Annotated in this window: 56 protein-coding genes and 1 pseudogene (1 of these 57 only partly in view); 4 read left to right on the top strand and 53 right to left on the bottom strand. The window is 43.7% G+C overall.

Annotated elements, in window-relative coordinates; translation table 11 throughout:
- Together L5M37_RS17730 and rfaH are read right to left on the bottom strand one after the other, a co-directional pair.
- On the bottom strand, positions 1-1,395 hold the 5' portion of the coding sequence (locus L5M37_RS17730) for an SLBB domain-containing protein (protein ID WP_263197793.1). It extends 1,092 nt beyond the left edge of the window; only the first 1,395 of its 2,487 coding nucleotides appear in the window; it begins with the start codon at positions 1,393-1,395; its stop codon lies off the left edge, out of view.
- Positions 1,396-2,472: 1,077 nt separating this feature from the next.
- Positions 2,473-2,979: a transcription/translation regulatory transformer protein RfaH gene (gene rfaH / locus L5M37_RS17725; protein WP_105251953.1), complete on the bottom strand. Its 507-nt coding sequence runs from the start codon at positions 2,977-2,979 to the stop codon at positions 2,473-2,475.
- Between the two features lie 472 nt (positions 2,980-3,451).
- Here rfaH and L5M37_RS17720 point away from each other — a divergent pair, with 472 nt between their 5' ends.
- The gene (locus L5M37_RS17720; RefSeq protein ID WP_028761163.1) at positions 3,452-4,957 is read left to right on the top strand and encodes a peptide MFS transporter; all 1,506 of its coding nucleotides are present in this window, start codon (positions 3,452-3,454) and stop codon (positions 4,955-4,957) included.
- Positions 4,958-5,075: 118 nt separating this feature from the next.
- Here the strand turns inward: L5M37_RS17720 and L5M37_RS17715 are convergent, their stop codons facing one another.
- Both L5M37_RS17715 and L5M37_RS17710 read right to left on the bottom strand, forming a co-directional pair.
- Positions 5,076-6,179: a response regulator gene (locus L5M37_RS17715; protein WP_263191051.1), complete on the bottom strand. Its 1,104-nt coding sequence runs from the start codon at positions 6,177-6,179 to the stop codon at positions 5,076-5,078.
- Positions 6,180-6,300: 121 nt separating this feature from the next.
- The gene (locus L5M37_RS17710; RefSeq protein WP_263197791.1) at positions 6,301-7,086 is read right to left on the bottom strand and encodes a VacJ family lipoprotein; all 786 of its coding nucleotides are present in this window, start codon (positions 7,084-7,086) and stop codon (positions 6,301-6,303) included.
- A 219-nt stretch (positions 7,087-7,305) separates the two neighbouring features.
- Between L5M37_RS17710 and L5M37_RS17705 the strand changes: the two genes are divergently transcribed.
- The gene (locus L5M37_RS17705) at positions 7,306-9,213 is read left to right on the top strand and encodes a hypothetical protein (RefSeq protein WP_263197789.1); all 1,908 of its coding nucleotides are present in this window, start codon (positions 7,306-7,308) and stop codon (positions 9,211-9,213) included.
- Positions 9,214-9,274: 61 nt separating this feature from the next.
- A complete protein-coding gene (locus L5M37_RS17700) occupies positions 9,275-9,583 on the top strand; it encodes an EscU/YscU/HrcU family type III secretion system export apparatus switch protein (RefSeq protein ID WP_263197788.1) in 309 nt (102 codons plus the stop codon).
- Between the two features lie 53 nt (positions 9,584-9,636).
- On the opposite strand, the gene L5M37_RS17695 is transcribed toward L5M37_RS17700, so the two are convergent.
- The 22 genes and pseudogenes from L5M37_RS17695 to L5M37_RS24170 form a co-directional block, all read right to left on the bottom strand.
- On the bottom strand, positions 9,637-10,035 hold the full coding sequence (locus tag L5M37_RS17695; RefSeq protein ID WP_173243810.1) for a DUF2802 domain-containing protein: 399 nt from the start codon (positions 10,033-10,035) through the stop codon (positions 9,637-9,639).
- Positions 10,036-10,265: 230 nt separating this feature from the next.
- Positions 10,266-10,760, bottom strand: a complete 495-nt coding sequence (locus L5M37_RS17690) for a chemotaxis protein CheW (RefSeq protein ID WP_006082380.1) — start codon at positions 10,758-10,760, stop codon at positions 10,266-10,268.
- A 7-nt stretch (positions 10,761-10,767) separates the two neighbouring features.
- Positions 10,768-11,763 carry a chemotaxis protein CheW gene (locus L5M37_RS17685; protein WP_263201412.1) on the bottom strand — a complete coding sequence of 332 codons (996 nt, stop codon included), beginning with the start codon at positions 11,761-11,763 and terminating at the stop codon, positions 10,768-10,770.
- A complete protein-coding gene (locus tag L5M37_RS17680) occupies positions 11,747-12,538 on the bottom strand; it encodes a ParA family protein (protein ID WP_028761170.1) in 792 nt (263 codons plus the stop codon). Before L5M37_RS17680 ends, L5M37_RS17685 begins: the two co-directional genes overlap by 17 nt.
- Before the next feature lie 74 nt (positions 12,539-12,612).
- Entirely contained in the window at positions 12,613-13,131 is a 519-nt protein-coding gene (locus tag L5M37_RS17675) for a membrane anchored protein in chemotaxis locus (protein ID WP_263201433.1), read from the bottom strand.
- Positions 13,132-13,144: 13 nt separating this feature from the next.
- Positions 13,145-14,272, bottom strand: coding sequence for a chemotaxis response regulator protein-glutamate methylesterase (locus tag L5M37_RS17670; protein WP_263197785.1), 1,128 nt, complete (start codon positions 14,270-14,272; stop codon positions 13,145-13,147).
- 20 nt (positions 14,273-14,292) lie between these two features.
- Positions 14,293-16,542, bottom strand: coding sequence for a chemotaxis protein CheA (locus L5M37_RS17665; protein ID WP_131523093.1), 2,250 nt, complete (start codon positions 16,540-16,542; stop codon positions 14,293-14,295).
- A 15-nt stretch (positions 16,543-16,557) separates the two neighbouring features.
- A complete protein-coding gene (locus L5M37_RS17660; RefSeq protein ID WP_263168832.1) occupies positions 16,558-17,295 on the bottom strand; it encodes a protein phosphatase CheZ in 738 nt (245 codons plus the stop codon).
- A gap of 13 nt (positions 17,296-17,308) precedes the next feature.
- Complete coding sequence (cheY, locus tag L5M37_RS17655) at positions 17,309-17,692, bottom strand: chemotaxis response regulator CheY (RefSeq protein WP_007649667.1); 384 nt, start codon at positions 17,690-17,692, stop codon at positions 17,309-17,311.
- Between the two features lie 47 nt (positions 17,693-17,739).
- Positions 17,740-18,453 carry an RNA polymerase sigma factor FliA gene (locus L5M37_RS17650; protein ID WP_028761175.1) on the bottom strand — a complete coding sequence of 238 codons (714 nt, stop codon included), beginning with the start codon at positions 18,451-18,453 and terminating at the stop codon, positions 17,740-17,742.
- Positions 18,446-19,327: a MinD/ParA family protein gene (locus tag L5M37_RS17645; protein WP_006082389.1), complete on the bottom strand. Its 882-nt coding sequence runs from the start codon at positions 19,325-19,327 to the stop codon at positions 18,446-18,448. Before L5M37_RS17645 ends, L5M37_RS17650 begins: the two co-directional genes overlap by 8 nt.
- A 4-nt stretch (positions 19,328-19,331) precedes the next feature.
- Positions 19,332-20,714 (bottom strand): flagellar biosynthesis protein FlhF, encoded by a 1,383-nt coding sequence (flhF, locus tag L5M37_RS17640; RefSeq protein WP_131523092.1) that lies wholly within the window; start codon positions 20,712-20,714, stop codon positions 19,332-19,334.
- Positions 20,715-20,725: 11 nt separating this feature from the next.
- On the bottom strand, positions 20,726-22,825 hold the full coding sequence (gene flhA, locus L5M37_RS17635; protein WP_028761177.1) for a flagellar biosynthesis protein FlhA: 2,100 nt from the start codon (positions 22,823-22,825) through the stop codon (positions 20,726-20,728).
- Between the two features lie 182 nt (positions 22,826-23,007).
- Complete coding sequence (gene flhB / locus L5M37_RS17630; RefSeq protein WP_198572623.1) at positions 23,008-24,138, bottom strand: flagellar biosynthesis protein FlhB; 1,131 nt, start codon at positions 24,136-24,138, stop codon at positions 23,008-23,010.
- Between the two features lie 18 nt (positions 24,139-24,156).
- On the bottom strand, positions 24,157-24,954 hold the full coding sequence (fliR, locus tag L5M37_RS17625) for a flagellar biosynthetic protein FliR (RefSeq protein ID WP_173497648.1): 798 nt from the start codon (positions 24,952-24,954) through the stop codon (positions 24,157-24,159).
- 4 nt (positions 24,955-24,958) lie between these two features.
- Complete coding sequence (fliQ, locus tag L5M37_RS17620) at positions 24,959-25,228, bottom strand: flagellar biosynthesis protein FliQ (RefSeq protein WP_012587225.1); 270 nt, start codon at positions 25,226-25,228, stop codon at positions 24,959-24,961.
- Positions 25,229-25,246: 18 nt separating this feature from the next.
- Positions 25,247-25,993: a flagellar type III secretion system pore protein FliP gene (gene fliP / locus L5M37_RS17615; protein WP_263178808.1), complete on the bottom strand. Its 747-nt coding sequence runs from the start codon at positions 25,991-25,993 to the stop codon at positions 25,247-25,249.
- On the bottom strand, positions 25,990-26,418 hold the full coding sequence (fliO, locus tag L5M37_RS17610; RefSeq protein WP_263201411.1) for a flagellar biosynthetic protein FliO: 429 nt from the start codon (positions 26,416-26,418) through the stop codon (positions 25,990-25,992). The genes fliP and fliO overlap by 4 nt, the downstream gene beginning before the upstream one ends.
- 30 nt (positions 26,419-26,448) lie before the next feature.
- Positions 26,449-26,829 carry a flagellar motor switch protein FliN gene (gene fliN, locus L5M37_RS17605; RefSeq protein WP_028761182.1) on the bottom strand — a complete coding sequence of 127 codons (381 nt, stop codon included), beginning with the start codon at positions 26,827-26,829 and terminating at the stop codon, positions 26,449-26,451.
- A gap of 11 nt (positions 26,830-26,840) precedes the next feature.
- Complete coding sequence (gene fliM / locus L5M37_RS17600) at positions 26,841-27,869, bottom strand: flagellar motor switch protein FliM (protein ID WP_105251943.1); 1,029 nt, start codon at positions 27,867-27,869, stop codon at positions 26,841-26,843.
- Positions 27,870-27,908: 39 nt separating this feature from the next.
- A complete protein-coding gene (gene fliL / locus L5M37_RS17595; protein ID WP_263168842.1) occupies positions 27,909-28,436 on the bottom strand; it encodes a flagellar basal body-associated protein FliL in 528 nt (175 codons plus the stop codon).
- Between the two features lie 84 nt (positions 28,437-28,520).
- Positions 28,521-29,006, bottom strand: a pseudogene (locus L5M37_RS24170) (flagellar hook-length control protein FliK); the annotation flags it as partial.
- A gap of 535 nt (positions 29,007-29,541) precedes the next feature.
- Here L5M37_RS24170 and L5M37_RS17585 point away from each other — a divergent pair.
- Positions 29,542-30,432, top strand: coding sequence for a hypothetical protein (locus tag L5M37_RS17585; RefSeq protein ID WP_263197781.1), 891 nt, complete (start codon positions 29,542-29,544; stop codon positions 30,430-30,432).
- Positions 30,433-30,626: 194 nt separating this feature from the next.
- On the opposite strand, the gene fliJ is transcribed toward L5M37_RS17585, so the two are convergent.
- From fliJ to L5M37_RS17450, 27 genes are all read right to left on the bottom strand, one after another.
- Complete coding sequence (gene fliJ, locus L5M37_RS17580; RefSeq protein ID WP_028761186.1) at positions 30,627-31,073, bottom strand: flagellar export protein FliJ; 447 nt, start codon at positions 31,071-31,073, stop codon at positions 30,627-30,629.
- A 29-nt stretch (positions 31,074-31,102) separates the two neighbouring features.
- Positions 31,103-32,440, bottom strand: a complete 1,338-nt coding sequence (gene fliI, locus L5M37_RS17575; RefSeq protein WP_028761187.1) for a flagellar protein export ATPase FliI — start codon at positions 32,438-32,440, stop codon at positions 31,103-31,105.
- A complete protein-coding gene (gene fliH, locus L5M37_RS17570; protein ID WP_263201408.1) occupies positions 32,409-33,404 on the bottom strand; it encodes a flagellar assembly protein FliH in 996 nt (331 codons plus the stop codon). Before fliH ends, fliI begins: the two co-directional genes overlap by 32 nt.
- On the bottom strand, positions 33,391-34,443 hold the full coding sequence (gene fliG, locus L5M37_RS17565) for a flagellar motor switch protein FliG (RefSeq protein WP_028761189.1): 1,053 nt from the start codon (positions 34,441-34,443) through the stop codon (positions 33,391-33,393). The genes fliH and fliG overlap by 14 nt, the downstream gene beginning before the upstream one ends.
- Complete coding sequence (fliF, locus tag L5M37_RS17560; protein ID WP_028761190.1) at positions 34,436-36,124, bottom strand: flagellar basal-body MS-ring/collar protein FliF; 1,689 nt, start codon at positions 36,122-36,124, stop codon at positions 34,436-34,438. Before fliF ends, fliG begins: the two co-directional genes overlap by 8 nt.
- 45 nt (positions 36,125-36,169) lie before the next feature.
- Positions 36,170-36,505 (bottom strand): flagellar hook-basal body complex protein FliE, encoded by a 336-nt coding sequence (gene fliE / locus L5M37_RS17555; RefSeq protein WP_028761191.1) that lies wholly within the window; start codon positions 36,503-36,505, stop codon positions 36,170-36,172.
- A gap of 231 nt (positions 36,506-36,736) precedes the next feature.
- Positions 36,737-38,080 carry a sigma-54-dependent transcriptional regulator gene (locus tag L5M37_RS17550; protein ID WP_263197776.1) on the bottom strand — a complete coding sequence of 448 codons (1,344 nt, stop codon included), beginning with the start codon at positions 38,078-38,080 and terminating at the stop codon, positions 36,737-36,739.
- Positions 38,073-39,155 carry a sensor histidine kinase gene (locus L5M37_RS17545; RefSeq protein ID WP_113939465.1) on the bottom strand — a complete coding sequence of 361 codons (1,083 nt, stop codon included), beginning with the start codon at positions 39,153-39,155 and terminating at the stop codon, positions 38,073-38,075. Before L5M37_RS17545 ends, L5M37_RS17550 begins: the two co-directional genes overlap by 8 nt.
- A 109-nt stretch (positions 39,156-39,264) precedes the next feature.
- Positions 39,265-40,698 carry a sigma-54 dependent transcriptional regulator gene (locus tag L5M37_RS17540; protein WP_011847309.1) on the bottom strand — a complete coding sequence of 478 codons (1,434 nt, stop codon included), beginning with the start codon at positions 40,696-40,698 and terminating at the stop codon, positions 39,265-39,267.
- Positions 40,699-40,986: 288 nt separating this feature from the next.
- The gene (fliS, locus tag L5M37_RS17535; RefSeq protein ID WP_212600932.1) at positions 40,987-41,397 is read right to left on the bottom strand and encodes a flagellar export chaperone FliS; all 411 of its coding nucleotides are present in this window, start codon (positions 41,395-41,397) and stop codon (positions 40,987-40,989) included.
- Between the two features lie 6 nt (positions 41,398-41,403).
- Positions 41,404-41,724: a flagella biosynthesis chaperone for FliD, FliT gene (locus L5M37_RS17530; RefSeq protein ID WP_263168851.1), complete on the bottom strand. Its 321-nt coding sequence runs from the start codon at positions 41,722-41,724 to the stop codon at positions 41,404-41,406.
- Positions 41,725-41,754: 30 nt separating this feature from the next.
- Entirely contained in the window at positions 41,755-43,125 is a 1,371-nt protein-coding gene (gene fliD, locus L5M37_RS17525; RefSeq protein WP_263168853.1) for a flagellar filament capping protein FliD, read from the bottom strand.
- Between the two features lie 45 nt (positions 43,126-43,170).
- Positions 43,171-43,548 carry a flagellar protein FlaG gene (locus L5M37_RS17520; RefSeq protein WP_263168854.1) on the bottom strand — a complete coding sequence of 126 codons (378 nt, stop codon included), beginning with the start codon at positions 43,546-43,548 and terminating at the stop codon, positions 43,171-43,173.
- Positions 43,549-43,688: 140 nt separating this feature from the next.
- Positions 43,689-44,513: a flagellin gene (locus tag L5M37_RS17515; RefSeq protein ID WP_263201407.1), complete on the bottom strand. Its 825-nt coding sequence runs from the start codon at positions 44,511-44,513 to the stop codon at positions 43,689-43,691.
- Positions 44,514-44,777: 264 nt separating this feature from the next.
- Positions 44,778-45,605 (bottom strand): flagellin, encoded by an 828-nt coding sequence (locus tag L5M37_RS17510; protein ID WP_263201405.1) that lies wholly within the window; start codon positions 45,603-45,605, stop codon positions 44,778-44,780.
- Positions 45,606-45,699: 94 nt separating this feature from the next.
- Positions 45,700-46,911, bottom strand: coding sequence for a flagellar hook-associated protein FlgL (gene flgL / locus L5M37_RS17505; protein WP_263201404.1), 1,212 nt, complete (start codon positions 46,909-46,911; stop codon positions 45,700-45,702).
- A gap of 11 nt (positions 46,912-46,922) precedes the next feature.
- Positions 46,923-48,842 (bottom strand): flagellar hook-associated protein FlgK, encoded by a 1,920-nt coding sequence (flgK, locus tag L5M37_RS17500; protein ID WP_263201402.1) that lies wholly within the window; start codon positions 48,840-48,842, stop codon positions 46,923-46,925.
- A 40-nt stretch (positions 48,843-48,882) separates the two neighbouring features.
- Positions 48,883-50,025 (bottom strand): flagellar assembly peptidoglycan hydrolase FlgJ, encoded by a 1,143-nt coding sequence (flgJ, locus tag L5M37_RS17495; RefSeq protein ID WP_263201401.1) that lies wholly within the window; start codon positions 50,023-50,025, stop codon positions 48,883-48,885.
- A 17-nt stretch (positions 50,026-50,042) separates the two neighbouring features.
- A complete protein-coding gene (locus tag L5M37_RS17490; protein WP_263201399.1) occupies positions 50,043-51,134 on the bottom strand; it encodes a flagellar basal body P-ring protein FlgI in 1,092 nt (363 codons plus the stop codon).
- 11 nt (positions 51,135-51,145) lie between these two features.
- Entirely contained in the window at positions 51,146-51,820 is a 675-nt protein-coding gene (gene flgH, locus L5M37_RS17485) for a flagellar basal body L-ring protein FlgH (RefSeq protein WP_028761204.1), read from the bottom strand.
- 11 nt (positions 51,821-51,831) lie between these two features.
- Positions 51,832-52,620: a flagellar basal-body rod protein FlgG gene (flgG, locus tag L5M37_RS17480; protein WP_028761205.1), complete on the bottom strand. Its 789-nt coding sequence runs from the start codon at positions 52,618-52,620 to the stop codon at positions 51,832-51,834.
- Between the two features lie 10 nt (positions 52,621-52,630).
- Complete coding sequence (gene flgF / locus L5M37_RS17475; RefSeq protein ID WP_105251930.1) at positions 52,631-53,374, bottom strand: flagellar basal-body rod protein FlgF; 744 nt, start codon at positions 53,372-53,374, stop codon at positions 52,631-52,633.
- 172 nt (positions 53,375-53,546) lie between these two features.
- Positions 53,547-54,908 (bottom strand): flagellar hook protein FlgE, encoded by a 1,362-nt coding sequence (flgE, locus tag L5M37_RS17470; RefSeq protein WP_263201397.1) that lies wholly within the window; start codon positions 54,906-54,908, stop codon positions 53,547-53,549.
- An 82-nt stretch (positions 54,909-54,990) separates the two neighbouring features.
- Positions 54,991-55,761 carry a flagellar hook assembly protein FlgD gene (gene flgD, locus L5M37_RS17465; RefSeq protein ID WP_263201395.1) on the bottom strand — a complete coding sequence of 257 codons (771 nt, stop codon included), beginning with the start codon at positions 55,759-55,761 and terminating at the stop codon, positions 54,991-54,993.
- 24 nt (positions 55,762-55,785) lie between these two features.
- Positions 55,786-56,202 (bottom strand): flagellar basal body rod protein FlgC, encoded by a 417-nt coding sequence (gene flgC / locus L5M37_RS17460; protein WP_006085646.1) that lies wholly within the window; start codon positions 56,200-56,202, stop codon positions 55,786-55,788.
- Positions 56,203-56,204: 2 nt separating this feature from the next.
- Positions 56,205-56,606, bottom strand: a complete 402-nt coding sequence (gene flgB / locus L5M37_RS17455) for a flagellar basal body rod protein FlgB (protein ID WP_028761209.1) — start codon at positions 56,604-56,606, stop codon at positions 56,205-56,207.
- Between the two features lie 143 nt (positions 56,607-56,749).
- Entirely contained in the window at positions 56,750-57,589 is an 840-nt protein-coding gene (locus L5M37_RS17450; RefSeq protein ID WP_168824478.1) for a CheR family methyltransferase, read from the bottom strand.
- Between the last annotated feature and the right edge of the window lie 82 nt (positions 57,590-57,671).

Here is a 57,671-nt window from a genome sequence, read left to right as displayed (position 1 = left end):
TGAATCACGCGGATTTAGCTTAGGATTATAATGTGATTTAGGTTCTGCAATCGCTCGTCCAAGCGCAATACGCTCCACTTGAATATCACCGCGTTGATTTATTTCACGGACAAGTAAGGAATAATCCAAATCAGCGGATATGGTTAAATCCCCCCAAACTGAAGGGAGTAAATCGGCAACAGTTAAACCTTTAGTCCATTGATATTTACCAGGACGAACAACAGCGCCTGCCAGAGTAATCGCATTATCAATACGGCTAGAGGCAGATCTTACATTTAAGAGGTCGCCATTTTTGACTAAAGTGTTTAGTCCTAAATTTTCTGTTAAATCAACACCCACTACAGTTTTAACTGATTCATTACTATAACGTTCAACTGTACTTGCTTTTGGATATGCGCCCGGATTTAGACCACTGGCCATGCGAATAACATCAGCCATGGTTTCATTATTTTTAAGCTCATATATAGCAGGACGACGAACTTCACCAATCACGCTAACTGAACCACCTGATGATGGAATAAAAACCACATCACCTGATTGTAAGCGAATATCACCTGATGCATCACCACGCAGAAGTAAATCATAGAGATCTAGGCGACCTACTGTTTTACCTGCTCGTTTAATTTGTATGTCACGCAAGCTACCAATTTGATTCACACCACCGGAAATAAATAATGCTTGAGTGATCGTCGATAAACTAGAAACAGTGTAGGAGCCTGGTTGAAAAGCATCACCAGCAACAAAGATACGAATTGACCGTAATTCGCCCATTGTGATATTTGACTCAATGCCAATCATACTTTGGCTAATTTTTTGCTGTAACAATTCGCGTACTTCTGAAAAACTCAAACCAACAAGCGATATTGGCCCTAAACCCGGAAATTGAATTGCTCCATCACGACCAACGGTTAGCGTGTACTGGTTATTCTCTTTACCAAACAACTGAACATTTAAGCTATCACCGGGACCAATCATGTACTCAGCAGGCACTGGCACATCGCTAACTGGTGCAAAAGTGCTTGGCGACCCCGCAAAGAGATCGTAACCAAAACGCTTTAATTGATTTTCTTTTTTGTCTTCAATAGCTTCAACCTTTGCCTCTGACTTCGTCGCCTGGTTTAGCTGGTCACTTTCAGATTGGTCAACTACATCATTATTGGCAGCACGTGGAGTCACCACAGTTGGATTTTCAACTACTGTTTGAGCAGCTGAACCACCAGTGATCATCGAAGGGTCAACGCCATATTGACGTGCTAGCCTTTCTTGTTCTGACTTAGGTAAAGCTTTGAACTGCTCGATCATCTGTGGAGATGGCGTAATGGCATTAGCCTGCGCGCCCATCAAAATCGCGGCACTTATGCCTAGTATGATGAATTTTTTGACTTGTCGTAGCACCAGATATCTCCGTTTATAAAAATGAGTCAAAGCTTATTATTGGATTTTTAGAGGTAAAACCTGAGTTTCACATTCAAACACTCGGCAATCAAACGCCATTTAGAGTGTACAAAAAACTAACGATTCTTTGGGGTAAATGTTGGATTATTTACATCATCAAGCAGCTACGGTTAATCGTATCATGGCTGAATAAAGGTAAAATTGGACATATTAATGGCTATTGAGGCTCCCTCCATTACTCATTTAATGAAGAAACTGTTTTTCGATAAATATCCCTATTTTTATACCTGCCAGTTCGGTATCCGTACCTCTCGTTCGAGAGATTAACCTGCGGTTTCTCACCTTTAAGACACGCTACCGATCCGCGTGGCGGCCTGAGGCCTTCGGCGTCCGCTTAACGAATGAAACTTTTCATTCGCTAAATATATCCCTATATACCTGCCAGTTCGGTATCCGTACCTCTCGTTCGAGGGATCAACCAGCGGCTTCTCACCTTTCAGACACGCTACCGCCCATAGATTGCGGCTTCTATATTGCCCTTCGCGACGCGAAAACTCATATTTTTCATGTAATAAAACCTCATCATTCTTTATAAAAAGAATTACAAGGCTCCAATCCATTTGAATTTCTAGCGAGTGATATCACCACTCTTGTGGGAAAAACACGCCAAATTATTAATTAGAACAAGACTATCACAGCCTAAACCCAATAGTCACCTAAACGTTAATGCAGGCCTTAAGCAGCTAAGTTTGCGCATCAACTAAAGATTCATTTTTAACAACATACCAATGACGTTAAGAAGAATAAACGACAATCTTAAAGTCTGGTTACATAAGTTTACTTCAAACCCGAAAGCTTGACTGGTTAATTAACAAGCAATTGCAAGTCTATGTTTCAAATTTTAGAGATAAATTAAAATCTTAATGATTTGAATTTTGTAAAAATCCATAAAAACCTTATTATTTAATAACTTAACAAAACGTTATCCATCTCTGGCAAAAAGCCTTAATAATAAGAATAGTCAATTTCCTACAAATATTTCATCTTAATTCTTACAATGAAACTTGTGTCAATTAGTTAACTACAAACTCTTTCAACCGTTTGCTCAGGTACAGTAACCGTCTTTATCTGCCCCATAATGTTAAAAAGAACATGGCAACGTTTATTTGGGCATTTTTCTTGAAAAATGCCTTCGAGATCAACAAAGGGCCCATCTGTAAAACGAATTTTTTCCCCCGTTTTTAGCTCTAATTCTTCGGCTAATACTGTTTGGGAAGGCGTTAGTTCTTTCATGCGAATGGCATGGATAATTCTGTCGTCAATGGGCGTCATTTTCTCTTGACAATTAACGATTCGATTCACACCACGAGTAGAATGGACCTGCCTGACACTTGTCTGGCTTGGGTCAAAATTGATGAATAAATAATTTGGAAATAGTGGTACACGACAAACTTGTTTGCGCCCGCGCTGAGATTTCTCTTCAGAGACCATAGGCAAATACGTCTCTAAATTTTGAAGTGCTAAGTTTTGTTGTGCTCTCGCTTCACTACGAGGTTTACAATACAAAAGGTACCATGCCTTCATAAGCTAATCTCACTACCCTATAAATAAGTGATGTCCATTCACGGGTCGCAATCATAGCAAAGATGCTCAAGTCGGTGGAAGTAATTTTTCGACTATTCCAGTCTCTCGCTCGGTATGCATACAATGACGCTCACATTAACTAATTCATAATTAAAATCACAACACTATACTGCTGATAATGTCACCACTTAGCTTACCAAAATTGACTTTGGTTGCTTTTAAGGGGTATATAAGGTGGGATTTTAGCGAAAAGACTCATTTTACTGCTAAACACATTACTTTTATTATAAGAACGTAACAATAACCCATACGTAACTAGCGGTTATTCAACAATTAATGAATGCTATAGCGGGAATTAATGGTTGATTAAACCTGCAGGCGATATTGGGACGAGCAACAACCATTTTTCTGTGGTGACATCATCCTGTTTCAGGGGCCCACAGGCAATCACGAGCTTAAGGTGGAAGACTTCATGAGCGTAGCAAAACCACAAGGAACGATGCTTGGGCATCCCAAGGGATTGTTCCTGCTGTTTACAACAGAACTTTGGGAACGATTTAGTTATTATGCAATGCGTGCCATTTTGGTACTGTATTTAGTTGATCAGGTGGGTAAACAAGGCGGTGGCGGCTTAGGATTTAGCCAAGCTGACGCTTTATCCTTGTATGGTACTTTTACTGCGTTAGTGTATTTAACGCCGCTGATTGGTGGTTGGTTAGCTGATAATTTTCTGGGACAGCGCAAAGCCATTTATTTTGGTGGCGCGTTAATGGCGGCAGGCCAATTTATGCTAGCTGCGCCACATGCTTGGTTTCCTGGTATTGAAACGACCATTTTTTATATCGGTTTAGGTACCCTCATTCTGGGTAATGGTTTGTTTAAGCCGAACATTTCCACTATGGTGGGCGATCTCTACGAGGAAGGTGATCACCGTCGCGATGGTGCATTTACTATTTTCTATATGGGAATCAATTTAGGTGCGGCATTATCCGGCTTTATTGTTGCTTGGGCTTATACTAGCTTTGGCCACACTGAAATGGTTAATGGCCAAGAGGTTTTTGTTAATAACTGGCAGGCAGGTTTCTTCTGTGCTGGTATTGGTATGCTGCTATCGCTGGTGATTCAATTTTTATTTGCTCAAAAACTGTTAGGTAACATTGGTACCGTGCCAGCGGCCAAGCTGGAACGTGAACGCCAGGCTAAGCTAGGCAATACCCGTAAAGAACCACTTACTAAAATTGAGCGTGATCGTCTCAAGGTGATTATGGTGCTGGGTTTGTTCACGATTATTTTCTGGGCGGGCTTTGAACAAGCGGGCGGGTTAATGAACTTATTTACCAATGAGTTTACTGACCGTTACATAGGTACTTGGGAAGTGCCCACGACTTATTTCCAATCGCTAAACGCTATTTTTATCGTGTTATTTGCCCCTGTAATTGCTTCTATCTGGATCCGTTTAGGTAAAAATGAACCTAACTCGCCAGTGAAATTTGCCTTAGGTTTGTTCTTATTGGCGATTGGCTTCTTGTTCATGATTGGCGCTGTGGTTGAGATGGGTAGCGATCCTACAGCTAAATCAAGCATGTGGTGGTTAGTGGGTGCTTATTTCTTCCATACTATGGGTGAATTATGTTTGTCACCTATTGGCTTGTCTATGGTGACTAAGCTTGCTCCACTGCGTATTGCCTCTTTGATGATGGGCGCTTGGTTCCTGTTTATTGCGATGGCGAACAAGGTTGCAGGGGTCGTAGGCTCTTTGATTGGTCACGGTGGTGGCAAAGAGGAACAACTTGCTAATGCTATGTCAATTTTTGCTGGTATCGCGATTACAGCGGCTCTGTCTGGCGTGATCCTGTATTTTATGGCTGACAAATTAGTCGATTGGATGCATGGCGCAGAAACCAAGCATCACACTGAAGCCGAAGCCTTAGAAAGTGAAATTGCAGTGACGGCTGAACATGAAGCGATAAAACGTTAATAATCCTGTTCGACTGTTTTTGATTGTTAAAACAAAACGCCTTACTCGCAAGAGTAAGGCGTTTTTGTTAAGTCATCTATTCAGTTACATACTCAATTTCGCCAAAGCGTCAAAAAAACTAAAGGCTTAACTGTAGAAAACCACCAGCAGGTAGCGTTGCATCATAGACTAAGCCCTTAAACTTGTTATCAAGTAAAGCTTGTTTATGCTCAGGCTCACTTGTCGCAATACACAACTGTTCTTGCGGTAAAATACTGCGGAACTGAATGCTCGGTTTACCCCAGTCTAACACGCCAAGCTGAAGACTCTCAGGCAGTGCTAACGGGCTTAATCCCTCATCATTACGCAGATAACAACGCAGCCCCTTACCCGCCTGTGCAATAGCTGCACGGTACTTAGTTAGCTCAATGGCAACATAAATCATATCGGCTTTAATATCGAGACCAGATTTCACTAAACGCTCGTTCAAATAGCTCATCATATTGAATGGTTCAATAATGCTTTGACTCTGGCCATTCCTAAAATCTTTAAGCTTCTGATTAACAAAACTTCTAAGCAAAACGCAGGCAAACGCGGCTCGATTATCCTCTGGATACAAATGGGCCATGTACATAATCAGGTGATCACTACCAACCATAGTTGAATCAATGAAATAACTGCTTATATCGCTATTTTTATAAAGGCTATAGTCAACCTTGGCTGCCGGATAACTAATATTTGAAGCGGGAAAGAGTTGTTGCTGAACTTGTTTTGCCGCAGCAACACTTTGCTCAAGCAATGCTAGATTATCACTTAATTCTTGGTGGGATAGCGCGTCAAAATCTGCGGCTTGAGTATCATCAATGTAGAAACTATGAAGGCTTTGTTTAATCGCTTGTTCAATAATAAATAAATCAGATACTGGCTTAACGAGATAATCACTTGCGCCAATGCGTAAGGCTTCTACAACGTCAGCCATGACATTATTACCCGAGATCACGATAGAAGGCACTAAAGGCGCTAACCTTGTCATTTCCTTAAGCATATCGAGCCCACCGAGCTTAGGCATACTCAAGTCTGCAAGAACAATATCGAAGCGCTGCGATTTAAAAACTGACAATCCTTGTTCACCATCACAGGCTTGTGTGACTTGCGCACCTCTACTATCGAGAAAGCTTGCAACAATCTGCCTAAACACGGGGTCATCTTCAACTAAAAGAACCGCAACACCATTTAACGCCATAAAGGTTCCCGAATAAAGTTCATCGCATAGCCATTACTCAAGTGAATATGCCAATAACAAAATTTAACAAGGCTAGCATTTGATGACTAAAGACAAATGCTGTCAAGTACGGCCAATAGGGTTACTCAAGCTCCTGCATATACTGATCGAGAAACTCATCATCATCTTGCTTTTGAGGGACATTACCATCATAGACTTTATAGTCCATGTGCTGTAAATATGCATCTTTGACAAAGGCATAAGGATCGAGTGAATTATCAACAAGTCGCTCTTGATCGATTGCTGATGCTCTAGAATGAAGGTTTTTAAGTCCCCATTTAACAATGGATTGCCACATTGTTAACTCAGACAATGGAAAGTATAGACCATCAACCCAATCAGACGCGAGTTCTCGCACAACATAAGGACCCGCAAATGGCGCCATGAAGTAAGGTCCATTAGGCACCCCATAATAACCCAGCACTTCATTAAACTCATCTTGCTTGCGGCTCATACCCATCATGTCAGCGACATCAATGACACCTAATAAGCCGACAGTAGAATTGATTGTAAAGCGTCCACCAGCATTAGCCGCCCAGCCCCACTTGCCCTGCAGCACATTGTTTACTAAGCTGCTAGGTTCCTCTAAATTCTGCACAAAGTTATTGATACCTGTTTTAGCAGGCGTAGGAATATAATCGTTATAACCATGGGCTACAGGACGATATAAATATCTATCTAGGTAGAGATAGTTGAAGTCCCACATAGCTCGGTTAAAGCCTTCGAACGGATCGCGGGGATCATCATAGGTAATTTGTACCTTAGCAGGTGTTTCCTGCTGAATGGTATCTGGTAGGGATACTTCAGCCGATTGCACTTTAGGCAACAGCATTAACCCCAAAGATAATCCCATCCATTTTAACTTCATATCGCTCTCTTAATATAAATGTACAGTTTAGACATCAAATTTTCGCTAAAGTGACAATACAAAAATGACGATATAAAGATAATTCGTCTTAGTGGCATACTATCCAGTATGACAGTTCCTTTGTCACAAGGCGCATAAGCATACTTGGCAAAAAAAATTGGTCAATTGTTAATTTTACTAAACGAATGTATCGCAGGATAAACTATATAAGGTCATTAAATGGAGTCGATTCCACTTGTCAGCAGTCAAAATTCGCAGTTACACACTGCGATGGCCCACACTGATGCCCTCAATGCTACTCCACGCCCCATTCCGGCTCAGGTGCAAACATCACCTGAGGGAGATAGTATTATTCTAAACGGTACAGAATATAATTTAAAGCTAGTTAATGCTCAACAGCGGCAAATATTGTTGACTGCTAATAGCTTTTTAGTCACGCCCAATGCGCAGAACAGCTCAACTCCAACTACGATAGTGCAAAACTCCACTAGCCAACTACTTGCCTTAGCTACACCCCTCGTACTGAAAATCCCTGAGGCAGTGATCAATCTGGCACAACAAAATGGCATCTCTCAGACGCAGCTTTCAACGCTCGCGGCTCGCACACAGGGCTATCCATTACCCAACGTCACTATAGTTAACAAGGAGCTTCAATTTGCTAATGGTACCGTTGTAGCACAAGATCCTGGACCCCAGCTGAATCAAGGTGAATTCATCGCGAAAATAGCCTTTCAACAAGGGCGCCCTATTTTATTACTCACCCCAATACAGAGCAAACTCGAAATCATAATTGGGACGCCAGTAAATGAAACTCAGGTTCCCACAAATAAACCATCTTCTGATCTTGTGATCGCGAAAATTGAACCAGCCCAGATCATTGCGTCCTTTCTAAAAAAACTCGAAAATATCAACTTTCTACCTGAGCCCACAAAACAAATTGTCACGGCCAAAGTCGATATAATGCAGCTTCAAAGTAAAGTAGATGTTCCATCAGCGCCTACTGCGACTGGCTCACAGAATATCTCTAACGCGCAAGTCATAACGCCAACAACTAAAGACTTAGGTCAGATCAGCACCCAAAACTCAGCCCTTGAAAATCGGCTTGTAGGTCAATCACCAGCATCACAAATGGGTGAAAACGTAAATAGCAAAAACGGGTTACCTCAAAGCTCAAAAACGTCACAAGAAATCCTAAGTGTGAGTCCTACAGACATAAACAAACTTAAGAATATTTTAGGATCCAGTAACCAAAAGAGTGAACAACAAGGCAATGATGCTAAGACTGACACTTCGATAAAAGTGGCCGATGTCTTACAAAAAGCGTTCAATAAAGCGGGGGCACTTCCTATTGAGTTATCCCGTTCTAATAGCAGCTCGAATTTAGCATCTGAGTTATTGAAACACCTACCGCATTTAGGGCTACCACCACTGAGCCAATTAAATGATATCGATGAACTCAAAGCCAATATTCTCGGTCTAGCGAGTCTAAATCTTGCTACGCCTCAATCAAATCAAGCCTCTATGCTCATGAATGGGAGTGCAATTACCTCACTTTTTCAGCTGCTACTTGGCTTTAAAGCCAATAACAATTCGAATTCCATGAGCAAAAAGCTTGCCGACTACCTTGAACAGTTACAAGCTAAAGTGGGCTTCTCCACTAAACTTCTTGGGCAACTGAGCAAAGCAGGAGGCCTTGATAGCATGGGACTATTAGCCTCTAACCTGCATTTATACCAACAGGCAAGTAATGAGAGCGCTGGCAATTTGGTGTGGTTCTTCGCCCTGCCCTATGGCATTAACCAACGACAGGAGCAACTAGAAGGGAAATTTGAGCAAGAAGCCGATCCTGATGACCCAGATAAAAAAACAGGATGGCGTTTACAACTGAAGTTTAATCTAGCACAAGGACCTCTGCTGATTTCAGCCCAAAACCACAATCAACAATTAGATATCCAGTTTAAAGGCAATAGTCAGATACTACTTAATAAGGTTAATAACTTTTTAACGCCCTTAAGCCAAAAACTATCACAACTGGGTTTTACGCCTGGTGAATTATCAACTCAAATAGCGCAAGTACCAGCAACCTTATTACCTGGTGATCATTTCCTCGTAAAGACAAAAGCTTAATGAGTGACAATGTTCCAACACTAATATTGAGTTCATTATACAAAACATTGGGAATAACGATATGAGCGAAGAGAGTGAACCTAAACAAGCTGTCGCACTGAGCTACGATGGCCGTAACGCTCCTAAAATAGTTGCGACTGGTGAAGGGCTTATCGCAGAAGAAATTATTGCCTTAGCTAAGGCTAACGGCGTTTATATCCATCAAGATCCCCATCTGAGCCATTTTTTGAAATTGCTAGAGTTAGGAGAGGAAATTCCCAAGGAGCTTTACCTGCTTATCGCCGAACTGATTGCATTTGTGTATATGCTCGACGGTAAATTTCCTGAGCAATGGAATAATATGCATAAAAAAATTGTCGAGAAGGCATAAAATAAAAAAGCTAATTCAGAAAAATTAGCTTTTAGTGTTCAATTGGCTACCGATTACTTACGATGCAGACGGATCAACAGCTCGGCTTCAGCTTTAGGTAATTCGCATTCCTTAATCAACTCGTCAACGCCAGCACCAAGCGCGACCATCTTCATGGCTCGAGTATAAAGTTTTGCCTGTGGATCCTGTTGAGTCGTCTCTTCAATCCGTTCAGACTGTTGCAATATGCGTTTCTCTAATTCAATAACACGACGGCCTACACCGATTGTGCCACTGCGTAATTCTTGCAATTCGCGTTTAAAAGACTCTCGCTGCCGATCGCCCTCTTTAACTAACACAGTCAATGCATCAACTTTGCTTCTTAATTTACTCAATTGCTTTTGTAAAAAGAGTACTAACCCTAAGCATGCGATGACATAAACTAACGCTGCGATCAAAAATTCATCGCCCATCAAAAATCCTTATACTCACTCAAAGCCATAGATTAGGAGCTGGCTTACAAGTGAGTTATCTATTACAAAGTGCTCACTTAACGTCACCAATATAATTGGCCATTGTTCAAGCTATAATAAAAAGACTTCGTCTATCCATAAATCGTAAATACTCAACATCATCGATTTATTCGCAAATAAACAAAATGGCTGAATGAATTCTAATCATTCAGCCTTATCACACTCATTGATTAGATCTGAGTCAACTCAGCCCATTCTTCATCGGACAATAATTTGTCGAGATCAACTAGGATAAGTAATTCATTGTCGCGATTGCTCACGCCTTGAATAAACTTAGCACTCTCTTCCGTTCCAACATTAGGCGCATTGTCAATTTCAGAGCGGCGCAAATAAACTACTTCTGCAACACTATCAACTAAAATACCAATGACCTGCTTTTCAGCTTCGATGATAACGATTCGGGTTGAATCATCAACTTCAGCAGACTGTAATCCAAAACGTGAGCGGGTATCAATTACAGTGACAACATTACCACGCAAGTTAATGATGCCTAGAACATAATAGGGGGCACCAGGTACGGGGGCAATTTCAGTATAACGCAGCACTTCCTGCACTTGCATTACGTTTATACCGTAAGTTTCATGGTCCAACTTAAAGGTAACCCATTGTAATACTGCATCATCTTTACTTGCAGCGACTGCTGCTACATTTCTTGTATCTTTCATGTTTACCTCAACCAATTGAGTCCTGACAACCTAAACCCGCATTAAGCATTTCAACTAAGGCTTGTACGTGCAAAATGCCACACATCTGTTCTTTCACTACACCCGCTAACCAAGGGCGTTTACCCGCTTGACTACGCCAGTTGACTTGCGATTTATTAATTTTTACCGCATTGACCAAGGACTCACAAGTCAATCCCCAGTTACTGCCTTCTAATAATACAAGATATTGATAATTTACCGATTGCGCCAGTTTATCTGTGTATTTTTCTGGCATAACCCACGCACAAGTGTCGACAATGTTCAATTGTTCCTCCCTATGCGTCTGTACACCAAGAAACCATGCGGGTCGACCAAAGATGTGGTTTATCCGCTCAACTTTTACTATTCCGCCTAAACTCACCAAAGGCACGGCCAATGTCAGCCCTGCTACTTTAAAGAATAGTACCTGAAACTCATCATCGAGCACTTCTTGCAAATCTTTTGTCACACTAGGAGGCGTAATGCCGACTTGTGTTTCTGGCACAACCACTGGCTCAACGATTTCATCAGCAACGGTTTCATTAACAACAGGCTGAGCTTTTGGTACTTCCACCACAACAGGTTGAACATCAATAGGTGGCGCTATCTCTACTGAAGGTGGTATCGATTCTAACCTTGCAGTCTTTAGTACTGGCGCTAATAATTTCTCTAACGCTTGCTTATTCACTTGAGCTACAACCTGGCTTACCGGAGCAACAAACTCATGCTGTCTTGGCGCCACTTTTGGCTGCAACTGCGCAATAGGCGTTATGGCCTTCTCTACATTCTGCGGTGCGGCAGTGCGACCATTTTCAGCCAAAATTGCCGCATCGAGCAATGCAGCCTCCGTTTGATTAACTGCAACATTTTGATTTGAGTCTGCTTTTACAATGCTTTGAGGGGAAACAATCTGGTTTGGACTGTCGTCTTCCTGCAGCAATAATGCGAAAAAATCAAAAACAGTTTCATCAACCGATTTTGACATGGCCAAACTCCCCAACTAATAAGAAATCTAATAATCTTTCATAGGCTTTAACGCCGCGGCAACCACTCGCATAATGCGATGCTGGTAGATGTGCCAAACTGGCATCTCTAAACTTAGTGTCTACTGGAATAACGTCTTTCCACAAAGTATCACTGTATTCGGCACCAAGAACTTGCAAAGCCGCAGGTGATGCTTTGGTGCGTTTATCATACATGGTAGGCACAACAGTGTAACTGTAGCGTGTCTTCTTAGATCGGCCCATTAACTCCATCGTTTTAATCATCCGCTCTAGCCCTTTAATGGCAAGAAACTCCGTCTGCACAGGAATAATGATATGCTGACTTGCCGCAAGCGCATTGACCATTAATACCCCTAGTACAGGTGGGCAATCAACGATAGCAACATCATAATCATCAGCAACCAGTGCTAATAAATTACGTAGTACTAATCCCATTCCCTCTTGATGACCTAAGGCTCTGTCTAAGGTAGCCAATGCCATAGTTGCAGGTAATAAATCCAAACCATCGACTAAGGTCGGCACTACATGGGATAAAACGAGTTCCTTAGAAAGGTTTTTATGGGCAAGAAAAACATCAAACAACGAGCCTGGAACCTCTTCAGAATCAATACCTAAGTAATAACCTAACGAAGCATGTGGATCGGTATCTATCATAAGAACACGCTTGCCACGCTTAGCTAATGTTCCCGCTAAACTCGCTACCGTCGTGGTTTTACCTACGCCACCTTTTTGATTCGCTATGGTCCAGACTTTCAAGAAGTGACCCCTACCTATACTGGTTAATATGCTAATGAACTAGAAAATCGTGAGTTCACAAATTCTAAAAATTACTACTCTTTTCTGGTCGTGACTCGAATGCCGCCATTGGGCAAACTAATCACTTTGACACCATCGGCATTCTCAGATATCACCACGGGCAGCATCTCTGCATTTTGGGGGGCAATTGTCTGAGAAACAGCTTTAACCTCTTTTTCTGGCGCTTGAAGCTGTTTAGGAATAGAGGATTCCAGATTAGTTTTTTCCTTCGCCGTATCTATTTCAGTATCTAGTTTGCCCAGCAAAGGCGGAATGCTATTTTGTACCGGCTCAGGACCAATCGCTACAGCCTTCTGCTCACCAGGAGCCGCTAATTGCAACATTGCTTTAGTCTGATCGGGATGAGACGCTAACCAAGTTGCAATGGCCTCAGCCTGTTCGTCAGGTACCATTAACAGCACCTGAGTCGATTCCAAACGTTTTACATCCGCCTGCAGCAAACTATTCTTACGCTTGTAATCAAGGCTTAAGGCACCAAGAACCAAAATGGCTATGCCCATCAACAAGATGATGAGCACACTATTTGTGCTCATCGGATATTGATTTTTAGACACGAACAGACTCTTTTAAAATACATTCGGCCATGTTGTCTAAGGCTATCGACTGGGTGGCAATCCCAGCACTCGCAACGGCTTGTGGCATACCATAAACCACACAACTGGCTTCATCTTGCGCCCAAATGGTAGCGCCTACAGCTTTCAACATACGTGCGCCTTCTCTGCCATCCGCCCCCATGCCAGTTAATACAACAGCAAGCACATCACCACTAAAGGCTTTAGAAGCAGAAGCAAAGGTGATATCCACACAGGGCTTATAATTCATATCAGCACTGCCTGCGATAACTTTTAATCGGCCACTTGCTCCAGTACGTTCAACCATCATTTGCATACCACCCGGCGCTAAATATGCACAACCAGGTTTAAGAAGATCGCCATTAGCGGCCTCTTTTACATCAATCTTACATAAACCATTTAAACGACTCGCAAATGCAGGGGTAAAGGCAGCAGGCATATGCTGGATTAATAAAATAGGATGCGGATAGTTTGCCGGAAACTGCGTGAGTATTTTTTGCAACGCAACCGGACCACCAGTAGATGTACCGATCAGCAATAATTTATACTGTTTACCACTTGCACGAATCGTCGTTGCCGTTGAGGTTCTAACAGGAGCTGCGACAGGCGTATGAGCCGATATACTCGTTGTACCTAAAACGCTACCTGTTGGACGCACGCTAGGTGTTGGCGCGACCACAGGACGTGCAATCGGACGAAACATTCTGCGTCGTCCCAATGCCTTAACTCTTTGTTGCAACAATAAAATGGCATCATCTTTGTTGGTCGCAATATCTTCAAAACGTTTAGGCAGAAAATCTAATGCACCAGCATCTAAAGCGTCTAACGTTGCTTTAGCGCCATCATGGGTTAAAGAAGAAAACATCAAGATCGGAGTCGGACACTTAGCCATGATTTCACGAACAGCAGTAATACCATCCATGACAGGCATCTCAATATCCATAGTAATAACTTGGGGATTAAGCTCAGCAGCCAACTTCACCGCTTCGGCCCCATTTGAGGCCGTCGCGATAACTTCCAGTTCAGGATCTTGATTGACTATTTCACTAACACGTCGTCTGAAAAAACTTGAGTCATCAACGACTAATACTTTAATGGCCATTCCATTCCTTAGCTTGGAAACTAATTCTTACTTTTCGCATAATGCTTTAGCAATCCAGGAACATCTAAGATCAGTGCAATACCACCATCCGATGTAATTGTCGCACCAGCCATCCCAGGTGTGCCATGTAACATAGCGCCAAGAGGTTTAATAACGACTTCTTCTTGTCCTATTAAGGCATCCACTACAAAACCAATTTGCATCATGCCTAATTGCACGATAACCACATGACCATGCTTTTTATCGCCATGTTTAAAGGTGGTTTTGTTTCTATGTAGCCAGTGTTCCAAATAGAACAAAGGTACGGCCTTATTACGCACTATGACAGTCAGTTGCCCATCAACAATATTGGTTTTTGTGAGATCGAGATGGAAAATCTCATTCACGCTAGATAGAGGTAATGCAAACACTTGTTTAGCGACATCGACCATTAAGGTTGGCATAATCGCCAGTGTTAGCGGTACTTTAATCTCAAGTATCGTTCCCTTACCTTTCATGGAATCAATATGTACAGTGCCATTCAGCTGGGTGATACGAGTTTTTACCACGTCCATCCCAACACCACGGCCTGAAATATCTGAAATCTCAACTTTAGTTGAAAAACCTGGTGCAAAAATCAAATTATAGGCTTCGCTGTCTGTCATCCGCGAAGCAGAATCTTCATCGAGCACACCACGGTTTATGGCAATTTTTTTGAGTTTTTCAGGATCCATGCCTGCGCCATCGTCTTCGATTTTCAGCAGTATATGGTCGCCTTCCTGACTTGCAGATAAGGTAATCGTTCCCGTTCTTGGCTTACCACTAGCTTCACGCTCGTTTGGCATCTCGATACCATGGTCCACAGAGTTACGCACTAAGTGGACGAGTGGATCGGCAAGCGCTTCAACGAGGTTTTTATCTAAGTCAGTTTCTTCACCGACCATGATCAAATCAATTTCTTTGTTTAGTGTACGAGCAAGATCACGTACCACCCGAGGGAAACGACCAAACACTTTCTTGATCGGTTGCATACGGGTTTTCATCACAGCGCCTTGCAAATCGGCAGTAACGAGATCTAAGTTCGCGAGAGCTTTCGACATCTCCTCATCATCACGGCTGATGCCTAAGCTCACCAATCGATTACGCACTAACACTAACTCACCCACCATATTCATGATCTGGTCGAGTCGTGCAGTATCTACACGTACCGTTGTTTCACCCTGAGGCACATTCGCAGAGCTAGCCTTAGCAGGTGCTTTATCGACAACCGCAATTTCCACCTTAGGTTTTGCAGCAACGACTGGGGCAGGAGCTGGTACTGCGGCTTTTACTGGCGCAGGAGCATGTGGTGCAGCAGTAGGTGCTACAGTCGAAACAGGGGGCGTAGGCGCTTTTACTTCAGCTTTCGCAGGTGCTCCGCCTTTCCCATGGAGTTCATCGAGTAATCGCTCAAACTCATCATCGGTAATTTCATCAGCATCTACAATCGGTTGAGGCGCAGGTGTTGCCACAACCTTAGGCTTAACAGGCACTTCAGCCTCAGCTTTAAATTTACCTGAGCCATGAAGTTCATCCAGTAACGCCTCGAACTCATCATCAGTGATGTCATCACCTGATGTTGAAGGTGTTTTAATTGGTGCAGCAGGCTTGACAGCAACAGGCTCAGATACAAATGTGGTAGCAGCGACCGCAGGTCCCTTTCCTGAACCATGAAGCGCATCCAATAAAGCTTCAAATTCAGCATCATTGATATCATCGATACTTGAAGACGTATTTTCAATGGAAGATGAGTTATCACTTATGTCAGCAGGGATTTCTTGAAGGGTAGGAGTATCAATAATGACTTCAACAACAGGTTCTGGCTCTACAACCTTGGCAGAAGCGACTTCAGATGGCAAAGGCGCACCTGAACTGAGCATTTTAAGTCTCGCTAACAAACCTGAATCGGCGGGGTCTTGTTGCTCGCCCTGCTGGGTTTGCGCAAACATGGTATTAATTGCATCAACAGCCTGCAAAATAATATCCATCAACTCTGCGTTAACGCTACGCTTGCCTGTCCGCAATAAATCGAAGGTATTCTCAGCCTCATGACAAACATCAACCATGGGAGTTAAGCTAAGAAAGCCAGCACCACCTTTAACGGTATGAAAACCTCGGAAAATGGCGTTCAGCAAGTTAGTATCATCAGGATTATTTTCAAGCGCAACGAGTTGCTCTTGCAGAAGCTCTAAAATTTCACCGGCTTCGATTAAAAAGTCCTGGAGTATCTCTTCATCTACATCAAAGGCCATCAAATTGACTCCCAGTTAGAAACCCAGACTCGATAGAAGATCATCCACTTCGTCTTGACCCGTTACCACATCTTGACGAAGCTCGGCATTCATTATCGGGCCTTCTGCTTCAATATTATTTTTCTGAGCAATCTGACTTTCAATCATAGGTTGCTCACCAAATACCGTCAGCATAGAAACCAGATTACTTTCTACTTCCATTACTAGATCAATAACACGACGTATTATTTGTCCTGTTAAGTCTTGAAAATCTTGCGCCATCAAAATTTGATTAAGCAATTCACGTAATCGAGTCGAGTCATTTGCACTACGAGACATAAGGTCTTGTACATCGTGACAAAGGCCCTTAAATTCAGTCAGCGCTATCTCGCGTCGCATTAATCTGTCCCAAGATGGCATGACATTTTGAATATTTACGGTCACGGCATTAGCCAAAGGTAAACATTCTTCAACCGCATCCATGGTTTTATTTGCAGCTTGTTCGGTCATGTCAATAACGTAATTTAAACGTTGCTTGGCATCGGGGATCTCTGTATTGGCTAATTCAGCAAGACGATTATCAACTTGAAAATCCATCAGCGCACTATGAAGTTGCCGAGTTAATTTACCTACTTCTTCGAATAATTCTCGTTGCAGTGGAGCAGCAAGCTCCCGAAATAAATCATCTGCCTGACTTTGCTCACATGCACTTAATAATTCAACTAAATGCTGAGCTTGCTCGAGCGTGATGAGCCCTGATGTTTGTGACTTCATAGCTCATCCTTGCTCAAGCGAGTCGTTCGAATATTTTATCTAACTTCTCTTTCAGCGTTGCAGCGGTAAAAGGCTTAACCACATAACCATTCACTCCCGCTTGAGCGGCAGCAATAATCTGTTCACGTTTTGCTTCAGCAGTTACCATTAATACGGGTAAATGCTTTAGCGAATCATCAGCGCGAATTGCTTTTAACAGATCGATTCCTTGCATACCAGGCATATTCCAATCTGTAACAACAAAATCAAAATCCCCCTTTTGCAACATCGGCAGGGCTGTTGAGCCATCGTCTGCTTCTTGGGTGTTATTAAACCCCAAGTCTCGCAACAAGTTCTTGATGATACGCCTCATTGTCGAAAAATCGTCAACAATGAGAATCTTCATATTCTTGTCCAAGGTTTCCTCCGGTGAGCTGACATTCTGTGCTCGATTAATAATTATACTTATGTCCAGTGCTTGAGTTTAGCTTTCAATCGCAACATTGCCTGACTTAATATCTGGCTAACCCGCGATTCACTGACTTCAAGAATGGCGCCAATCTCTTTTAAATTCAATGCTTCATCGTAGTACAGGGATAACACTAATGCATCTCTTTCAGGCAATAATTTAATTGCCTCAACCAGAGCAGAATGAAATTGGTTCTCAGCTAATGCTTCAAATGAATCATCATCGGACCGATCACTCACTGTAAGTATATCCTGAGATACGCCTAAATCTTCTATCCCTATGATTTTTCCGACAGAAACATCGTTAAGAATATGATGGTACTCATCGAGCGTCATATCAAGTTTTTCTGCAATTTCTGTGTCGCGTGCATCACGGCCCAGTTCTTGCTCTAACTCATCAATAGCGTGTGCAACCTTACGATTGTTACGATGAACGGAACGAGGGACCCAGTCGCCACGACGAATTTCATCTAACATGGCTCCACGTATGCGTATGCCGGCGAAGGTTTCAAATTTCGCACCCTTGCCACCATCAAACTTGGATGATGCTTCTAGTAACCCCATCATCCCAGCTTGGAGTAAATCATCTAACTGCACAGATGCAGGTAGTCTGGCGAGTAAATGATGCGCAATTCTTTTAACCAACGGAGCATACTGTTCAACGATCGACGATTTATTGTCTAAACAAGTATACGCAGCGGCTTTATTCACTCGTTTTTTCCTCTTGAAAATCTGGTCGTTGTACTAAACGCTCAACGAAAAACTCCAAATGCCCACCAGGTTGCTGCGGCACAGGCCAGCTCAAAATTTTATTTGCCAATCCTTGATACGCAATCGCCGCTGGTGATTTAGGATAAGCTTCAACCACCAATTTTTGTTTACGAACTGATTTACGTAAGTTTTCGTCAAATGGAATCGTGGCGACTAATTCAAGTGCAACATCTAAAAATCTGTCGGTCACTTTACTGAGTTTAGCAAATAATTCCATACCTTCGCGTAAACTACGCACCATATTGGCAACTATTTTAAAACGGAACACGCCATGCTCACGGCTGAGAATTTTAATCAGGGCGTAGGCATCGGTAATCGAAGTGGGTTCATCACAAACAACGACTAGCACATCCTGCGAAGCACGTGAGAAACTGAGCACCATATCTGAGATCCCAGCAGCAGTATCTACGACTAGAATATCAAACTGAGTCCGCATCTCACTAAATGCACGGATTAATCCAGCATGTTGCGCTGGGCTTAATTCCACCATCCCCTGTGTTCCTGAGGTGGCAGGTACTATGCCTATCCCCTTAGGACCACGCACGATAATATCGTCAAGCTCTGCATCACCAGAGAGAACATGAGAGAGGTTACGCTCGGCACGAATACCCAGCATGACGTCGACGTTTGCTAAGCCAAGGTCAGCGTCAAGTACCAAGACACGCTTGCCTTTTTCGGCTAATGCCACAGCAGTATTAATAGAAACGCTGGTTTTACCCACGCCTCCTTTACCACCAGTGACCGCGATTACTTTCACTTTTTCGTTATAGGGTTGATTCATCATACGTAAACCACTTGCTTGATCCAGGGTCATAAATCTACTCAAATGCACAGGCCATATTATCTGACCACGCTGTGTCTTGTAATGATTGTTGTTCTGTACTATCTAACGCTGCGAGTGCCTGCTGGGCTAAATCTAGGGTATCCGCAACTTTCATATCTTCAGGAACTCTTTGTCCATCAGTAATATAACTTAATGGTAATCCGTTTTGGATCAACACACTTAATGCCCCTGCTAACGACACAGATTCATCGAGTTTTGTGAGAACGACACCAGATAGGGGAATGCGTTTAAAATGATTGACTGCATCTTGCAGCACACGGCGCTGCCCTGTCGCAGACAGTACCAGATAACTGCGGATAGGTATCCTGCTATTTGCAGTTAAATTATCAAGTTGCTGGTAAAGGCGCATATCTCGCTGTCCCATGCCAGCCGTATCTATCAATACTAGCTTGCGATTCCTAAACTGATAGAGAATTTGCTCTAATTCATTTAGATCATGAGCTTGCTTTACTGGGCAGCCCATTATTTTGCCATAAGTTGCTAATTGCTCATAGGCTCCGATGCGATAATGATCTGTGGTAATTAAAGCAACATGTTCAGCACCATGATGTGCCGCAAAACGGGCAGCAAGTTTAGCTAATGACGTTGTTTTACCAACGCCAGTAGGGCCAACTAATGCAACCACCCCGCCCTGTTTCACAATGTCATCACCCTGATTGTCAAGCATATTAGCAAGACTTTGTGGTAATGCTCTGACTAATTCAGCCGGCGTATAATGCTGACTCAGCGCGGCTAATTTATTCGCAACCGCAGGGGAAAATTCAGCCTCAAGCAATTTGGCTTCGAGCATAGCACCGACGGGATCGATGCGTTTTTTATGTTCCGTCATCAAGGAGGATACTTGATGTGTCAATAAATTACGCAGTGATGCTAATTCATCACGCATAGCCTCAATATCAGCACTTTGTTTCTGTGATGTTTGTGGCTTTTTATCAAACGAGGAAGGTGCTTCACGACGTTCTGGTTTCACAGCAGTAGGGGCTTGTAAGCCCTTAGCCCATGCAGGTAACTCGGCATCAACTTGCTGATGTGACATTTGTTGATTCAAACGGCTTTGCTGCTTCTCAAGTAAGGCTTGTAATGAGTCTGCAGGTGCGGCTGGCTTAGCGCGAGTTTCTACACGAACTGGCTGCTTAGCACCCAGGGACACGAGATCGTCGCTCACGTCCATAAAGGTCGGTGCTGGCGCAGTGGCTGCAGTTTTCGCTTTAGGTTCGTCATAGTCAACGGCAGCGACAATTTCGATGCCACCGTTCACTTTTTTATTTGACATAATGACGGCATCTGAGCCGAGTGTTTCTTTCACTTGGGCCAGTGCGGCGCGCATGTCTTTGGCAAAAAATCGTTTAATCTTCACTTATGCGTCCTCTACTGGCCGACTGCAGATACGATACGTATTTGCTTCTCATCAGGTATTTCTTGATATGAAATGACTCTGAGATTAGGAATAGTATGTTTAACAAAGCGTGACAGCGTCGCGCGTAACATACCTGACGTCAACAATATGGCGGGTTGTCCGACCATTTCTTGCTTCTGAGCCGCATCGGCAAGGGACTGCTGCATGCGTTCTGCAAGACCGGGTTCAATATTAGGACCATCACCACCGGTTGCTTGCATTGACTGATGCAACATCTGTTCCAACTCTGGCGCCAAAGTAATGACGGGGATTTCGAGCTCTGGGCCAGAGATTTCCTGAACTATCATACGTTTCAAAGCGATACGTACAGCGGCAGTCAAGACTTCAGTGTCATTGCTCTTAGTGCCATATTCTAACAAAGTTTGCACTATAGTACGCAAGTCTCTAACTGAAACCCCTTCATTTAATAGGTTCTGCATCACTTTTACGACATGTCCTAGTGGCATGATATCTGGAATAAAGCCATCAACCAGCTTAGGTGAGTGTTTCGCAAGCATATCCATCAGTTGTTGCACTTCTTCGTAGCCTAACAACTTAGCGGCATTATTTGTGAGTAATTGACTAATATGAGTTGCAACAACAGTGGCGGCATCGACGACGGTATAACCTAATGTTTGTGCGTGCTCACGTAACTCAGGAGCGATCCATACCGCTTCTAGGCCAAAAGCGGGATCGCGCGTTTCGATACCATCGAGTTTGCCATAGACTTGACCAGGGTTGATCGCCAATTCGCAATCATGACGAATATCTGCCTCTCCGACGACGACGCCCATTAATGAAATGCGATACGCATTAGGCGATAAATCTAAGTTATCGCGAATATGCACCGCGGGCACTAAGAAGCCTAGTTCCTGAGACAACTTTTTACGCACGCCTTTAATGCGGCTTAGTAACTCGCCACCTTGGCCCTTGTCAACCAGAGGGATCAAACGATATCCAACCTCAAGACCAATAGTATCAACATGATGTACATCGTCCCAACCTAGCTCTTTAGGCTCTTTATCTTGTCTTTCTATTGGACCCGATTTCACTTGTTCTAGCGCTTTAAGACGTTTGTTTTCATTTCGTTTATAAACAAAATAAGCTGCACCAGCAGTCATAAAGGCAAAGCTTAAAAACGCCATGTGCGGCATACCAGGAACAATACCCATTACAAACAGGACTCCGGCGGCGATACCCAATGACTTATGACTGTCAAACATCTGACTCATCATCATTTGGCCCATATCACCTGACTCGTTTTGACGAGTCACCATCAAGGCTGCGGCGATTGACAATAATAGACCAGGGATCTGCGCCACTAAACCATCACCGATAGTCAGTAAGGTATAAATTTCAACCGCTTCAGAGAAACTTAAGCCATGCTGCACAATCCCTATGATGAAACCACCTACGATGTTGATCACTAAGATCATGATACCGGCAATCGCATCCCCTTTAACGAATTTGGACGCACCGTCCATCGCACCATAGAAATCGGCTTCACGGGTCACTTCGGCACGGCGTATTCTCGCTTGGTCTTGATTTAAGGTTCCAGCATTTAAGTCAGCATCGATTGCCATTTGCTTACCAGGCATAGCATCCAAGGTAAAGCGGGCACTGACTTCTGCGATACGACCTGCACCTTTAGTCACCACCGCAAAGTTGATGATAATCAAAATGATAAATACCACTAGACCAACGGCATAGTTACCACCGATCACCACAGAACCGAAGGCTTCAATCACCTTACCCGCGGCATCACCGCCATTATGACCCTCAAGTAAAACCACACGAGTAGAGGCAACGTTGAGCGCAAGGCGTAATAACGTCGCCACCAGTAACACAGTTGGGAAGGCAGCAAAATCTAAGGGTCTATCGGTATAAATAGCCACCAGCAATACGATGAGAGCTAACGCAATGTTGAATGAAAAGAGTATGTCTAATAGAAATGGAGGGATAGGTAAAACAATCATGGCCAATGCAGCAAGCACAACCACCGGCGTGCCAATGCCTTTAAAAGTGCTGAGCCTAATTTGTTTTACTTGACCAAGAGTCGCTTTAACATCCATTCGCTATAACCTAAACTTTGACGTGTAATAGCATGAAGCAAAAAACGCGCCAACAAGATTAAAGCCATTAATGAAGGAAAGATATGTACTGTGACTGATTGATATACATAAAATTAGCCATAAAAAACAAATGAACTCGACATCATCAGCTTTGCCAATGACTACCATCTGAGACTAGTGGTTCAATATTTCAATTCATCTGGTATAGGTTGATTGAGTGGGACAGGAATAGGTTTACGGCCGCGTCCTTTTTGATATTGGCGCAGCTGGAATACATAAGCCAAAATCTGTGCGACAGCAGTAAACAAACCTTCAGGGATCTGCTGATCTAACTTAGTCGTATGGTAAATAGCCCTTGCAAGTGGTGGGGCCGAGACAATCGCAATATTGTGCGCGCGGGCAATCTCACGTATTTTAAAGGCCACATCATCAACACCTTTCGCTATCACAAAGGGAGCCGCAGAGCGCTGCACATCGTATTTAATCGCAACGGCAAAATGCTCAGGGTTAACGACAATCACATCGGCATTTGGCACTTCAGCCATCATACGCCTTTGTGCTAGTTCACGTTGCATCTGCCGTATATGCCCTTTCACCTCAGGTTTACCCTCAGTGTCTTTATATTCATCTTTTACTTCTTGTTTGGTCATCTTAAGTTGCTTGTTGTGATTCCAAATTTGGAACGGCACATCTATGACGACAATAAACAAAATCGAGGAACATAACAGGATAAACATCCAAACCAACAAATCTAATGCATGGTAAACATTACCAGGAAGATGGTCGCTAGACAGCAACATGATGTCATTGAAATAGAAGCTTAATAAAAAATAAGCAGAAAAGGCTACTACAGAAAATTTTGCAATGCCTTTGGTGAGTTCAACCAGAGCCTGTACGCCAAACATACGTTTAAAACCAGCAAGGGGACTCATTTTACTGGCTTTTGGCATCATAGCTTGGGTCGAAAAATTGATCCCACCAAGAGAGACGTTACCGATAAACGCAACCACCACAATCAATAGCATAATTTTAGCCATGGGCCAGGCTATTTCACTCGCAACAACACCCCACACCTTGAACATTTCATTAGTATCAAAAATTTGCGCCCTATCCATGGTAAATACAATTTCAAACACCCGAGTTAAGCTAATTGCCAAACTTGGGCCTAGCATATAAAACCCACATGCCGCCGAAATCAATACCGCTGCAGTTCCGAGTTCTTTCGAACGTGCAATCTGTCCTTTTTCCCGCGCCTGTTCTAGACGCCTCCCCGTGGGTTCCTCTGTACGTTCACCACTTGATTCTTCAGCCATGGGCCTCTCCTAATCCCATCATATCAGACCATCAGCGTTACATTGGAGCGCTAACATATCGCAAAGCAGCAATTGAGCCGTCGACCATACTTCATCGAAGTGTGCCATTACCGGTGTTAGGGTTAACCACAGAATAAACAGTCCACCAATCATAGTGATCGGAAAACCAATAGAGAAAATATTTAATTGCGGCGCGGCGCGGGTCATGACCCCGAAGGACAAGTTGACTAATAATAAGGCGATAATCGCAGATATCGACATAGTGAGTGCCGCACCAAACATATACGATCCCCAATCAGCCAGCGATCGATAACTTGTCAGTGTTAAGCCTTGATTAGAAATCGGCAAAGTTTCAAAGCTTGCCACTAGCATACGGATCATCAAAAGATGGCCGTCTACAGCTAAGAAAATCAATGTCGCCAATAAAAGAAAAAAGTTACTAATAACGGGTGTTTGTTGGCCAGAACCAGGGTCAACCATAGAGGCAAAGCCTAAACTGGTCTGCATACCAATGATCTGTCCAGTGAGCACAAAGACTTGCATCACCATTTGAGTCACAAACCCCATGGCAACACCGATAATAATTTGCTGCGCCGTGATGAATACTGCGCTTAACGAAAATAAATCCACATTTTGAGTTGGAGGAAGAACGGGTGCTATCGCAAAGGTAATTGCCATCGCCAATAATAAGCGAACTCGTGTTGGTGTCGTTGCCGCCCCAAATACCACCATGACCATCAACATGCTCGCGACGCGAAACAATGGCCAAATATAAGCAGCAATGGTTTGCATTAAGGTATCGAGCAGCAGCTCCATCGCGTTAGCCTATCACTTGAGGAATGCGATTCACCATCTCGATGAAAAAGTCCATCAGGGTTTCAACTAACCAATGTCCCATAAACATTAGGCCAAAAAGTGTCACTAACAAACGCGGAAGGAAACTTAAGGTCTGCTCGTTAATAGAAGTCGCCGCTTGAAACACAGCAACAATTAACCCAATTCCCAGCCCAGGCAACACAATAGCAGACACCATCATGACGATAACAGCGAGAGCTTCACGAAAAATATCAATTAGCGCCTCAGGACTCATGTGTTTACTCTCCCTTGGCTATCCGAAACTATTCGCTAATGTCCCGAGGACTAAGCTCCAACCATCTACGAGCACAAACAACATGATCTTAAACGGCAGCGACACTATCATGGGGGATAACATCATCATACCCATAGCCATCAAGATACTCGCCACCACTAAATCGAGTACTAAAAAAGGCACAAATAGCATAAAGCCAATCTGAAATGCGGTTTTTAACTCACTGGTAATGAAAGCGGGCACTAACACACTCATAGGTGCTTCTTCTGGAGACTTAATATCCTTATAGCCAGAAATCTCAATAAAGGTCTTTAAATCCGTCGTTCTTACTTGTCCCAACATAAAGCCTCTCAGTGGCTCTTTCCCTTTATCAAACGCTTGCTGCAAGGTTAATTGCTCATCGATATAAGGCTTCACCCCTTCATCATAAATCCGGTCGAATACCGGTGCCATGATAAAAAAAGTCATGAACAAACTCATGCCAATTAAGACTTGATTAGATGGAGTCTGTTGTAATCCAATGGCTTGGCGTAATATCGACAGGACAATGATAATCCGCGTGAAAGAGGTCAACATGATGAGCATCGCAGGTAAAAAACTCAGCGATGTCATCAGCAGTAAAATCTGCATTGTGACCGAATATTCCGTTGAGCCGTCTGGCGCCGTTGTTACTGTTACAGCAGGTAAGACGCCATCTGCGGCCCATGCTGACGGCATCAATAGCAGCATAACTAACCCAACTAACGCGAGAATACGTATTGTCATTGTTTTAATTTCGCCTGACGTAATCGACTCGCAAACGAATCAGCTTCTAGATGGATAGGTTCAGCTAACTTATCAATCAAACTCACCTGCTGCGAGCTAACCCCAAGCAAATATTGCTGTTCGCCCACCTGAACCAAGACTAAACGCTCTTTTTGACCGAGGGAAGTCACAGCAATGGTCTTTAGTACGCTATTGGTCGTGGGGACTAAATTAAACCTTCTCAGTAAATAAGCTAACGCGAAAATTAATAATAAAACCAGAATCAAGCCACCTAACATACTTGCTAAGGTCGCAACTTGAGAAGGTTCTGCCATTTTTGTAGCAGCAGGTGCTATTGAAGCAATATTCTCTGCGCCTTCCCCACCGAGGTTATCGGCGCTCGCTTGAACCGCTACCACTAAACTCTGTATTACCGATGTGCTCATTTAAAGTTCCAACGACTTTTACATCTCGAATTATTTAAGCTTTTTAATTCGCTCAGTTTGACTGATCACATCCGTTAAGCGAATACCGAATTTATCGTTTACCACCACCACTTCACCGTGAGCGATAAGCGTGCCATTGACCATCACATCTAACGGTTCACCTGCGACTCTATCTAACTCAACCACAGAACCTTGGTTAAGTTGTAATAAGTTTCGGATACTAATATAGCTACGGCCCACTTCCATCGAAATGGTGACAGGAATATCTAAAATTGTATCTAACTTAGCCGCTTCAGCCTTAGAAATAGGTCTTGAATCATCAACCAGCTCATCGAGTTCAATTGCGTTGGCTTCTTCTAACGCTTGTTCTGCCATTGCTGCTGCCCAATCATCCGTATCGTCTGTGCTCATCTTACTTCACCTTATAATTCTGATATATCACGAGATTTACCCTTACGCGTCACCAATTGCAGCTCAGATTTAACTGTCTCAGGCCGAGGGATTTTCTCACATATTTTAAGCGCTAGGTTATCTCTAGAACGGCCCATTTTACAACGATATGTCGGTAAATCCTCGATTTTCATCATGATAAACTCGGGTAACTCAATCGGAATAATATCGCCCGCTTTAAAATTCATGACCTCTTTGAGCGTTAATTCATGTTCAACAATATTGGCATCGAACCCGACCTTCACATCCATGATTTCATCGTGTAATGCCTGTGACCAACGCATATCAGTATCTTGCTTGTCACTTTGCACACCCGCATCGAGTAACTCTCGGATAGGTTCAATCATGGAGTAAGGCATAGTGATATGAAAATCACCACCGCCTCCATCGACTTCAATATGGAATGAATTAATCACCACAACTTCGGTAGGACTAACAATGTTCGCCATGGCGGGATTGACTTCAGAGTCCAAATAATCAAACTCAACATCCATTACGGGCGCCCAAGCATCTTTATAATCTTCAAATATAATCTTAAGCAGTAACTGTACGATTCGTCTTTCTGTCGGCGTAAATTCTCGCCCTTCAATCTTGGCATGGAAACGCCCATCGCCACCAAAGAAGTTATCCACTAGGATAAATACCAGTCGCGCTTCCATGGTGATCAATGCAGTGCCTTTGAGTGGGCTAAAACGCACCATATTCAAGCTAGTAGGAACAAAAAGCGTATGTACGTACTCACCAAACTTGAGCATCTGTACACCGTTGATCGACACTTCGGCCGCTCGGCGCATCATATTAAACATGCTGATGCGCAAATGGCGCGCAAAACGCTCATTCACGATTTCCAGCGTCGGCATACGCCCACGAACTATTCGATCTTGGGAAGAGAAATCGTAGGAACGGGCATCTTCTCCAACAGCGTCAATTTCGTCATCATCGACGTCATCAACCCCGTGCAATAGCGCATCAATTTCGTCTTGGCTTAATAAATCACTCACTATATTGCCTTCGCCTCTTTTGGTGCTGAAGTTAAAGGATTATTGCATTACAAAACCGGTAAATAGTACTTTCTCGACAACCTTACGCCCAGTTACTGACTGTAGAGTATTTTGCACACTCAAAAGTGCTAACTGCCGTAACTCATCTTTCCCCGCTTGCGTGCTGAGCTTTTGTACATCTGCACCACTAAAGGTCGTTAAAAGCGCATCTTCAATCAGCGGAATATGTTTTTGTGTTAGCACATCATCATCGGTACCACGCACCATAAGCTGCACTTTAATCTCAACTAAACGAGCCCTATCAGGCCCAGGTAAGTTGAATAAGAAAGGACGCGGCATAGGCACGTATGATGCGGTAGCCACTGCTCCTGATGCTGGAACTTCAGCCTGAACTGCACCATCGGCAGCTACGGCGGGAACCTCTTCGGTACCGCTTCCTATAAAGAACCAGACGCCGCCACCGATTAACAGCGCGACTAAAACGCCTAGACCAGCAAAAATAAATAGTTTCTTCTTACTCTTAGGCCCTTCAGTACTTTCAAGTTCTAACGATTCTTCCTTAGCCATCACTATTCTCTTTAATTTAGGCGGAAACTCATTACAGTTTTATTTGAAACGTAATTATGTCAGTCATTGCTATAGGTTACCTGCTTAAGCGTAATAATCTATACCTGAAGTTACACTAATCGCTTGATTTAAACCTAAATGTAACTCTTCTGCCGAGATTTCATCCATATCAGCCGCATTTGAACTGCCGCCATCACCGAAACTACCTTCCCGACGCTCACCTTGATCGCCTTGAGAAACATGGCTGTCAGCCAACTGCATCCCTTGCTCTTGCAATAACTCACGTAATCTTGGCATAGCTTGTTCAACCAGATCGCGCGTTTGCGGCTGAGTAACATGAAACTGTACTTGGGTTTGGTCGCCATGCACTTGGATCTTTACCAACATATGCCCAAGTTCAGGTGGATCGAGCCGGATTTCCGCATGTTGGATGCCTTGACTCACCATAGTAATCAATTGCTGCTTCATCACAGGTGAAAATCGTTGGATCATCTCCTGCATTTGGTTTTGCTGTTCTACTCCTTGACGCAATGACAGCTGAACTTGCATGGTTTCTTGGCGATTTAATTGTGACATCGAGAGTGTCTGTATGGATGATGTCGACTTAAGTTCTGAGAAAGTATTACTATCATCCATAAAACTTTCGTCTCTGGGAATATCCATCGCAACCGTTAATTTAGCATCTTTCAGTAATAGGTTAGCAGCCAAATCGGAATTGGGACTCCCATCAAGATCACTTTCTGTTACAGATGTTGTACCTAATGGTTCAGATGAAATTGAAGAGCCTAAGGTATTCAGGTCGAAAGTATTTCCCGAGGTAGCGATATTACCCGTATTGGGACTATTCACTGTCGAGCTGCTAGTCGTTGCTTTTGCCGCAGTGTTGGTTGCCGACTTTATCGTTGCACTGTTCGCTAAGCCCGCTTGATTAATCACAGCATTAAGTGTGACCTCATTCTCAACTAAAGACTCATCTATACTCACCCCGACTTCAGTGGCAGAGACAAGCTCAGTGTCTTCTAAAGGTAATTCTGAAGCGTCATCGGTCAAATTTGGATCAATCACAGCATCACTATCCGCTGACGCTTCAAGTATATTTGGGTCTATGGGAAGAATATTTACGAGTGACTTATCAGTCAAAGAAGATGGTTTCACGTCATCTGCGAATGAAATTGCTGCCATATCTGGGCTAGTAGAAACTAACTTTTGTAATTCAGCAGAAAAACCAGCTTCATCTATATCTGATGCCAGTTCAATCTCAGCAAAAACAGTAGAAACAGTAGAAACAGTAGAAACAGTAGAAACAGTAGATGCCAATGCTAAATCAGCAGAAATAGTAGGTGCCAATGTTGAATTATCAGAAACAGTAGGTGCCAATGCTGAATCAGCAGAAATAGTAGGTGCCAATGTTGAATTATCAGAAACAGTAGGTGCCAATGCTGAATCAGCAGAAATAGTAGAGGCCAATGCTGAATCGGCAGAAACAGTAGAGGCCAATGCTAAATCAGCAGAAATAGTAGATGCCAATGTTGAATTATCAGAAACAGTAGATGCCAATGCTGAGCCGGTTAATAACGCTGATGAAGTATCAATATTTTCTTCACCAGTTATATCTTCTTCAGCATTTAAAAATGCTAGCGGCAAACTATCTCCATCAGATGCCGTTTTCTTCATATCATTTGCCATGCTAATTTGGGCAAAAATGAGATTTACGTCGGCGTCATCAGTTGATATATCGTCATCTTTTACTTTATCAGCAGAGGTAACCTGCACAGTATCATCAGTGTTAGCAATGGTTTTTTTAGACGCAGAAATAGAAAATGAGCTAGCGGTGACTGACGCAAGTGTAGATGAAAAGTCTTCATTATTAGACTCTTGGGAAGATGTCTTAGCGGAATTGGCCGCAGAGTTGCCTGTTTTACTTAACAGGATATTGGTCATTTGTTGCATAAGTGCTCCCAAACATCACCCAGCAAAAAAGAAAATGGCTAGGTAGAAACGTCAATTAAACACTGCGGTTGCAGGGTCATGGACTAAATCAAAGCAAATAAGATGCCAAAACATCAGGTTTTACGACAGCATATCGAAAAGAATTAACTCTGGGAGGTGTCAAATTGATGCTTATGCCATCAATACAAAAAACTAAAGAGCCTATCCGGCTCGCGAGCAGTAAAGATGCCTATCATTTCACTAACGTTGATGACGGCGATAAAATTGCTGGGAAGCAAATTCATCGGTCATTTTTTGCTCCCTTTTTTGTTCAACCACTTGACGCTTCTTCTCTTTACTGGCTAAGAGTAATTCTACTGCCTTACGTTTTTTTTGCTTTTCCAACCAATGTTGTTGTCGATATTCTTTTTGCTTTTCACCATCGGCTACGACGCGATTTTGCTGGATAATTGCGTCATCAATCTGACGAATAAAACGGTGAAACTGGTGATAGTGACTAGCACTAATGGCTTGACCTTGCTGGGATTGCATTTGCTTCATGTATTCTAAGCGATAGTTATTTAGAGCACTGAGTTGATTCAACCGTTTTTGACACTCTAACTGCGCAGATTTTAACAATAAAGCCGCTTGTTCTTCGGCATCATTGGCAAGCTTTAACACTAACAACAAGGGATCGGCGTTAGCCATACTAGACCTCAATTAATTCGATGACGCCATTATTTGCACTGTGCAGCAAGTTGCCCAAGCATGACTTGGCTATCGGCAAAGCTAAATGCATCACGCATGGTTTGTCGCAAAAAAGCATTCATTGCTGGCTGCAGTCGTATCGCATTATCAATGCGCGGATCGCTTCCTTGGGCATAGGCCCCAATAGAAATCAAATCTCTATTTTGCTGATACAAAGAATAGGTTTGTTTCACGCGGCGCATCGCTTCCAAATGTTCATTGGAGATCACCATAGGCGCGACTCGGCTAATAGAAGCTTCAATATCAATTGCAGGATAGTGCCCCGAATCCGCAAGCGAACGTGACAAGACAATGTGACCATCGAGGATCGCCCGCGAAGCATCGGCAATGGGATCCTGTTGATCGTCCCCTTCCGTCAACACAGTATAAAATGCCGTAATTGAACCTTGTCCAGGGCCACCGTTTCCGGCGCGCTCAACTAAACGTGGCAATTTTGCAAACACAGAAGGCGGATAACCTTTAGTCGCAGGCGGTTCACCCACAGCCAAAGCAATTTCCCGCTGCGCTTGGGCGTAGCGCGTTAAACTGTCCATAAGCAATAAAACGTTATAGCCTAAATCGCGGAAGTATTCGGCAATACGAGTCGAGGTTTCACAGGCGCGAAGACGCATCAGAGGCGATGTATCCGCAGGCGCAGCAACAACGACTGAACGCGCTCGACCTTTCTCACCAAGAATTTCCTCAATAAACTCTTTCACTTCCCGGCCACGCTCACCCACTAGCCCAACCACAATAATGTCGGCGGTAGTACCGCGAGTCATCATACCTAAGAGCACACTCTTACCTACACCTGAGCCCGCAAACAAGCCCATACGTTGGCCTTTGCCCACAGTCAGCATAGCGTTGATAGCGCGAACACCAACGTCCAGCGGTTCAGTAATGGCACGGCGAGATAGAGGATTAATGGCAGCGCTATGTCTTGGCGCTTGTTGGTCGGTTTGCAACGCGCCTAAACCATCTAAAGGCACGCCGTTACCATCGAGTACGCGTCCTAGCAGGGATAAACCAACATTGAGTCCAGTTTGTTCCCCCAAAGGCACAACCCGCGCACCGGGCAATACACCACGTAATTCTTCAATGGGCATTAAATATAATAGTTCGCCATCAAACCCGACCACCTCGGCGATTAACTCGCCCGCCATGGTTTCGATCGAACATAAACTGCCCACAGGCGCACGGCAACCGCTTGCTTCTAAGGTTAAGCCGACAACACGCACCAGTTGACCACTGGCCACTGCGCGAAATGGCGGCACCTTACCCTGATGATGATTAAGCCTATTCAGCAGTTGATGTTGGCGATTTTGCATCTGATTTTGCCTCTAATTGCTCACCTGTGTTTGAGGCAGATTGTATATCCTCAGCATGTTGAGAAACCGTATCGACAACCTGATCATCAAGCTCTGATCCCACAGCCTCAGAAGCCGCAACGTATTTTGCGGTATCTTCAACCTCTATCGCCTCTTGCAGTTGACGCTGCTTATCACTTAAGTGAGCATGTTGGTTCCGTAAGGACTCAAACACAGCATCGATACGCGATGCGAGGGTCAAATCGACTAAAGAACGATGACTACTGAGAATACAGTCACCAGGGCTTAAGGAAGGGTCAACTTCAAGTTCCCACTTACTGCGGGTCAATTGAGCGCTGGAATAAAGTTGTTCGACTAAAATAACATCGTCAGGATGCAAGCGGATTGTGACCGTTTGTTCTTTTATCGGCAGCGATTCTATACCTAAGCGCAATGCCGAAAGCACTTGTTCAGGATGAGTTTTTAATTCGTGGCCAATGACAGATTTCGCTAATGTCATACTCAGGTTTAGTAGCGAAAGTTCAATATCGCCATCGAGCAATTGCAATGGTTTTTCAAATTGGGCTAATAAGGTTTCAAAACGCGAGAGCAATATTTTTGCTTGGGCTAAACCGGTTTCTAATCCTTGCTCATGCCCTTGGGCGAGCCCTTCAGTATGGCCCTGCTCTAACCCTTCTAAACGCCCTTTTTCTAGCCCTTGCTCATACCCTTGCTGCTTACCCTCGCTAAAGCCTTCTTCTTCGGCTTGGGCGCGAATGTCTTCAATCTCAGCCATAGTCGGTGGAGAAACACTTTCCACTGTAGTCGACTTAGCGGCTTGATGATTCGAATGGCCGAACAGATTTGAGATAGAATCATCATCGGCTTCAGTCACATCTGGCAGTGCCCAGTGACTAAATTCGACATCTCCTTCGCTCAAGACCTTATTCAACAATTTATTGTCGCTCGGATTAGAGGAACTCATCGCCACCACCGCCGCCTAACATGATTTCGCCGCTGTCACTTAAGCGACGAGCAATAGACAGGATTTCTTTTTGGGCGACTTCCACTTCACTGATACGGATTGGGCCCATAGCTTCAAGATCATCACGCAATAATTCAGCGGCACGTTTTGACATGTTACCCAATATTTTTTCTTTCAGCTGATCATCTGTGCCTTTAAGCGCCTTCATCAGTACATCTTGCTGCACTTCACGCAACAGGGCTTGGATACCGCGGTCATCGACATCGATTAAGTTTTCAAATACAAACATCAAATCTTGGATTTGCTGCGCCATTTCTTCATCAGACTCGCGCATGGTTTCCATCAACTGGCTTTCGATACCCGTGTCTAAGTAGTTCATTATGTTGGCGGCCGCTTTTAAGCCCCCCATTTTCGCAGCTTGGGCGCCACCTTGACCGGCAAACTGTTTCTCCATGATGTCATTCAACTCTTGCAGTGCGGCAGGCTGCACTTCTTCAAGATTGGCAATACGCATCATCAAGTCTAAGCGGGTATTCTCAGGGAATTGACCAAAAATTTCCGCCGCTTGATCGGGTTCTAGATAAGACAGCACAATGGTTTGGATCTGCGGATGTTCGTTTTGAATAATGGTCGCCACTTGGCGCGCATCCATCCACTTCAACGAGTCCAAACCTTTAGCGCCACTGCCCATGATAATCTGTTCAATCAGATTACCCGCTTTATCTTCACCCAGCGCAGCGGTTAAGGCTTTACGGACGAACTCTTCGCTGTTGAAACCAATTGAAGAATACTTTTGAATGTCATCAAGAAACAGCTTATGTACCCCGATAACTTTTTCCTGACCAAACTCATCCATTGCCGCCATGGCCATACCCACTTTTTGCACTTGCTTCGGCTCTAAGTGTTTTAAAATGGATGCAGCATCAGCCTCACTCAAACTGAGGAGTAAAATAGCGGTCTTTTCAACGCCACTAATATCTTTGATATTAAAGGCAGGTGCGGCCGCAGGAGCCACTTCTTTCGTTTTATTCTCAGCCATTGTCTTGTAACCAGTTTTTCACGACTTGAGTAGAGAGCTCAGGCTCATTCGCCACGAGCGCACGGATAGCTTTAATCATATCATCATCTTTGTGAAGATTAGGGATATGAATTGAGCCATCGTCAGCATAACTGTATTCCGCCTCTTGAGTATTGAGCATCCCTAGCGTATCAGCCGCATATTGGTCCTCAATTTCTGCTAATTCATTACCTAATCTGCCATCCTCAGGCATATTCACACTGTCAGGATAGATCAAGCGTTTCAGCATAGGACGTACCACAGCTAGAATCAGCACCAAAATCACTAGCGCACCAATCCCAAGCTTAATCGCACGCCAAAACCAAGGTTGCTCCCAAAGTTCAGGTGCGGGTAAATCTTCAACCAATTGATCCATAAAGGGAACGGTTACCACTTCCAGCACATCACCCCGTTGTGAACTAAAACCAACCGCGCCTTCAAGCAAACGACGAATATTGGTCAGTTCTTGTTCGGTACGGGCAACACGGGCTACTTGACCATTTTCTCCAGCGGCACCAGGTTTAAAGTCCACCGCGACTGACACACTAATGCGGCGCACTGCGCCAACTTGCTGGCGAGTATGGCTAATGGTGGTATCTAATTCAAAGTTACGGGTCGCTTCGCGGTGCGAATTACCTGCTGCAGCCGTTGCTGACTCTGCCGCTTTTGTTGCATCTTCTGGAATATTAGACTCCATTGGCGGTTGATTGGATAACGCGCCTGGGATCCCACCAGAAGAGCCGCCAGTGGTGTTATTTTCAACTGTCATTTCACTGCGCAGTGCTGGTAAATCAGGGTTAAAACGCTTTGATGTTTGCTCAACCGCAGTAAAATCCATACTGACGTCGACTTGAGAGGTAAAATTATCAGGACCTAAAATTGGCACCAGAATCGATTCAATCTTAGTGCGATATTCAGCTTCTTTTTGCTGTACTAATTCAAGTTCACGGCGAGCCGTCGCAGACGCGCCATCTTGGCTGCCAGAATTCAATAAACGGCCGTTAGAGTCAGTTACCGTCACCCTTGATGGTTCTAAACCTTGTACTGCAGAAGCAACAATATCGACGATAGCATCGACTTCACCTTGGCCTAAGCCACCGCGACGGGTATTGATCACCACAGTTGCACTCGGTTTAGAGGCATTGCGGGCGAAGACGTTTTCTTTAGGTAACGCAAGAATGACTTTGGCACGGCTGACACTTTGTAGTTGCTCAATCGCACGGGCGAGGTTTTCTTCTTGGCTATGCTTAAGACGAGCCTGTTCCATGCGTTGGCTGACACCAAAACCACTGTCTTTATTCAAAAAATCTTGGTTGGCTGCAGGACTGTCGATACCTGCACGACTCAACATCATTTTGACTTCTTGATATTTATCTTCAGGAACTTTAATAACGTCCACGTCAATTTGATACTTAACTTTATTTTTATCAAGTACATCTAGCACTTGAACCATTTCCTGAGTTTCCATTTTACCCAATGGACGATACTCTGGCTCCTGCGCCCACAGCATGACAAATACCGCCAAGGCTAAACAAATCGCTAAGGCTAAAATCATAGTTACTTGGCGCATCATATCGACACCGCCAAGATTTCCCATCATTCCTGACTTATGTTCTTGCTGGACACCTTGGTCAGCTAAACCGGAATTGGATCCGACAATCATTTCTGTACTCACGATTCGTACCTGCTAATTGGGTTATTCACTGGCCTAGACAGGCATGCTCATTATTTCTTTGTAGGCTTCGACAAGCTTATTACGCACTTGCACTGTCGCCTCGAAAGCGACACTTGCTTTCTCACGGGCAATCACAGTGTCCGATAAAGAAACGGTAGTATCACCCATCTCTAAACGTGTCGCGAGGTTTGACGATGCAGACTGTAAGCCGCTGACATTGCCGACGGCTTGCGATAGCAACTGACCGAAGTCTGCACCACTGGTGTTATTCACTTGCTGCATGATATTTGGCTGAACGCCAAACGACGGCGTTATTTCGCCTTGGAGTTTCTGCATTTCCTGCAGGAATGAATTTGCGCCTATTTGCATGCTGAGCTCCCAGTCGTCGAATTCTTGACGATCAAAATACCGATAACGGGACAATGCAAAATAACGGCCAAGTTTTCAGATGGTCGTGATTGATAATAAATTGACGGGATAAGAAGATGTCAATATCTAAGGATTTTGGATGAAATGAGCCACTTTTACGGTTGTGTATTTTAATCAATACAGCCTCACACTCAATGTGGAGGCTGCGTGATGATAACTTGAATTTATAGGCTAATTTGGCAGTTGGATCCCCATATCACGCATCCTTGCCATCTTGTATCTTAGGGTTCGTGCGCTAATTCCTAGCTTTTCGGCGACTAACTTACGACTTCCTTGGCATTGATTAAGGGTCTCTAAAATAATCACATGTTCTTGAGCTTTGAGCTCTTCACCTAAACCGTCTGGCTCAGAAGAAAATGGGTCTAGATCTTCACCGCTTAAAATCACATCCTGCGCATCGATAATAATGTCATTGGCAGTGATCAATTGACCAGCTCTTAATATCAAAGCACGCTGGATCACATTGTCGAGTTCACGTACGTTCCCAGGCCAGCGATGACTCAATAAACGTCGACGCGCATTCTCATCCAACTCAGGCACATCGGCAACATTCAATGCCTTAGCATGTTTAGCCAGTAAATGACGCGCAAGAGGTAAAATATCTGCAGGACGTTGACTTAACGCAGGCCAAGCTAAAGGAAATACGTTAATTCGATAGTAGAGATCTTCCCTAAATCCCCCTGCGGCGACCACTGCCTTTAAATCACGATTGGATGTAGCAAGCACGCGCACATCCAATTTAATAGTTTTACGGCCACCTAAACGCTCAACTTCACGCTCTTGCAAAACCCGCAACAACTTAGCTTGTAAGCCTAAATCCATCTCAGAGATTTCATCGAGCAGCAAAGTGCCACCTTGAGCCAGCTCAAATTTCCCCGGACACGCTTGATAAGCCCCCGTAAATGCACCCTTTTCATAACCAAAAAGGGTAGCTTCGAGCATGTTCTCGGGAATCGCGGCACAGTTAATGGCCACAAAGGCTTGATTAGCACGGCTACTGTGTTGATGAATATAACGGGCCAAAACCTCTTTACCCGAACCGCTAGGACCTAAGATCATGACAGAGGCATCGGAGGCGGCAACCCGTTGAGCAAGTGCTAATAATGCTAAACTTTTCTCATCAGCGACGACGGGCTGATCCACATTTTGTTTTAATGGCAAATAGCGTGAGACTTGATTGAGTAACACTTCTGGTGCAAAAGGTTTGGCTAAATAATCAACAGCGCCTAATTTTATAGCGTTCACCGCGCTACCAATAGTCGCGTAGGCCGTCATCAACAGCACTGGCAACTTAGGATGATGCTGCTGCAGATAGTTCAATAAACCTAAACCACCAATACCTTGCATCTGCACATCGCTAATAACTAAATCAAACTGATGTTGTTTCAAGGCTAAAATAGCGTCTTCACCGGAGGCAACATCAACACACTCATACTGAGCCAGCATTAAGGTATCAAACAAGGCTTCACGTAATGAAGCATCATCCTCAACGAGCAATAACTTTGCTTCAGACATGGGTAATCTCCAAAGGTAATATCACCGCGGATTTAGCCCTTGGGAATACTAAAGACACAGTACAGCCTTTATTCGGTACACAACTGAGTTGCAGTTGCCCCCCATGATTGCGCACCACAGATTGCACAACGGCTAACCCAAGCCCAGTTCCCTGCGACTTAGTCGTAAAGAAAGGTTCAAATACCTTCTGCTGCATAGTGGCGTCTAAGCCTTTACCATTATCGATGACGTCCAATAATAACCGTTCGCCCTCTTCCTTCGCTTGGATACGAATTTCAGTTGCTCCGGCTTCTATGCTGTTCATGACTAAATTATTAATCGCCGAGCTTAATGCATTGGAATTAGCTAACATCGAGCTGCTTGACGCATCATCAAATAACAAGTCACAGCCTTGCTTTGCCGCTATTGGCTCACAATTTGCCAAAACATTGTCGATAACCTCAGCCAACGAGATTAGATCTCCAAGTTCATCCTGACGGCCTTTCGCCATCAATAGCATGTCGTTAACCTGCCGCTCGAGTTCATTGAGTCTATCAACAAGTTTTTGTTGGAATTTAGCTTTAGCGGCATCGGATAACTTCGGACTCGCAAGGTTTGAAGCGTATAACAAAGCGGCTGATAAAGGCGTGCGCACCTGATGAGCCAAAGTTGCTACCATCTTGCCCAGTGCAGATAAACGTTGTAAATGGGAGATATTTTTCTGTAATAACCGAGTTTCAGTCAGATCAGTTAGCACAATTAATTGACCAGGCTCTGGCGTCAATGGCGTAATCGCTAATTTAACGCGGCGGCCATTACGCAGCGACACTTCGTGGCCATCATCGTCCTGCGGCGCAAAGGCACTGTGGATCACATCAATCCAGCGAACACCACACAAGGAGCGCTCAAGTAATTCAACTGCAACCGGATTTGCATCCGTGACTATACCGTCGCCATTGATAATCACCACGCCGGATGGCATAGCCTGTAAAATATGCTCCATTCGATTGGACATATTCGCGGCCTCACGCAGTTGGTTCCATTGTTTGCTAGTGTGCTTGAATGACTCAATTTGCGCTAGTGGGTTGGCTGACATAGTCACTCCGTCAAAAAATTGCTTATGACGGGGTGACTGCAGTATCTATGCCAAATTGGAAATTGAACTTTAGAGGTTAAAACAACTTATATAACAATAAAATAGAAAACTAATCTTTTGTCATTCCGTACTTACGCATTTTTTCTACAAGCGTTGTACGGCGTATTCCAAGCATTTCAGCAGCGCGAGCTACGACATTATCTTGTAGCTCTAGCGCCTGACGTATCATGTCTATTTCTAGTTCTGCTAACAAATCCTTAAGGTTCACACCTTCAGGCGGCAGCTCACTAGGGAAACGCGTTTCAGGGATTTCAACTGGCTCTTCATCGCTAAAGATAGAAGCTAAAGCATCACGTTCCTGTTGCTCTTCGCTCATCTCTACACAATATTCGGGCACATCGATATGGCGATACTTAACGGGTAAGTCGTTAACATCAACCAGTCCACCCGGATATAAAATGGTGAGGCGTTCGACTAAGTTAGACAGCTCACGCACGTTGCCCGACCAAGCATGTTCTTTCAACGACTCTATCGCACGCTGCGTAAAACGCACCTTACCACGTCCTTCGTTGTAGACTCGGCTCACCAACTCTTGTAATAGCAAAGGCACATCGTCCTTGCGATCACATAGCGCAGGCATTTCAATCGGGAATACGTTTAGGCGGTAATAGAGATCCTCGCGGAACTCATTCACGCTGATCATGGTTTCTAAATCTCTGTGTGTCGCTGCGACAACGCGCACATCGGCATTGATGGTCTTAGTACCGCCAACACGCTCAAATACTCGTTCTTGCAGTACACGAAGCAATTTAACTTGCATCTGCAATGGCATGTCACCAATTTCATCGAGAAATAGTGTGCCACCTTCTGCCAATTCAAAACGGCCCTTACGAGAACAAATTGCCCCAGTAAATGATCCCTTCTCATGACCAAAAAGTTCACTCTCTAACAACTCTGGCGGTATAGCACCACAGTTAACAGGAATAAAAGGGCCATCACGGCGCTCAGACAAATAATGGATATTACGGGCGACCACTTCTTTACCGGTACCGGATTGGCCCAGTACTAGTACAGTCGCCTCAGATGTCGCCACTTGATTAATCAAGTGTCTTACATTGGCAATACCATCACTGCGCCCAACCAAGCTTCGAAACAACTTAGTTTGATTCGCACTTGTGGGGACTTGAGGGCGTTTAACTTGACCAAAGACTTGGCAGAAGTGTAATAATTCGGTGAGTTGAGGATAGGTTAAAGGTTCCTCAATATTTCCAAGAATGTTAGACACTTGCAGATCGTCAACGTTGCCAAGCAACAGCATAGGTTGCCATGGATGTTGACCCGCGATGTTTTTAAGTGCATCAGCATCCATAACATCAGTTAGGATAACTAAAGCTCGAAAACGAGTATCTTGGAGGCTAGCACTTAATTTTTCGGCGTCAATTTGTGCAATTTGCTCACCTAAAAAATCAAAAATGCAACACAGGCGATTTAATCGCTCTGATGGGGGGCCGATAAGTAAAATTCGTTGATCTGTTTGCATCATTCAGTAGGCCGTAAAGCTCTAATATGTATTAATTCGCATTAATTATTTATGATTAGTTGCTGTAAAAGCTTAACAAATTCAATGTAACAATCTGTGCCACCATCACTACTTGTGATGAATATTGTATTATCAGCAGACGAGAAGCAAGCCTCAGATGAGGTTTATGCCAAACTGAATTGATTTTAGTTCATTTACGTCATGATTCTAGTCTAAAACGTCAATACTTTGACTTTTAGCCAAAAAAAAAGACGCAACCAGTGCGTCTATTTTTAATCACGAAATAAGATATTAACCCGCTTCAGAATGTGCAGAAATATTATGTTTATCTGCAGGAATTGCATCCCAACCCTCTTTGATAGTACGTAAAATGTCACATACATCATCGATTGCTTTCACATCATTATTTAGGTTAGCTTCAGAAATTCTACGCAACATAAAGTCATATAAATCACTCAAATTTCTAGCTATCTGGCCACCAGCATCCATATCTAAGCTATTGTTTAAACCAGTAATAATCCCAATAGCTTTGCCAATGTACATGCCTTTATTAGACAAGTCATTTTGTTCAATCGCAAGGCGACTTTGTGCTAAACGTTGTAGTGCCCCCGCAAACATAAGCTGAATAATACGATGTGGTGACGCAACAGTAATTTCACTCTCTAAAGACACCTTACGATACGATTGCAGTGATCCTCTCATAAACACCTACCTGTTTAAATCTATAGTCTCATAAACACTAATCTGGCGCTTATTCTTATTACCTGCATGTAATAATGCTTGTCTATCTGCCATAACAACACTTGCTTTACCTGTGTACTCTTGAGTAAGTTCAAGCTGATGTTGAAGATAATCAACATCTGTCATATTAGCATCAGCCACTAATACATTGAGTAAAATTTGACGCTCTCCAACCAGTACCTGCAAGTTCGACACCAACTCGTCAGATTGAGACTCTTCAGCAGGAAGCTGAGTCAGCTTATTTAAAATTTCACTCAAAAGGACATTAAGCTCATCGAGTTGTTTCACTTATACTTCCCTTACTCATTTATAAATTCACTATCGTTTTTTAACAGCTCCAGGAAGCGAATTCAAACGATCAACAAGACCACTGCTCTGTTGATTGAGTTGACCAACGACAAGATCCATCGCATTAAATTGCTTCGTTAAACGCGCGGTTAACTGATCCATTTTAAGCGTAAAGGCTTCTCTTTGATCTGCGATTTGGCTTTGCTGATTGGTATATCCGGTTTGACGAGAAGCAATCAATCCTCGAGACTTGACATAGCTATCTGCAAGATCATTAAAGCGATTAGCAAGCCCTTTATCTGGTGTCGAGAATAATGCCTCAACACTGGCCATATCTTCAGAGATGACTTTATTAAGTTTAGTGTCATCGACAGATAACTTACCATATCTATCTGTTTTTATACCTATATCATATAATGCTATCGAACTGCCGCTATCAGTTGGCACTCGTTCACTCGATATACTTCGGAGTTGCGATTCTATAGAACGGATCATAGAGTCGCCCTGTAATGCAGCTGCTGTTTTTTTCTCTTTATCATAGGACGACATTTTATCAACTGCTGTCGCTAAACTATTGTAGGCATCGACAAAAGCTTTCACATTTGTCTTTACTGCATCATCATCTTGTTCAATTTTTAACGTAGTCGTCTTAGAAACATCAGCATCAGTTAAGTTTAACGTCACACCTGCAATAGCATTTTTAACTTCATTAGTTTGTGAGGTAACTTTCTGATTATCGATATAAACAACCGCATTTTTAGCATCTTGAAGCGTGGAGATATTTCCAGCACCGAACATATCATTTAGTCCAGTTCCAGTCGTGTCATTAGCTATAATACTAATTTGATTGTCTTCACCTGACTTATCTGAACTAAAAACCAAACGACTGCCTGCATCACTGGTAATAACAGTTGCAGTTACGCCCGCATTATCTGGTGATTCATTAACTTTTTTAGCAATCGCAGCAAGCGAATCGGTAGCCGAAACATCAATGGAAAAATTCTTACCATTGATACCAAAATCAAGGCTCCCTTCACCTACAGGTAATGCAGGATCAGCAACGTTTTTTCCAGCAATTTTATGATTTACGGCAAGTTGCTCAACTTTGATACCATAGCTACCGGCTTGTGCAGTTTTGTCTGTTGTTGCTGACAAATAAGTTTGATTACTAACAGATACCTTACGCAGATTGAGGGCATCGCCAGTTTGAAGTTTTTTTAAGGCATCTTGAAACGTAGACAACGCACTTTTTAAGGTTCCCATTGCAGAAACTTTTGCTTTGATGCTGTCTTCCGTTTTATTAAACATCGCTTCTTTCGGTGTTTTTTCGGCATCGACTAACACTTTAACAATGTTGCCAATATCCAAACCAGAACCGATACCCATCGCTGTTAATGCCATATAAACCTCTTACTCTTCAACTATCACTACTAGTAATGTGGATATCTACGCCTCTGTTTTCATCAAAAGCCCAGTGACTTCAGATAATTTCTCAGCTAAGGCTAATGCTTCTTCACTCGGCATTTGCCTAATGACATCGCCAGTATCTCGGTCAAGTACAGTCACAACAGCTTGTCCAGAGTTCTCATCAACCTTAAATGCTAAACCTTTACGCATCATAGACATCATATCAGACAACTCTGTGGCAACTTGAGCCAGCTTACTCGGATTCTGTTCATTTTTCGTTACATCTTGTTCCGCAGCTTGTTCACTAGCCGTATTTCGCTTTAACTCAGTATCTGGAGCAGATACTTTTAGCGGCGTTTGAGCTAAATCAACCTTACTGTGAAGCATAGAAGGTGAACTTGCTATATTGATATCCATAGCCATACCTCAGCAAATTTAGTAATAACTTTAAATAGTTACATTAAAATTACCCTATAAAACTACATTAACCTTTAAAGTGGCAAAGGGAGATCCGTCACCGAACCTCCCTTATCACTTTCTCACTATTCTGCGTTAAACTACAGCAGTGACAAGGCCACTTGAGGTAACTGGTTGGCTTGGGCCAACATTGCAGAACCCGTTTGTTGTAACACTTGATTCTTGGTCATTTGTGATGTTTCTTTCGCGAAATCCACATCAACAATTCGGCTCTTCGCATCGGCAACGTTAGCCTGAGTGTTAGCACTGTTACTGATGTTGTAGGCTAAACGGTTTTGTATCGAACCCAATTTTGCTCTTTGGTTATCGATTGTTTTTATTGCCGCATCAATATTTGTTAGTGATGTACTTCTCTGATCCGCTGTAGATACTTTAATATCTGATGCTTGTACTTTTATCGCACTAGCCGTTACTTTACTCACCGAAATTGTAATATCCTCAGTATTTTGGTGACCAACTTGGAAAGTTTTACCATTTGCAAAATCACCATTTAACAGTTTAGTGTTACCGAACGCTGTTGTGTTAGCAATTGCAGTGATTTCAGTTGCGAGCGCATCAAGCTCTGATTTAATAGCACCGATATCAGAGGTAGAGTTTGAACCATTTTCTGCCTGAATGGTTAAATCACGCATACGTTGCAACATGTTAGTCTGTTCTTGCATCGCTCCTTCAGAAATCTGGGCGATTGAAATTGCATCGTTAGCGTTACGCATACCCACGTCTAAACCACGCACTTGGCTGTTTAGACGGTTAGAAATTGCTAGACCTGCTGCATCATCTTTGGCACTGTTGATACGTAAACCACTTGATAAACGTTCCATTGAGGATGCTAATCCAGTGGCAGATGAGTTTAAATTTTTCTGTGCTTTTAAAGATGTGACGTTAGTGTTTACTGTAATGGCCATGATTCGTTTCCTCTTTATACCTGGCTTGTTAACTTGCCTGTCTACTTAAGCCAGGCGGGTCTTAGTGGTTACAGTATATTTAACGGCAGCATCTTTTTTAACTTTAGAGTTATTTTTTAAAATATATTGATTTTATAAAATAACTCTAATTATCATAAGCATAAATATCAAACCCTATAAAACTTTGCCTACTTTTCTAGATAATTCTAGAACAAGTAGGCAAACACACTTCAAGATAACGCCAATAACTTCACATCAGTAACATTAACCAAGAAGAGATAATGCCACTTGAGGCAACTGATTAGCCTGCGCAAGCATAGCTGAGCCTGTTTGCTGCAGCACTTGGTTCTTCGTCATATTGGCAGTTTCTTTTGCAAAATCAACATCAACAATACGGCTCTTTGCATCAGCAACGTTTGCTTGAGTATTCGCACTGTTACTAATGTTGTACGCAAGTCTATTTTGAATAGCACCTAAGTTTGATCGTTGCGTATCAATAAGTTTGATTGCTGCATCAATATTTGTTAGTGATGTACTTCTCTGATCCGCTGTAGATACTTTAATATCTGATGCCTGAACGTTCAAAGCACTTGCAGTGACTTTCGATACTGAAACAGTGATATCTTCTGTATTTTGATGCCCTACTTGGAAAGTTTTTCCATTTGCAAAATCACCATTTAACAGTTTAGTGTTACCAAATGCAGTGGAGTTTGCAATCGCAGATATTTCAGATGCTAACGCATCAATTTCTGATTTAATAGCACCTATATCAGAGGTTGAGTTCGCGCCATTCTCAGCTTGAATAGTCAAGTCACGCATACGTTGTAGCATATTGGTTTGCTCTTGCATCGCACCTTCTGAGATTTGAGCAATTGAAATCGCATCATTTGCGTTACGCATACCCACATCTAAACCGCGCACTTGGCTGTTCAAGCGGTTAGAAATGGCTAGACCAGCAGCGTCGTCTTTGGCGCTGTTAATGCGCAGACCACTTGATAGACGTTCCATAGAGGTCGCTAAACCGCTACTAGAAGTATTTAAATTCTTTTGTGCCTTCATTGAAGTCACGTTGGTATTAACTGTAATAGCCATGTTGAGTTCCTCTTCCTAGTTATACCGCCAAGGCTTGGAGCTTGGCTAAATTTTTAACAATTTATCTTACAGATGGATAGGTACTTGCTTTCTGTTAAATAAAGTCGAACAGGGAAACAGAACCCACCTTACTAAACACGTTAGAGACTGCGTTCAATGCAAGCTGTTGCTTTTCAAATTCCGTAATCGCTGATGCATAATCGAGATCTTCCAAGAGCGATAGCGCTGATGTGTTCACCACTTTCTCCTCGGTATGTGTCTCTGTGTAACTTTCGACAACTTTCAGATTATTCCCCGCCACACTTCTGGCAGAACTAATTTGATTGACGCCACTATCAATGTTATTCAATATCTGTGCCAACTGAGCTCGCCCTTGAGGCGTGTTGGCAGAATTAGGGGCTTCGATTAATGCAATCGCACTGCTGATCGTATCGAAAATACTGACCTCGGCCTGGGGTTCCATGGTGAAACTATCGCCGGCGCTGGGTTTTCCATCAATTTTAACGTCTATACCATTAAAACTAACGGGATTGGTGGCATCAAAATTAGCGACGTTTGCGACAGGATTATTGGCAGAATCGAGCACTTGTAAATTCGTGCCACCAGCGCCATTATCAGTAAAGTTAAACGTATATGTATCAGCCACATAAGTTGCAGTGTCAGCAATTTTTGCCGTTTTAACGCTAAACTCACCCTGCTGGCTGGCCAAATAATTGACGCTATAATCACCAAGTCCATTGGGTGCTTTCATAAACGCGCTATCGCCAGGGATGTTTGTCCCCATGGCAACCCCCGTTTGCACTAAACTATTTCTGACGCCAGAATCACCGCTATACACAATTTTAGGCGGCGTCGAGTTATCAAAAGCAAAAGGTTCTTTATCGGTACTGAAACCGGAGAACATATAATTGCCAGATTCATCCTTACTATTCGCAATAGAAAGCAACTCTTCCATGCTGCCTTTCATCTCATCGGCAATCATTTGCCGCTCAGTTCCAGATAGTGTGCCGTTTATCGCTCGCATAACTTGCTCACGCATCGAGCCGGTTAAATCTTCAGCACTACCGAGTTTACTTTCAGTCACGGCAAGACGATTCGTTGCATAATCAATGTTCTTAATGAACTGATCGACGAGTGCATTTTTCTGATTCAGATTATCGATACCCTGTGACGCCACAGGATCATCACCGGCAGTATTGACTTTCTTACCACTACTCAATTGGTCAAGAATTTTGCTGGTCGCCGTTTGCTTTTGCAGCACACTGGTAATGCTTTGATTAAAGATCTGCGCGGATGATAATCGCATAGTTAAATCTCCTAACGCACTGAGGATAATAAGGTGTCAAAAATCTGCTGTGCGGTCGTCATGATCCGCGCAGAGGCTTGATAGGCTTGCTGAAAACGCATTAAATTTGCGGCTTCTTCATCTAAGTTCACGCCCGACTCACTCTCTACTCGCGCATAAGCTTGTTGATACACGGCCTCAGCCGAACCTGTACGCACTTCGGCCGCTTTCGTTTTACTGCCAATGTCGAGCTTAGTATTCTCGAATACGTCCGCTAAGGTCGACTTACCAGTATTCATCACCTTACTTTCGCTCAATTTAGCCATAGCAACAGCATTGGAGTTATCACCCTCAGCGAAGGATAAATCGAAGGTAAATCTGTCATTGCCTGCAGCCGCTTTGCTGTCCACTTCAAAGGTAAAACCAAAGGCGCTGATACTCGGTGGGGTATAAGTTGTAGCAGCCCCAAGTGATGTTCCTGCGGCATCGAATGCTTCATAGGTGGGTGGCAACACTGTGGTATCGAGCTTTATTGTCAATTCACTGCCCGTCACAGGGAAATTTGCGGCATTGCGATTGCCAATTTGAGTCAACTTAACTTGAGTATTACCCGAGTTAGCGGCATCTGCGGTAATCTTTGGGGATGCGGCGGCAATGCCTTTAGGGTCTTTCATGACCACTTCAATGCCATTTGAGGCACCTGCTGTCGGGCGAATGGCAAAGCGATCCCCCGACGCCATAGCGCCTGCTTTTATGTCAATTGAAAATCCAAAAGTCGGGCCTGATAAAGTCAGCGGTGTTATCACCCCCGTTTCCGTATCTCTCAACTCATAAGAAGCTGGCGCAGTACTGACACATGACAGCTCGTAGGCACCACCAGTTAATAGACTGGTGTCATCGATGGTGACGCCTAATGTTGCATTGCCAGTGTTACCAGAAAAACCGGCTGCACGGCCTAAGGACATCATAGGATCATTGATATCTTTGAAGATATTGGCGCCGACTTGCCCATTGAGGTCAATGCCTTGCGCTTGCATTTTGTTGAAGTTATCAGCCAGGCCCAAAGCTAATTGGTCAAGCTCATGACCTGCGGGAATTAACGTTTGATCACGATAATCAAAAATGGCCCCTAACTGACCGCCAAGTTTACTCGGATCAACAGTGACACTTTGCGAACCAATACTTGAAGTCAATTGAAGCTCATTCGGAAATGGATCACCCGCTTGGACTCCCATCGTCATAGCAATTTCGCCAGAGACCAACATCACTGAACCACCGAGCATTACGCTCTTAGCACCATTTTCTAATGGAATAACGTTCACTTGAGCATACTGGCTTAACTCTTGAACCAGTGCATCTTGCTTATCAAGCAACTGCGCATCCTGATTCGGCGACTTCATTAACTCTAGGTTTAAATTTGCCAGTTCTGTACTGATCTCATTGATACGCTTAGTCATACCTGTGATCTGGTCATTGGTCTGATTAAGCTGGCCATTCAAATACGACTGCATCTGATTAAGACTGCTGGCAACTTGCTGTGCGTTTGTTAGGGTCGAACTCCGAATACCCAAATCTGCAGGCAAATCAGCCACACTATTCAGCCCCGAAAACAGGTCATTCAAGCTTTGTGGCACAACTTTACCTACCTGTGAAAATAGCTGATCTAGCTCACTCAATTTACCGTAGCTGGCTTCGGCGGCGCTTAACGTTGTTTGACCAATGCGTAACTCTCTTGCAGCATAGTCATTGTAGATACGCTTAACGTCATTAACGTAAGTTCCAGTGCCATAAAAGCTACTACCAAAACGCTGCGATTCAAGAGTCGACTGCGTTGCTACTTGTCTGTGGTAACCAGCGGTATTGGCGTTAGCTATATTATTACTGGTAACACCCAGTTGCGACTGGGAGGCAAGCACCCCAGTTCGCGCTATATTCAGTAGATCAACGGCCATTAGTTGACACTCCTATGAACAAACAGGGTTGTAAGATTCATCATTTGTCTTCTCCTGGCAGAATTGATTTCAGTTCTTCACTGATCGACTGCATCACTTTAATCACTTTTTCAGCGTATCGAGGATCAGTGGCATAACCCGCATCCTGCAAAGCTCGGATGAATTGAGTAGGGGAAGCGGCCACTTTTTTCGCATCTTGATAACGTTCACCTTCGGCAATGAAGGACACAAAATCGTTAAAGCTATGCTCGAAATCACTATAAACTCGGAAGTCAGCTTTTTGCTGAACAGCAACACCGTGCTCAAATTCTAAGGTACTGACGTTAGCCTTATCACCTAACCAACGACGATCAGCTTTAATGTTGAATAGGTTATGACTCGGCGCACCGTTATTGCCGCGGACGATTTTTTGTCCCCAGCCAGTTTCCAGTGCCGATTGCGCCAACAATACTTCTGGTTGAGTACCTAATGTTTTTGCGGCTTTTTCAGCATGTGGATATAAGGTCGCTAAAAATTCTTCTCGACTACCAAACCTGACAATCTTTTGGGTTTCCCTAAATGCTGCCGTCGGCAAAACTTGGCCGCTAATCACAGGTTCTACCACTGAAAGTGATTGTTCACTCCAGCTCGGCTTAGGCGTATCGATAGCCAGTGAACGATTAGGCGCATCAATGTCCATTGATGAATTTGCATCTTCAGCTCTATCCGGTTCAAATACAGGCCGAGCGATAGCAGCCGGCACACCATGATTTACAACTGTGGGTTCAACCACAGGAGCGGCTGAACTCTGCATAGGCACATTAAGCGCTTTATCGTCGTGGAGCATTTTCATGCCACCATCGTCACGCAATACCGATGCAGGCGTGAAATGACTTGTTTCGGGAGAGAGTTGATGCACCATCATATCGGCAAGGCCCAATACACCTTTGTCAGATAAATCGACCGATAACTGCTGATCGCGCATCTGCTCGTAAAACTGAGTGTATTGGCTATTGAGTGGACTATCAGACTGAAAAACCGCATTGGCATCGCGCATACTTTTCATCAGCATTTGCACGAAAATACCTTCAAATTGTTGGGCGACCTTTTTCAAGGCGCCCTTCTCATCTTTCTGAGCCTGGGCGCGGAGTGAATCTAGCCCGCCCAGGTCAAGAAAATGTGATGAACTTGAAAGCTTTTCCATGATTTTCCCGACAGAAATTAGATGATGATAAGTTCACCATGCAAAGCTCCTGCCACTTTTAATGCTTCAAGTATTGCTAACACATCTGAAGGGGCTGCACCGACTAAGTTAACCGCTCTAACCAGCTCATCCAGCGTAGTGCCTGGATTAAACATAAACATACGACGGTCACTTTCTGTCGCTGTGATCGTACTATTACTCGTGACGGTTGTTTGACCATTAGCCAAGGCATTTGGCTGCGAAACCTGTGTCGCCTCCGCAATCGTGACAGTCATGCCGCCATGGGTAATCGCCGCAGGGAGTAAGCGTACGTTTTGCCCAACCACTATGGTTCCAGTACGTGAATTAACGATCACTTTGGCAGATTCCTCTGCGGGAACAACATCGAGGTTTTCAAGTGTTGCTAAAAAGGAGACCCGTTGTGATACATCACGTGGAGCCGTTACCTGAACAGACGTCGCATCTAAAGGACGCGCCATATCTGGACCTAATAGATCATTGATCGCATCAGCCATGCGCTGCGCAGTAGAGAAATCAGAACGACGTAGGTTAAACGTCAAATAATCGCCAGTTGAAAATGGGGTTGCTACACTACGCTCAATAATCGCGCCATTCGGTATACGACCTACAGTTGGCGTATTTTGAATCACCTTTGAACCATCTAAACCATCGGCACTAAAACCACTCACCACTAGACTACCTTGGGCTATGGCATACACATTACCGTCTACCCCTTTCAAAAAGGTCTGTAATAAGGTGCCACCGCGTAAGCTTTTGGCTTCGCCTAAGCTAGATACCGTTACGTCAAGATCTTGACCAGGTTTGATAAAGGCGGGCATATCCGCGTGTACGGCTACCACTGCAACGTTTTTAATTTTCGGTTTGACGTTGTCAGGAAGATTAATCCCAAAGTTTTTGAGCATAGTCATAAAGGTCTGCTCGGTATAACTGGTTTTTTCCCCCGTTCCCGGCAAACCGACCACTAAGCCATAACCAATCAACTGGTTACTACGCACACCTTGCACATTGGCAATATCTTTAATTCGTTCAGCCTGACTAGGTAGAGAAAACACTAGCATGGCAACGGCTAACACCAGTTTATATTTCATGATACGACTCCTTAGAAGGGCCACCAGTCGCTCATAAAGAACTGGCTTAACCAGCCCACTTTTTGAGCATCTGCGAAAGTGCCTGTGCCACTGTATTGGATACGGGCATTAGCCATTCGCGTTGAATCGACAGTGTTATCGGGTTTTATGTCCTGCGAGCGAACGAGACCAGTGACACGAATAAACTCATCACCATTATTAATTGAAATCCATTTTTCGCCACGGATCACTAAGCTACCGTTGTTCAGCACTTGCATCACGTTTGCCGAGATGCTGCCATCTAGACTATTGCTCTGATCCGCATCCGATTCACGCTTAGTGTTCATACTATCTTTGTAACGCAAATCAATTGGCACTCCGCCAATGGACACATTACTACCACCTGCAAAGATGGGATCTAAGCTCATGTCTGAACCTTTTTTGATCTGATTGCCTGCACTCTTCTTCGCCTGAGTCGATTCCTTCAATACGATAGTGATAATGTCACCGACTTTGTGGGCGCGTATATCCGAATACAAGCTAGATGCTTGGCTGTCTTGATAAATAGAGCCTGTTGCGGCAATTTTTGTCGGCGGCGCCTCTGGATATACCGGTGCGTAAAAGGGATCATCCGCAAGGGGTTTCTTTTGCGTCGAGCTACAAGCTGCAAGCAATAACGCGACGGCCAACACAAGATATCTAGCCATGATGTTTGCCTCTATAAATTCTGAGTCACATAAGACAGCATCTGATCTACCGCTGAAATCACTTTAGAGTTCATCTCGTAAATGCGCTGACTTTCGATAAGGTTCACCAGTTCCTCGGTCACGTTAACGTTAGAGGTTTCTAAGGCGCCTTGACGAATCGCTCCCATGCCATCTAACGAAGCGGTACCTTGAATTGGCGTGCCGCTCGCACCGGTTTCCGTATATAAGTTTTGTCCCATAGGATCTAGACCCGATGGATTAATAAAATCCGTCATAGTCAACTGACCCACGACTTGGTTCTCAGCGGTACCCGGCGTTTTTACTGAAACTTCACCCTCTGCTGAAACGGTAATACTGGTCGCATTATCAGGAATAGTTATCGCGGGTTGTAGCAAATAGCCAGAACCTGGCGTCACAATCTGACCCGTATCGTCTAAGGTAAACTGGCCATTTCGAGTATAAGCAGTGGTTCCATCAGGGAGCTGGATTTCAAAAAATCCAGGACCTTCAATCATAAGATCCAGCGAGTTATCCGTCGTCAGCATGTTACCCTGAGTAAACATTTTTTGAGTGGCGACGACTTTCGTACCCGCACCTATGTTTAATCCGTTGGGTAGCTTAGTGTTAGATGCACTAACACCACCCGCTTGGTTAACTGTTTGATAGAGTAAATCTTCAAATACTGCGCGGCTTTTTTTGTAGCCCACAGTGCTAGCGTTCGCTACGTTGTTTGAAATCACTGAAATATCAGTTTGCTGTGCGTCTAAGCCAGTTTTACTAATCCATAACGCCGGATGCATAATCTATCTCCTAACTAATACGCATTAATGAAGATGAAGCGCGATCATTCTCTTCCGCGGTTTTCATCATCTTGACTTGCAATTCAAACTGGCGCTGAAGATCAATCAAAGACACCATTTCATCAACAGGGTTAACGTTACTGCCCTCTACGGCACCACTTTCAACTGCGACGAAAGGGTCAGCTGGTGCTGGTTCACCTGACATTTGTCGAAATAATCCATCTTCACCACGCATCATCTGCGCATTGCCGGGATTGACTAACTTCAATCTCGCCACTTCTTCTATCACTTCAGCAGTCGCCCCTTGAGGGCGAACAGACACTATGCCATCCTGTGAAATTGACACTTTATCAATAGGTAATGGCAGCACTATCGGGCCAGCGTCCCCCATCACGGGATTGCCTCTGTCGTTATACAACATGCCCGTCGCATCGAAACTGAGACTACCTGAGCGGGTATAAGCTTCGCTGCCATCTTTGGCCTGAACGGCAAACCAGCCATCGCCTTTAATGGCCACATCGAGATCCCGTCCAGTGGTTTTTATCGGACCAGAGCGAAAATTAGCTGACGGAGATTCTGTCATCGCAAACACCCTGGAAGGCAACCCTTCACCGAAGGCTTGCATCGATCTGGCCTGCGCCATATCTGATTTAAAACCATCGGTATTAGCATTGGCTAAGTTGTTTGCACGGAGTGCCAGCTCATTCATATTTTGCTTAGCGCCACTCATGGCGACATAAAGGAATTTGTCCACAGACTGCTCCGTCAAATTTTCTACATGACGATATCAAAGCAAGCATCGTGCCAATAAAAATTGATTTTAATTTGCTGATAGAATTGAAAAATATGAAACTGAAGTGATTTAACGGCAGGATAAAGGCTAAGTGTTGCCACTGGCGGCAACACTTAGTCAAACAATGTAATGATTAGCGGATTTGTAATACAGTTTGTTGCAGCGTGTTGTTCACTTCAAGGGTACGAGAGTTCGCTTGGAAGTTACGCTGCGCCGAAATTAAATCAACCAGTTCAGTCGTCAAATCAATATTCGATTGCTCTAACGCCGATGAACTGAGACTACCAAAAGTTCCACTATTGGGCTCACCCGCTAACGCAGGACCTGAAGCTAAACTGGCTTTCCACGACGTATTCCCCACTTGCGTTAAACCTTGTTCGTTAGCAAAACGAACTAAAGCAACCCGTGCTAAAGCAACGGTCGAACCATTAGAATAGCTTGCTGTAATTAAGCCATCAGCGCCAATTTCAACGTTAGTTAAACGACCAACCGTCGTACCATCTTGTTTCAATTCAGTCGCCGCAAAAGGATCTGCATATTGCGTTGGCGCATTAAACTTCACTGTTAATGCTTGAGTGCCATCCGCTCCAGCGCCTAATATACCAACTGGCTTATTACCAAGTGGCGCCGTGGTAATAACTGCAGGATTACTGTCAATATATGCCCCAACTTCGTTAATCTTCAGCACCGCTCCCGTCCAGCCACCAGCATTTTGAGCCGTCCCCGTTGAATCCGGGTTGCCATCGCCCGTGGTATCAGTTGGATAAGTGACGGCTGGACCATTTAAATTTATAGGTTTATTATCAATAGCATAATAAGCCACCCAATTGCTCTCACCATTATATGCACCATCTTTAGGCTTCACAAAGTACGTCGTCATGATGTGCCCCTCACCAAGTGAGTCATAAATTGTCATTGAAGTGACATTGTTATAAGTTTTTGGATCGGCGGGATCAAATAAAGCAGGATCCAGAGCTTCTGCTTTAGCATTCAAGTTCATTTGTAAAGTAACATTCTCAGTCTTTACTGGACTACCGGCAGTGTCCGGAATTTTTACAGGCTGAGCCGTGGTTAAACTCACAGATGTTGAGTTGCCGTCTTTATCCACAGGGAAAGTCTGTAAATAATTACCAGCCGAATCCACCATGTAATTATTAGAATCTACTTTAAAAGCGCCTGCACGGGTGAATGCGTGATCTAATGTTCCTAATTCAGAGGACGTTACAAAGAAACCACCACCTTTGATTGCCAAGTCGAGGGAGTTATTCGTCAGTTGTAAGCTGCCTTGATGGAATTGCTGTGCCACTTGACTCGTTGCAACACCACCACCGACAGCAGTTTTAGCATTTGAAAAAATAGAATTAGCGTACACATCCGCAAATTCAGCACGGGACTCTTTAAAGCCAATGGTGTTCGCATTAGCAATGTTATTCGCCGTTGTGTTTAAATCTTTCTGCGCAGCAGAAATGCCACTCAATGCAATGTTAAACGACATAATTCACCTCTACACTTGACTCAATTCATTTATGAGCGACTTACGCCCAATTCGGATGCTGCAAAAATTCTTTTATACAAGCTTAGGTTTCAGACACAGCTAACACATCGGTTAACTTGATGCCCATACCGCCTCTCAAGTTAAGAATGGCGCCAGTACTGGCCGTACCGAGAGAAACGCTGCTCACATGGGCATAGGTTGAAACGGGCAATTCTTGGGATTTCCCATCCACTAAACCACTCGCCTTGATCGTATAGTTACCTGCGGTTACAGGGTTTCCATCTTTATCGAGGCCATCCCAGTTAACATCGACATTGCCCCCCTTACTGCCATCAACTTTAAAGGTGGTCACAACTTGGCCTTTCTCATCCTCAACACGTACAGTAACTTCAGGAATTTTAGCTGGCGTGCTAATCACACCTTTTATTGTTGGGCTTTCAGCTGAAATGTTACCTGTATCAGTTGGGATCAATACCTTGCGACCAACAAGTCCTGATGCCTGTAATGCTTGGCTTGATGTCATAACACCGTTTAAATTAACGATTTCCTTATTCAACTTAGTAATACCATCAACCGTCGAGAATGATGCCATCTGCGCAATCATTTGGTCGTTGTCGACGGGCTTAAAGGGATCTTGCATCGATAACTGTTGGCTTAATAACGAGAAAAAGTCATCTTGAGTTAACTGCTGGCTTTTTGCTTCCGGTACTATTGAATCTTTTGGCAAACGTATGCCATCAAGAAACGGATTACCCGTTGAGCTGGTTGATGAATTCGTCGTAACGGCATTTGGCTGACTCTTATTTTGAGCCGTCTGCGCCGACGCTTGGTTAATTTGATTAATGAGGCTCACAGCTTACCTCCTAAGTAACACATGTTATTTACCCATCCCAAGTGTTTGTTGCAGCATAGACTTAGCTGCTTCAGCGACTTGAACATTCATTTGATATGAGCGCGAAGCAGAAATCATATCTGCCATTTCTTCCATGACATTAACATTCGGTTTATAAATAAAGCCGTCCGCATCCGCCATAGGATGATCGGGCGAGTATTCTTTCAGTAGTGGTTTATCACTTTCTACAATGCCTTTTACTGCAACGCCTTGAGAAGCTTGTTGCTGACTTTGGGCTTTAGCCATTTCGGCTTCAAAAATGGGATGACGGGAACGATAGGTCTTATCTACACTACTCGAGACGGAATCCGCGTTGGCTATGTTGCTCGCGGTGGTGTTTAGCCTGACCGATTGAGCAGACATTCCCGAGCCAGCAACATCAAATATGCTAAATAAACTCATGATTAATCCCCTCTCAACGCTTTCTTCATGCCACTAAACTTACTGTCTAAAAAACCTAGTGACATTTGATATTCAAGTGCATTTTGCATGAATGCCGATTGTTCCTGTTGGATATCAACAGTATTACCATCACCGGTATCGGGTTGATTTGGCACACGGAACTTAACAAATTGCCCAGTCAACTCCGCAAGCCCAAAATGCTTATCTGGCTCTTGCATTTCAAGACTATTTCGCTGCTGTTGGCCTCGAGCGGCCTGCATTGCCGCAGAAAAATCAACATCGCGGGCTTTGTAATGTGGCGTATCTGCGTTAGCGATATTGCTTGAAATAACTTCAGCCCGCTGCGCTCTAATACCGAGAGTGTATTGATGCACACCCAGTGCATTATCAAAATTGATCGCCATAAAATTGCCTCCTCGTGTTCTCACGAAAATAAAGCAATTCATGTGCCAACATCAGGAAAATTTTGAGAATAACAACAAGGATGAGCAAGTGATGGGTAAAAAATTACCGACAATTGTCGGTAATTTTCTTTAGAGCGGCTGAGTTAAGTCTTTTTCTGGTAATAAATGCCAGGGTTACAACGAACCATATCAAACTCGTCCGTTAAACCAGCGATAGATTCTGATGCACCGAGAAATAAAATCCCTTTGGGATTGAGAGCGGCAGCGAATTGCCGCAAAATTTTTGCCTTTGCCTCTGGTGCAAAATAAATCAGCACATTGCGGCAAAAGATAATGTCGAACTTGCCAAGCAGACTATAACTCTCAAGCAAATTATGCGCTCTAAAGTTCACCAACCGCTTCACATTATCCTTTAACTTCATATTACCTGAAGGTAATGCATCAAAAAACTGACGCTTACGTTCTTCAGATAAACCACGCGCTAATGCCAAACTATCGTACTCGGCATTTTTGCAGCGTTCCAACATGGAAGGAGATAAATCCGTTGCTTGAATCGAAGCACTACCAGCCAAGGCACCAGGCTTCTTCTGTTGATACTCAAGAATAGTCATAGCCAATGAGTATGGCTCTTGGCCTGACGAGCAAGCCGCAGACCAAATTTTAAGCGGACGCCCCAGACGACTGTATTCTGGTAGTAGGACATTATTCAACAACTCAAATGGATAACGATCACGGAACCAAAGGGTTTCATTGGTCGTCATAGCATCGATCACTTCAGCTCTGAGCGCACGCTCAGTAGGCTTCATCGAATGCTTAACCACATCAGATAAGGATGGCAGGTTATATTTGCCCATCAAAGGAGCAAGACGACTGCGCACAAGATATTGCTTATTTTCACCCAGTACGATGCCGCTGTGTTGCTCTAAGAACAACCTAAATTGATTATATTCAGCCTCAGCGAGTGATTTATTTGGCACATTCACATCCTAAATCCTATAGCAAGCACCAAAATCAGTGCGAAACCATCATGTTATAAAGTCGAGATTATAGCGTAAAGCGTATCTA

It is taken from the genome of Shewanella sp. SM69 (assembly GCF_025653985.1).
Classification (GTDB): domain Bacteria; phylum Pseudomonadota; class Gammaproteobacteria; order Enterobacterales; family Shewanellaceae; genus Shewanella; species Shewanella oncorhynchi.
Note: the sequence above shows the minus strand (reverse complement) of the source record. Positions and strands in the feature narration are given on the sequence as shown.

Coding starts and splice junctions, on each gene's coding strand:
- rfaH (WP_105251953.1), bottom strand. CDS start 2,979: ATGAAGGCATGGTACCTTTTGTATTGTAAACCTCGTAGTGAAGCGAGA.
- L5M37_RS17720 (WP_028761163.1), top strand. CDS start 3,452: ATGAGCGTAGCAAAACCACAAGGAACGATGCTTGGGCATCCCAAGGGA.
- L5M37_RS17715 (WP_263191051.1), bottom strand. CDS start 6,179: ATGGCGTTAAATGGTGTTGCGGTTCTTTTAGTTGAAGATGACCCCGTG.
- L5M37_RS17710 (WP_263197791.1), bottom strand. CDS start 7,086: ATGAAGTTAAAATGGATGGGATTATCTTTGGGGTTAATGCTGTTGCCT.
- L5M37_RS17705 (WP_263197789.1), top strand. CDS start 7,306: ATGGAGTCGATTCCACTTGTCAGCAGTCAAAATTCGCAGTTACACACT.
- L5M37_RS17700 (WP_263197788.1), top strand. CDS start 9,275: ATGAGCGAAGAGAGTGAACCTAAACAAGCTGTCGCACTGAGCTACGAT.
- L5M37_RS17695 (WP_173243810.1), bottom strand. CDS start 10,035: ATGGGCGATGAATTTTTGATCGCAGCGTTAGTTTATGTCATCGCATGC.
- L5M37_RS17690 (WP_006082380.1), bottom strand. CDS start 10,760: ATGAAAGATACAAGAAATGTAGCAGCAGTCGCTGCAAGTAAAGATGAT.
- L5M37_RS17685 (WP_263201412.1), bottom strand. CDS start 11,763: ATGTCAAAATCGGTTGATGAAACTGTTTTTGATTTTTTCGCATTATTG.
- L5M37_RS17675 (WP_263201433.1), bottom strand. CDS start 13,131: ATGAGCACAAATAGTGTGCTCATCATCTTGTTGATGGGCATAGCCATT.
- L5M37_RS17670 (WP_263197785.1), bottom strand. CDS start 14,272: ATGGCCATTAAAGTATTAGTCGTTGATGACTCAAGTTTTTTCAGACGA.
- L5M37_RS17665 (WP_131523093.1), bottom strand. CDS start 16,542: ATGGCCTTTGATGTAGATGAAGAGATACTCCAGGACTTTTTAATCGAA.
- L5M37_RS17660 (WP_263168832.1), bottom strand. CDS start 17,295: ATGAAGTCACAAACATCAGGGCTCATCACGCTCGAGCAAGCTCAGCAT.
- L5M37_RS17645 (WP_006082389.1), bottom strand. CDS start 19,327: ATGACCCTGGATCAAGCAAGTGGTTTACGTATGATGAATCAACCCTAT.
- flhA (WP_028761177.1), bottom strand. CDS start 22,825: ATGGATGTTAAAGCGACTCTTGGTCAAGTAAAACAAATTAGGCTCAGC.
- flhB (WP_198572623.1), bottom strand. CDS start 24,138: ATGGCTGAAGAATCAAGTGGTGAACGTACAGAGGAACCCACGGGGAGG.
- fliR (WP_173497648.1), bottom strand. CDS start 24,954: ATGGAGCTGCTGCTCGATACCTTAATGCAAACCATTGCTGCTTATATT.
- fliQ (WP_012587225.1), bottom strand. CDS start 25,228: ATGAGTCCTGAGGCGCTAATTGATATTTTTCGTGAAGCTCTCGCTGTT.
- fliP (WP_263178808.1), bottom strand. CDS start 25,993: ATGACAATACGTATTCTCGCGTTAGTTGGGTTAGTTATGCTGCTATTG.
- fliO (WP_263201411.1), bottom strand. CDS start 26,418: ATGAGCACATCGGTAATACAGAGTTTAGTGGTAGCGGTTCAAGCGAGC.
- fliN (WP_028761182.1), bottom strand. CDS start 26,829: ATGAGCACAGACGATACGGATGATTGGGCAGCAGCAATGGCAGAACAA.
- fliL (WP_263168842.1), bottom strand. CDS start 28,436: ATGGCTAAGGAAGAATCGTTAGAACTTGAAAGTACTGAAGGGCCTAAG.
- L5M37_RS17585 (WP_263197781.1), top strand. CDS start 29,542: ATGGGAAGAATATTTACGAGTGACTTATCAGTCAAAGAAGATGGTTTC.
- fliJ (WP_028761186.1), bottom strand. CDS start 31,073: ATGGCTAACGCCGATCCCTTGTTGTTAGTGTTAAAGCTTGCCAATGAT.
- fliI (WP_028761187.1), bottom strand. CDS start 32,440: ATGCAAAATCGCCAACATCAACTGCTGAATAGGCTTAATCATCATCAG.
- fliH (WP_263201408.1), bottom strand. CDS start 33,404: ATGAGTTCCTCTAATCCGAGCGACAATAAATTGTTGAATAAGGTCTTG.
- fliG (WP_028761189.1), bottom strand. CDS start 34,443: ATGGCTGAGAATAAAACGAAAGAAGTGGCTCCTGCGGCCGCACCTGCC.
- fliF (WP_028761190.1), bottom strand. CDS start 36,124: ATGATTGTCGGATCCAATTCCGGTTTAGCTGACCAAGGTGTCCAGCAA.
- fliE (WP_028761191.1), bottom strand. CDS start 36,505: ATGCAAATAGGCGCAAATTCATTCCTGCAGGAAATGCAGAAACTCCAA.
- L5M37_RS17550 (WP_263197776.1), bottom strand. CDS start 38,080: ATGTCTGAAGCAAAGTTATTGCTCGTTGAGGATGATGCTTCATTACGT.
- L5M37_RS17545 (WP_113939465.1), bottom strand. CDS start 39,155: ATGTCAGCCAACCCACTAGCGCAAATTGAGTCATTCAAGCACACTAGC.
- L5M37_RS17540 (WP_011847309.1), bottom strand. CDS start 40,698: ATGATGCAAACAGATCAACGAATTTTACTTATCGGCCCCCCATCAGAG.
- fliS (WP_212600932.1), bottom strand. CDS start 41,397: ATGAGAGGATCACTGCAATCGTATCGTAAGGTGTCTTTAGAGAGTGAA.
- fliD (WP_263168853.1), bottom strand. CDS start 43,125: ATGGCATTAACAGCGATGGGTATCGGTTCTGGTTTGGATATTGGCAAC.
- L5M37_RS17520 (WP_263168854.1), bottom strand. CDS start 43,548: ATGGATATCAATATAGCAAGTTCACCTTCTATGCTTCACAGTAAGGTT.
- L5M37_RS17515 (WP_263201407.1), bottom strand. CDS start 44,513: ATGGCCATTACAGTAAACACTAACGTCACATCTTTAAAAGCACAGAAA.
- L5M37_RS17510 (WP_263201405.1), bottom strand. CDS start 45,605: ATGGCTATTACAGTTAATACCAACGTGACTTCAATGAAGGCACAAAAG.
- flgL (WP_263201404.1), bottom strand. CDS start 46,911: ATGCGATTATCATCCGCGCAGATCTTTAATCAAAGCATTACCAGTGTG.
- flgK (WP_263201402.1), bottom strand. CDS start 48,842: ATGGCCGTTGATCTACTGAATATAGCGCGAACTGGGGTGCTTGCCTCC.
- flgJ (WP_263201401.1), bottom strand. CDS start 50,025: ATGGAAAAGCTTTCAAGTTCATCACATTTTCTTGACCTGGGCGGGCTA.
- L5M37_RS17490 (WP_263201399.1), bottom strand. CDS start 51,134: ATGAAATATAAACTGGTGTTAGCCGTTGCCATGCTAGTGTTTTCTCTA.
- flgH (WP_028761204.1), bottom strand. CDS start 51,820: ATGGCTAGATATCTTGTGTTGGCCGTCGCGTTATTGCTTGCAGCTTGT.
- flgG (WP_028761205.1), bottom strand. CDS start 52,620: ATGCATCCGGCGTTATGGATTAGTAAAACTGGCTTAGACGCACAGCAA.
- flgE (WP_263201397.1), bottom strand. CDS start 54,908: ATGTCGTTTAACATTGCATTGAGTGGCATTTCTGCTGCGCAGAAAGAT.
- flgC (WP_006085646.1), bottom strand. CDS start 56,202: ATGAGTTTATTTAGCATATTTGATGTTGCTGGCTCGGGAATGTCTGCT.
- flgB (WP_028761209.1), bottom strand. CDS start 56,606: ATGGCGATCAATTTTGATAATGCACTGGGTGTGCATCAATACACTCTC.